This is a genomic window from Massilia sp. LC238, assembly GCF_000735635.1.
Lineage (GTDB): Bacteria > Pseudomonadota > Gammaproteobacteria > Burkholderiales > Burkholderiaceae_D > Telluria > Telluria varians.
The window spans coordinates 1-45,737 of the sequence record NZ_JNNN01000042.1 but is presented as its reverse complement, the minus strand read 5'-3'; the positions used below and the strand labels follow the sequence as shown (position 1 = coordinate 45,737).

The window sequence follows — 45,737 nt, the reverse complement described above, 5'->3', positions numbered from 1 at the left end:
ATCAATTTGCAACGGCTCGCCACCGGCGCCCTCGCGGCGGCAACGGCGCTACCCGTGGCGAGTCCGGCGACGACGCCGGGCACTGCCGCCGGCCAGGTGCCGGCGGGAGGCGGGAAAGTCACGCCTGTCAGGCACGAGCTCGGTCAACAAGACGGTTCGGGGCAGGAAGAGAACGCTGCACACTTTTGTGCACGTTTTTGCTAGCAGATCGGTGCAACTGGTAAAACGAGAGGAAGGACTGGCGCTGCGCGTCCGCTAGGACGACGGTGCGGGGAGGGAAGTCATCGAAAGTCTCCGGCTTATGGGTATGGGTGCTGCATACCCATTCTAGCCTTGGAGATATTGCGCACAAGCGAGCGCGCGAGCACGCCGCTTGTGCGCTTTTGCACAGGCGATTTCCTGTGCAACATCAAACTATGTTTACTGCATCAGTTCCGAAATCATCTTGACCGGCGCGTTGCCGTAGCCGAGGAACTGGTCGTGGAATTCCTTCAGGTTGAAGCGCTCGCCCAGCTGCTGCTTGCGGCGTTCGCGCAGCTCCATGATCTGCTCGTAGCCGCTGTAGTAGCTGGTCAGCTGCACCGAGGTGAGCGTCACGCGGCGCCATTTTTCATCGGCTTCCTGGCGGGTCTGGAAGGCCTGGCGCACCAGCAGGTCGATCGCCTCGGGCTGCTGCATGCCGAGCACGTGGACGCTGTAGTCGAGGATGGTGTTGGTGACGCTGCGCAGGTTCCACTTCGAGTACATCAGCCACATCTCGGGCGCGTTGTCGCCGTAGCCGTTCTCCAGCATCATGCGCTCGCCGTACACGGCCCAGCCCTCCACCATCGCGCCGTTCCCGAACAGCGACTTCACCAGGGACGGCGAACGGTTCGCATACACCAGCTGGGCGTAGTGGCCGGGGATGGCCTCGTGGATGTTCAGGATCTGCAGGATCCACTCGTTGTACTCGCGCAGGCTGCTCTCGGCCTGTTCCGGGCTCAAGCCGTCGAGCGGCGTGACGTTGTAATAGGTCTTGTCCTTCGGACGGTAGGGGCCCGGCGCGTCGATGCTGGCGCCGGCCACGCCGCGCTGGTACATCGGGGTCTCGCGTACTTCCAGCGGCTTGTCGGCGTCCAGGGTGAGCAGATTCTTTTCGGTGACGAACTTGTGCAGCGCCGGGATCTGGCGGCGGATCTCGGGCAGGAAGTTCTCGCGCGAGACGTGGCGCTCGGAGAGCTTGTTGATCATCATGCCGATCTTCTGGAAGCGCTCGCGCGGCTTGGCCACGCCTGCCATGTAGCGCGGCCACAGCTCGTCCGAGATCGTGTCCATGCGGGCGAGCAGCTCCTCGCGCGTCGCCAGGGCCTTGCGGAAGGTCTGCTCGGCAGTGCTGGACGACTGGATCTCGAGCGCAAACTTCTGCTCGTACAGGGCCTTGCCGGCGCGGAAGGGGCGCGGCTTGGCTGCGTTCTTGTCGAGTGCATCGAGGAAGTCGACGTAGGCCAGCACCGCTGTGCCTGCGTTGGCGATGCGCTGCGCGAAGATCGCCTTTTCCTGCGTGGTCAGGATCGATTCCTGCGCCGCCTTGCCAAGGTCGGCCAGCACCGCGATGGTGCCCGGGGCCTGCGCGATGGCGAGCTGGGTGTGTTCGCGCGTCGGGTTGGCGATCGAGGCTTGCGCCGCCGCATAGAAGGCCGGCACGTTGGCCAGGCGCTTGAGGATGGTGCGCAGGCGCTGCGGCTTGGCGGCGTATTCGGTATTCAGGATCAGGTCGAGCGGCTGGGCGACGTTGTACAGCGCCGGGTTCCACTCGTATTCGCGCCAGGTCGTCAGGTTCCAGCGATCCTTTTCCAGCTTGTTCACCAGGAGGGCCAGGTCGGTGCGCTGGCGGTCCGACAGCTGGCGGGTATCGAGCTTGCCGAACTTGTCCAGCCATTCGTTGGCGAAGGCCAGCTTCTTGGCGCGGGTGGCGGCGTCTGGAATGGTGAGGCTGGCGGCCTGGTCGAACTTGCCGACGTAGATGCCGCCTTCCGGATCGACGCGCCACAGCGCGGTCAGGTACTGCATGCTCATCGAGTCGAAGCGGCGGTCGAGGCGTTTCTCGCTGGCGCCGGCGCTCGGGCTTACGGCGACGGCGGTAGCGGCAGTCGCCGCGGCAGCGGTGGCAACGGCCGCTTTCTTTGCCCCCTTCTTGACTGGCGCCTTGGATTTATTCGTTTTCGCTTTGACCACTTTCGTGGCCTTGGCCTTGCCCTTGGCGGGCTTGGTGGTCTTGGCGCTGGCCGGCGCCAGCGCGAAACTCGCCAGCAGGAATGCCAGCGCGATCTTCGTTTTCATCATCCTGTTCGAACCCTGTCGATTAAAAGGTCGGCTTCCCCCGCGCGGCAAGCGCAAGGCGGAGCCCGGAAGAGTAGCACCATTCAGCCCGCTTGCGCATGGCTGAAACATTCCGACACTTAGTGCAAACTTAATCGGCGGCGCCGGAACGGATCATCTGCTGGTGGATCGCATTCACCGTTTCCACGGCTTCGCGTCCGCGCGCGATTCCATGCAGGACGATGCTGTTGCCGCGGTCGAAGCGGTGGCCGATGTGGACCGTGTACGAGCGCGTCACCCAGGCGAAGAAGCCGCCGGCGTAGCTGGCCTCCATCATGTCGCGCCACTTCACGCCACGGACGCCGCGCGCCCACGGCAGGACACCCGAGACCACCCAGACGCCGATGTCGTCGTAGTACAGCTGCACGCTGCGCACCAGCAGGAAGCGGTAGCCGACCACCAGCGCCGACAGTGCCAGTACCGCGGCGGCGGCCAGTTCGTTCCAGCGGAAGGCCAGCGGCAGCGCGACCAGGAACAGCAGCGCGGCCAGCGCCAGCACGCCGGCATAGGCCGTCCACGACTTGACGCCGATGACGCGCGCCTGTGCCGCCGTTGCCGCTTTGTCCAGTTCCATCCGTCTTTACTCTTCTGTAAAAATCGGCATGATCACATGGAATGCCGTCCTACGCCAGGCCCTGCTTCAGCATGGCGAGCATCTCGCCCGGCGACATGCGCGCCGCCATCTCGGTCCCTTCCAGCAGGCTGTCGGCCAGGTCGCGCTTGCGGTGATGCAGTTCGACGATGCCTTCCTCGATGGTGCCGCGCGCCACCAGGCGGTAGATCGTGACCGGGCGCTGCTGCCCCATGCGGTGGGCGCGGTCCGAGGCCTGGTCTTCCACCGCCGGGTTCCACCACGGGTCCATGTGGATCACGTAGTCGGCCGCGGTCAGGTTGATGCCGACGCCGCCCGCCTTCAGGCTGATCAGGAACAGCTCGCCTTCGCCGGCCTGGAAGGCATCCACGCGGCGCTTGCGTTCCTGCATCGAGGTGGCGCCGTCGAGGTACTGGTAGGGGATGTGCTTGCCATCGAGGTACTTGCGGATCAGGCTGAGGTGGTCGACGAACTGGCTGAACACCAGCACCTTATGGCGGTTCTCCAGCAGGCCGTCGACCAGGCGCGCAAAGGCGATCAGCTTGCTGCTGGCGATGCCGGCGCCGGGCGCCACCAGTTCCGGATTGCAGACGGCGCGGCGCAGCCGCATCATCTCGGCCAGGATCTCGATCGACTTCTGGCTTTCCGGCGCTTCCAGCGCGGCCAGCTTGTCCAGGGCATCGCGGCGCAGCGATTCGTACAGCGCGCTTTCTTCCTGGGTCAGCTCGACCGGCACCACGATCTCGGTGCGCGGCGGCAGCTCGGTGAGCACCTGGGCCTTGGTGCGACGCAGGATGAAGGGCTGCGTGAGCCGGCGCAGGCGGTTCCTGGCCCCCAGCTCGGCGCGCTTGTCCTGAGCCTTTTCGATGGGGCCGGCGAAGCGCAGCTGGAACTGGTCGGCGCTGCCCAGCAGGCCGGGGTTGATGAAGCGGAACAGGTTCCACAGCTCGCCCAGGTGGTTTTCCAGCGGGGTGCCGGTGGCCGCCATGCGGAAGTTCCCCTGCAGCGCCATCACGGCTTGCGAACGCTTGGTGTGCATGTTCTTGATGGCCTGGGCTTCGTCCAGCACGATGCTGTGCCATGGCCGTTTTGTAAACAATGCTGCCTCCAGCTGCAGCAGGCCATAGCTGGCCACCACCACGTCGAAGGGACCGGCTTCTTCCAGCAGCGCGGCGCGGTCGCCGGGGCCGAACAGCTTCAGGTTCAGGGTCGGCGCGAAGCGCTGGGCTTCGGCGATCCAGTTCAGGCAGACCGAGGTCGGCGCGATCACCAGCGCCGGACCATCGGGCGCACGCGTGAGCAGCAGGGCCAGGGCCTGCAGCGTCTTGCCGAGGCCCATGTCGTCGGCCAGGCAGGCGCCGACGCCTAAATGAGCCAGGCGTCCCAGCCATTCGAAGCCCTCGCGCTGGTAGTCGCGCAGCTCGGCCTGCAGGGTGGACGGCAAGGCGGGGGTGAAGGCTTCGCTGTCGGCGATGCGCTTCAGGTGCTGGCGCCAGGCGGCGTCGCTGTCCACGCTGCCGGCGTCACGCGCCAGCTCCGCCAGCGAGAAGCTGGCCAGCGGATGCATGCGCAGCTCGTCCCCAATGATGGTCCCGTAGTCGCCGAGTTCCATCAGGCGGCGGTGCAGCTCGTCGCTCAGGGCCAGGTATTCGTTGTCGCCCAGCGCCACGAAGCGGCTTTTCCCTTCGCGCACGCGTTCGAGCAGCGAGCGCAGGTCCAGTACCCGCTGCTCGTCGACCACGATCTCGCCATTCGCGGCGAACCAGTCGCGGTCGCGACGGACCTGGATGCGCACCGATTTCGAGTTCGCGCGCTTGGTGACGCGGAATTTTTCGCCCTCCGGCCAGGCCACCACCACCTTGCCCGGATCGAGGCTGCGCAGTTCCTCCACCAGCTCCAGGCACAGCAGGGGCTGGCCGAGCAGCCATTCGCCGTGCTCGAGTTCTCCGTGCTCGAGCGCCTGGCAGGCGCCGACCAGCTGGCGCTCGGCCTCGCGTTCCGCATTCAGGTCGCGCCGCGCTTCGGTGCGGATGCCGTTGACGTCGGCGATCACGCTCTCCGCGCCGGTGCCGGGCGAGTAATAGGCGCCGCCATCGAGCGGACGGACCAGCACCTGCATGCTCAGGCCCTGCTGGTAGGGGCGCAGATGCAGGTGCAGGCGCGGGTCGGCCGCCACCTGCTCGATGTCGCCGGGGCTGGCGCCGATGTCCGACTGCACCGTGACGATCGAGGAGATCGCGCTGATCGCGCGCAGCACGCGGCGCTCGGCTTCCACCGGCACTTCCAGGCCCTCGCCGACGATGGCGGCGATGCGCTGGTGTTCCTCGTTGACGCGCACCAGGCGCAGGCGGGTCGGCGTCTCGCGCGTGACGATCACTTCGCCGTCCTGCTCGCCCGGCGTGGGATGGAGCGAAATGGTGACCTTGCCGCCGCGCGCCTTCACCAGCAGTTCCGGCTCTCCCGGCAGCAGCTCGACGCGGGTGCCCGGTGAGTCCATCCAGAACAGCAGCGGGTGGCCGACCAGGGCAGCGAGCGCCTTGTCGCGCTCGAACTCGAAACGGATGCCGGTGCTGCCGTAGTAGCGCCGTCCGGCAATGCTTGCCACCGCCTGCAGGTCCTGGGCGGTGAGGAACTCGAGCTGCTGGGCATCCTCGGCCAGGCGCTTCAGGCCGATGGCGCGGCCGCGGCTCCAGCCGCCCTGCGCATCGCGCTTCTGCTCGCGCGGCTCCAGCTCGCGCACGCCCATGTGCTCGTCGTAGCGGATCATCCACACCAGGCGCGATTCGCGCACCACCTCGGCATTCAGCGCCGGCTGCAGGTTGATCAGGGCGTTGAGCTGGCGCTCCCAGGCTTCCTCGCGCTCGAACCAGTGGGTCAGGTCGGTGATCCGATGACGGCGCCGCAGCTCGCTCGCGCGGGCTTCATGGGTGATGGCGCCCGCTCCGCCGATCTGGCCCAGCAGCGCGGCCAGCTGGGCCGACAGCAGGTCGAAGCCGGCGCGTTCGGACTGCGCCAGCATGTCCTCGATGTCCTTGCGCTTGCCCTGCAGTTGCGGCAGGCCGAGCCAGTGGTGCATCAGGGCGCGGAAGGTGAAGGGCTCGAGCGCCATCTCCCAGCTGCGCGAGGCCAGCACCTCGGCGTCCACCGTGCCGCGCCGGATCTCCTGCAGCATGCTGAGCTGGAAGACCACGGCCGTCTCCGGCCGCTGCACCGCGCGGGTGGCGATCTCCAGCCAGGCGTCGGCCAGCTTCAGCTGCGCCGGCTGGTTACTGCGCAGGAGGGCGGCCAGGTAGAGGTGGGCGCCGATACCGTCGAACACGGCCTTGCGCTTGCCGGTCTCGCGGCGCAGCTGCTTGAGCGCCGCCTCGATGCCGGGCAGGGCGACGTCGATGTCGTCGCGCAGCAGGGCGATCACGTTGCGCAGGAACAGGCCGGCCGCGTCGTCGACCTCCTGCAGCAGCCTGGAGGCGTCGTCGAGCCGGCCGCACAGGATCAGGTGTTCGCCCAGCGCGATGCGCAGCGCGATCGAGGGATCGCCCTGGCCCGCGTGGCTTTCCGCGGCGGCGCGGATCGCGGGCGCAAGTTGCGGTTCGCGCTGCGCATGCTGGACCAGGGTCGCCAGCACGCCGTCGCGCAGCGAGGGATCGATGCGATCGAGCAGGGCGGGTTCGAAGGGACGTGCGCAGACCTCGACCAGTGGATGCAGGTAGGACGCTTCATGGCAGCGCAGGCAGGCGGCCAGCAGCGGCGTGACGGTCGATCCGTTTTCGCCGGCCAGCAGGGCCATGCGCAGCAGGGCCAGGCCCTGGCGGTAGCTGCGCAGGACCGGCGTGCCCTGCCAGTCGCGGCGCAGCGGCGTGACGCGCTCGTAGGCCACGCGCAGGCCGGCGAACAAGTCGCCCGACAAGGCGTGCTCGATGGCCGGCCACACGGCGCCCGGTGCGATCGTGACGCCGCGCTCACCCGCCTCGAGGACCAGGCCCGCTTCGCGCAGGCGCGCCAGCTCGGCCGCCCATTGCTCGGGCGGCAGCGGCAGGCCGGCGGCCATCAGGTGTTCGAGGATGCGCTGGCGGCCCATGGGCTCGCCGCCCAGCGCCAGCAGGGACAGGAGCGCCTGCTCGCCGCTTTCCAGTTCTTGAAAAATCATGCAGCCGGCAGGTTCTCGATCTCCACCGCCGGCAGGCCGGCAGGCACGGGGATGTGGAAGACACGCAGGTAGAACACCAGCTCGGATTCCAGCGTCGTCACCACGCTCTCGGCCTTGCGGAAGCCGTGGCCTTCGCCTTCCAGGGTGATGTAGGCCACCGGCACCCGGCGCGCGCGCAGCGCCTCCACCATGGTTTCGGATTGCTGGGGCGGCACCACCATGTCGTCCAGGCCCTGGAAGAAGATCATTGGCCGTTTCAGCTTGTCGGTATGGTGGATCGGCGAACGCTCGCGGTAGACCTGTTCGGCGCGCTCCGGCGGCGCGATCAGGTACTGGTTGTAGTGCGATTCGAACTTGTGCGAATCGGCATCCAGTCCGGCCAGGTCGGACACGCCGTAGTAGCAGGCGCCGGCCTTGAACAGGTCGTGGAAGGCAAGGGCGGACAAGGTCGTCAGGCCGCCGGCGCTGCTGCCGCGCACCAGCAGGCGCTCCGAATCGACCAGGCCCTGCTCCGCCAGGTAGCGGGCGCCGGCCACGCAGTCCTCCACGTCGACCACGCCCCACTGGCCCTTGAGCAGGTCGCGGTAGGCGCGGCCGAAGCCGGTGCTGCCGCCGTAGTTCACGTCCAGCACCGCGAAACCGCGGCTGGTCCAGAACTGGGTGGCCAGTTTGAGGGTGCTGGCCGCCATGCCGGTCGGGCCGCCGTGGCCGATGACGATCAGGGGCGGCAGTTCGCCATGTTGCGGAGCGAAGTCGGCATTGGTGGGCGGATAGTGGAAGGCGTAGGCGCTGCGACCGTTCGCGCTGGGATAGCTGATCGAACGTGGCACCGACAGGTAGCCCACATCCGGCAACTGCGCGATCGAGCGCGCCAGTACCTCATGCCGGCCACCATCGAGGTCGATGCGGGCAAGTTCCAGCGCGACCGTCGGCGCGCCGCCCAGCAGCGCGACCGTGTGCGCGTTCACGCGCAGTTCGCGGATTTCCTCGTAGGGCGTCGGCACCTCGGTGAGCTGGCCATTGCGCAGGCGCGCCAGCTTGCTGACCCCGCCCTCGATGTAGGCGCAGACGATAGCCTCGTCCGAAGTAAAGCCGTACAGCGAACCGCCGAAGGTCCACAGCGGCCCGCCGAATTCCGCCTCGCGCGGGCACAGGGCCCCCACCACGCCATGTTCGAAGCGGTACAGGTTCCACCAGCCGCTGCGGTCGGACACGAAGTGCAGCACGCCGCCAGGGGACCATTCCGGCTGGCAGACCGATTCCTGCGGCCCGCCCGCCACCAGCCGGCCATTCGCCAGCGTGCCGTCGTCCATGATGTCGGCCAGCCACAGCTCGCTGCCTTCCCAGGGCATGCGCGGATGGTCCCAGCACAGCCAGGCCAGGTGGCGCCCGTCCGGCGAGATGCGCGGCGCGGCATAGAAGTCGTTGCCGTCCACCAGCACGGTTTCGACACCGTCGAAGCCGATGGCGGCGATCGTGTTCTCGGGGTAGTGGCCGCCGGCGGAATGGTCTTCGCGCACGGCCACCAGGCGCCGGCGCTGCGCATCGACCACGAAGTCGGCGTAGCGCTGCTTGTTGTCCTCGGCAGTGACCGGCGCCGGCTGCGCGCCCGGCTCGACCCGGTACAGCCGGCTGTCGGCGTGGTTCGAGAACCAGGCGACGCCATCGGCGACCGTGACGGCGCCGCCGCCGTATTCGTGCACCTTGCTGCGCACGTTGAACGGGGCCGGCGTCAGTTCGCCGCGGCTGCCCACCAGCGTCGAGCGTCCCGCCTCGCTGGCCCGTCCTTCCAGCCAGTACAGGTCGGCGCCGTCGAGCACCAGCGAGGCGAGCGGCGTGGCGCCGGCCGCGACGCTTGACGCAGTGATCGGGGAGGTCCAGGTGCCGCAGGGTGCTTGCTGTTTGGTCATGGCAGTACTTTCATCGACAAGAAACGCATTATAAGTGTGCCCCCAAAGATGCGATAATGGAGGTTTTCCCTCCGCCGTCATTGTCAGCCATGCCACAATTCGCCCCGCTTCAGAACGACACCTTCCTGCGTGCGCTGCTGCGCCAGCCGACCGACTACACCCCGGTGTGGCTGATGCGCCAGGCGGGCCGCTACCTGCCGGAATACCGCGCCACGCGCAAGCAGGCGGGCTCGTTCCTGGGGCTGGCAAAGAACCCGGATTTCGCCACCGAAGTCACGCTGCAGCCGCTCGACCGCTATCCGCTGGATGCGTCGATCCTGTTCTCGGACATCCTGACGGTGCCGGACGCAATGGGCCTGGGACTGTACTTCGCCGACGGCGAGGGCCCGAAGTTCGAGCGCCCGCTGCGCACGGAAGCCGAGGTACGCGCCCTGCAGGTACCGGATATGGCGTCGCTCGACTACGTCTTCAAGGCGGTGACCCAGATCCGCACCGCCATCAACGGCCGCGTGCCCCTGATCGGTTTCTCGGGCAGCCCCTGGACCCTGGCCTGCTACATGGTCGAAGGCGGCGGTTCGCGCGAATTCCACACCATCAAGAAGATGATGTATGCGCGCCCCGACCTGATGCACCACATCCTGGACACTAACGCACGCGCAGTGAGCCAGTACCTGAACGCCCAGATCGACGCCGGCGCCCAGGCCGTGATGATCTTCGATTCCTGGGGCGGCGCGCTGGCCGACGGCGCCTACCAGGAGTTCTCGCTGAACTACATGCGGCAGGTCCTGAGCCAGCTGCAGCGCGAGAAGGACGGCGTACGCATCCCGGCGATCGTGTTCACCAAGGGTGGCGGCCTGTGGCTGGACGAGATGGCGGACATCGGCGCCGACGCGCTGGGCCTGGACTGGACCGTCAACCTGGGCAAGGCGCGCGCGCTGGTGGGCGACCGCGTGGCCCTGCAGGGCAACCTCGACCCGGCCATCCTGTTCGCCGAACCGGAGCAAATCCGCGCCGAAGTCGAGCGCAGCCTGACCGCCTACGGCAAGCCATCGAACGGCCATGGCCACGTGTTCAACCTGGGCCACGGCATTTCGCAGTTCACGCCGCCGGAGTCGGTGACCGCCATGGTCGAGGCTGTGCACAACTTCAGCCGCCAGCAGCGCGCCGCATAAGCGGCCGGTATTGTCCCCAGCTGCAGCAAGCATTGCTGCAGCAAAATCTCACTTGTTCACAAGTTCGTTAAACCGCAAAATTATTCCTGTGGACATCTTTGTCAAGCCTGAAAATACGCAAATCAATGATTCTTAAGCGTTTTTTTCATGGTGAACTGTAGGTATACACAGTAGGCCAGATCGTTTGAAGGTAAATTGTCCCGGCTTCCTGTCCATTGTTCACAAAGTTATGCACAGGATGACGGATGAGTTGTGAAAAGTGCTTCGTTTACGCGGACTTAGCTCAACTCTTCAAGTAAGGTGTGAAGATTCTGGTACACCGCAACGAGTTTTCCCATCACACATGTGCAGTTATGCACAGCAAGGCGATTCCAGCCCGGGTTGTTAACAGGGATAACTCTATCTTTGCAAGTCATTGAATTTACTGAATAATTTATTGTTGTTCCAGTGAATCGCGCGTTTTGAGTTGATCTAACGTAAACCTCGAACGGGGTCAAGTACAGCGCTATTCACAAAGTTTTCCACAGCTTATTGGTTCTGGTTTCCTTACTCAAGAAGGTTGGATTTGGCACACTGCTTCCTACAGGTTGCGCTCGATACACCGCTCAATAGCTGCTTCGATTACCGCTGGGAATGCCAGCCGGGCGAAGAGCCGGCGGTGGGCCAACTGGTACTGGTGCCCTTCGCGCGCCGTGAGGTCGTGGGCCTGATCGTCGCCGTCAAGGGTGATACGGACGTCCCGGCGGACAAGCTGAAGGATGCGATCGCCGTGCGCAGCCAATTGTCGCCGCTGCCCGAGCGCTGGGTGGCGCTGGCGCGCTTCGCCGCCGACTATTACCAGCGCCCGCTCGGCGAGGTGGCGCTGCCCGGCCTGCCCAAGAACCTGCGGGTGCCGAAGACCGTGGCGCTGGACCGCGCGCTGAAAAAACTGGCCAAGGAGGGGAGCCCGCACGATCCGACGCCGTCCGGCATGCCCGTGCTGAACCCGGCGCAGCAGGAGGCGGCGGGCAGCATCGGCGGGGCGCAGGGCTTCACCCCGATCCTGCTGTACGGCGTCACCGGCAGCGGCAAGACCGAGGTCTACCTGCAGGCCTGCGCCCAGGTGCTGGCGCGCGAGCAGGACGCCCAGATCCTGATCCTGGTCCCGGAAATCAACCTGACCCCGCAGCTGGAAGGGAATATCCGCGCGCGCTTCCCCGGCGTGATGCTGGCTACCCTGCACAGCAGCCTGTCCGAGGGCGAGCGCATGCTGCACTGGCTCGCCGCCCATGAGGGCCGCGCGCGCATCGTGCTGGGAACGCGCCTGGCGATCCTGTCCTCGCTGCCGAACCTGAAATTGATCATCATCGACGAGGAGCACGACCCCTCGTACAAGCAGCAGGAAGGCCTGCGCTATTCGGCGCGCGACCTGGCCGTGTGGCGCGCGCACCAGCTGGGCATTCCGATCGTGCTCGGCTCGGCCACGCCGTCGCTCGAGACCTGGCACCACGCCCAGTCCGGCCGCTACCGCAAGCTCGAGCTGCGCGAGCGCGCCGTGCGCGACGCCGTGCTGCCCACCGTGAAGCTGGTCGACATGGAGCGCGACCGCCCCAAGGATGGCTTGACGAGCGCCCTGATCGCCGCGCTGCGGGGGCGCCTGGACCGCGGCGAGCAGTCGCTGCTGTTCCTGAACCGGCGCGGCTACGCCCCGGTGATCTGCTGCGACGCCTGCGGCTGGATCAGCAACTGCACCCGCTGCACCGCCTTCATGGTGCTGCACCGCCCCGAGCACCGGCTGCGCTGCCACCACTGCAGCCTGGAGCTGCGCATCCCGCGCCATTGCCCGACCTGCGGCAACGTCGACCTGCAGCCGCTCGGGCGCGGCACCCAGCGCATCGAGGAAGGCCTGGCGGCGATGTTCCCGGAAGCGCGCATCCTGCGCATCGACGCCGATTCCACGCGCCTGAAGGGCAGCGCCCAGGCGGCCTTCGACACCGTGCACCGGGGCGAGGTCGACATCCTGGTCGGCACCCAGATGGTCGCCAAGGGCCACGACTTCAAGAAGCTCACCCTGGTGGGCATCCTGAATCCGGACACCGCCCTGTTCTCGCAGGACTACCGCGCCAGCGAGCGCCTGTTCGCCCAGCTGATGCAGGTGGCGGGGCGCGCCGGACGGGCCGGGGCGGCCTCGGAGGTGCTGGTGCAGACCCGTTACGCCAGCCACCCGCTGTACGGCGCCGTCGTGCGTCACGACTACGACCGCTTCGCCGGCAGCCTGCTGGAAGAACGCCGCCAGGCCGGCCTGCCGCCCTTCATGTACCAGGCGCTGCTGCGCGCCGAAGCGCCCGAGCTGGCCAATGCGATCGCCTTCCTGGAGGCGGCGCGCGACAGCCTGGTGTGGGATGCGGTGATGATCAACGACCCGATCCCGATGACGATGACGCGCGTGCACAACGTCGACCGAGCGCAGCTGCTGGTGGAATCGAGCTCGCGCCCGGCCCTGCAGGCTTTCCTGCGCGAGTGGGTCGAGATCCTGCGCGCGATGAAATCGCGCGTGCGCTGGTCGCTCGAGGTCGATCCGCTCGATATCTGAGCCAGCGTACCGAAAGCCTGCCATGACCTTCCCGACTGCCGCACGCCTCCCGCTTCTGCTTGCATTGCTTGCCCTGCTGCCCGCGGCGCAGCTCGGGGCCGCGACGCGTGCCGGACTCGATGTGGTCCATGAGGTACGCAACCGGATCGCGGCAGGCGACTGCGGGGCCGCCGTGGAGCGCCTCAAGAGCGGGCTGAAATGGGGCTATCCCGAGGTGGTGCTGCTGGCCGGATCGATGTACGAGCACGGCATCTGCGTCAAGGCCAGCTGGGACACTGCGCTGACTTTCTACGTCCAGGCCCACGAGGGCGGGGCGCCGGAAGCCGCCGAACGGATCGCCGCCGGTTTTGCCGACCCGGCCAGGGGGCCCGATGCCGCGGCGGCGCTGTGGTGGAACCTGCGGGGCCGTGCCGGCGCGGGTGCCGAGGCCTGCGCCGTCAGCCCGCAGGCCGCAACGGACCCTGATCGCTTCGTCGAGGAACTGCGTACCTGGCATCCGTCCAAACTGGCGATCTGCAACTACCTCGTCGGCGTGATCTCGACGATTTCCGCAGAAATGCGCTATCCGGGCCACGCCGAGGTGCTTGGCCTGGGTGGCGAAGTGAGCTTGCGCTTCCTGCCCGGGGTGCCGCGCATCGACCTGAAAATGGGCGGCAGCGCCGTCTATGTTCCGTACGGCGTGGTCAAGGGCGATTCGCTGCCCAGCCGCCCTCTGGCGCCGTTGGCGCCGCTGACCGGCTCGTTCGAGCATTCGATGCACGCGCTGGTCAACTATGCCCTGCGCCGCTATCCGCAGCCGGCCGGCATTCCCGTCGATGCCCAGGCCGGGGTCCAGTTCCTGTTCAAGCGCGAATGAGGCAATCCGAGAGAATTCACGTCCATCCGCACTGCTAGACTGTTCCCTTGTTCCGACTGGGGCCCGCCATGCGCGCTTTGACAACCGCTTTCCTCATGCTTGCCCTGCTCGGGGCAGCCCACCAAGCCGCTGCGGGCACCCGTTCCGGCGCCCTGGCGGTCGACGCCATCCGCGTCAGCATCGCCGCGCAGGACTGCCGGCAGGCCGTGGACCGGCTCAAGAGCGGCCTGAAGAACGAGTACCCGGAAGTCTTCCTGCTGGCCGGCTCGATGTACGAGAACGGCATCTGCGTGCGGCGCGACTGGGATCGCGCGGTCACGTTCTACGTCCAGGCGCATGACGCGGGCGAGAAGGATGGCGCCGCGCGGATCGCGGCCGGCTACGCCGACCCGGCCAATGGAGCCGACGTGGCGGCCGCGCTCTGGTGGGCGATGAAGACGCCCCCATTCCGGTCGGGAGCGTGCGGCATGCCGAAAGAAGCGACGGCGGACCCCGACCGCTTCGTCGCGGAACTGAAGACCTGGCCGCAGGCCCGGCTGGCGGCCTGCAATTACGTTGCGGGCGTGTTGTCCACCATTGCCGCCGAGGTGAAGTATCCGGACCAGGCCGCGGCCCATGCGATCGGCGGCGACGTGAAGCTGCGCTTCCTGCCGGGCATACCGCGCATCGACCTGCAGCGCGGCGAATCGCGCGAGTACGAGATGGTGGGCTGGGTCATGGCCGACACGCTGCGCGACCGCAAGACAAGGCGGATGGCCAACGGTTTCGAGGCGGAGTTGAGCCGCGTGGCCAATCGCGCGCTGCAGCGCTACCCGCATCCCGGCGGCATTCCGGCCGATACCCTGATCGAGACGACATTCACTTTCGGAATCCAGTACCAGATGCGCTGAGCCGCCGGGCAGCCTGGGCGGCCGGGGTATCCCCCAGCGGCAGCAGGACGCACGAACGCGCCAGCGCACGCAACAGCGCCCCCTCGCCGGGACGCAGGCCCTGCTTGCGCAGCTGGGGCAGCGAAGCGACCGGCTCCGGCACGATGTCCACGGCGGCGCGTACCAGCAGCCGTTGCAGGGGCCGCATCGGTCCCGGCACCAGCGGCGTCTCGTGCATGATGCGCAGGAAGTCGGCCAGGATGGCGGAGCCTTCCAGCCGGGGCGCCGTTTCGGCCAGCAAGGCTTCCCAGGCTCCCCAGGAGCGCGGCGCGCCAAGCGCGCCATACAGCCGGGCCGCGCTTTCGCCTTCGGCAAAGGCAGCGTCCTTCTCGAGCGCCGACAGGGGCCGCAGGTAGCGGTGGTAGGCTTCGGTGAAGCCGAAGGCGGCGGTGGCCTGCACCCAGTCGAGCAGGCGCGGGTCGTTGGCGCGGTAGGGCAGGCCCGCGGGCGTCGTGCCCTGCACCCGCTCATGCATGCGCACCACGCGCGCGATCATCTGCTCGGCCGCCGAGCGCGGCCCGTAGACGGTCATCATGGCCGCGAAGCCGGTGCGGCGCAGGCGCATGACCGGATCCTGCCGGAAGCCGCCCTGGTCCCACACGCCGGAGCGCACCGAGGGTTCGCTCAGCTCGAGCAGCACCGCCGCCACCCCGCCCACGAACAGGACCACCGGATTGGCGAACACCCGCCAGGCGATGCCGTCGCGGGGAGCGAGCGCCGGCTCTCCCGCCGGCTGGCTGAAGTCGAAGGCCATGCCAGGAGGCGGACGCAGCAGCTCCCTGATCGGTTCCAGCATTCGCCCTCCCATGGTGATAGGCGATCATGGTGGCACATTGGTCCGGTTCCGGCGGTCCGGCTGAAAATCGCGTATCGTTTCGTCATCATCTGTAGAGAGACCCGGAGAAGACGATGAACAAACTGGATGTGGATGTCGCCATCATCGGCACCGGCACCGCCGGCATGACGGCCTATCGGGCGGCGAAGGCGCAAGGAGCCCGGGTGGTGGTCATCGAAAGCAGCCACTACGGCACCACCTGCGCACGGGTCGGCTGCATGCCCAGCAAGCTCCTGATCGCCGCAAGCGAGGCCGCGCACGTGATGCAGCACAGCGCGCCCTTCGGCGTGCACGCGGGCGAAGTCCGCATCGACGGCCGCGCCGTGATGGAGCGCGTGCGGCGCGAGCGCGACCGCTTCGTGGGCTTCGTGCTGGAAAGCGTCGAGTCCTTCGATGACGCAGACAAGCTGCGCGGCCATGCGCGCTTCACCGGCCCGCATACCCTGCTCGTGGACGATCACACCGAGATCAGCGCCGGCCGCGTCGTCATCGCCACCGGCTCCACGCCGCTGCGCCTGCCTGTGCTGGAGAAGGTCGGCCCCGGCATCGTCACCAGCGACGACGTGTTCTACTGGGATGACCTGCCGAAATCGGTGGCCGTGATCGGCACCGGCGTGATCGGCCTGGAGCTGGGCCAGGCCCTGCAGCGCCTGGGCGTGCGCGTGAAGCTGTTCGCGCGCGGCGGCAGCATCGCCCACCTGAGCGACCCGGAAGTGTTGCGCAGCGCCACCCGCGTGCTCACCGAGGAACTCGACATCCAGTTCCAGTCGAAGGTGGTGGGCGCCGTGCAGGAGGGAGACGAAGTGGCATTGCGCTACAGCGACGCCCTTGGCGAAGAGAAGACAGAACGTTTCCAGGTCGTGCTGATGGCGGCCGGCCGCACGCCCAACGTGCACGACATCGGGCTGGAACACACGGGGCTGGAGCGCGGGCCGGACGGCATTCCGCTGTTCGACGTCCGCACCATGCAGTGCGGGACCAGCCACATCTTCATCGCCGGCGACGCCAACAACGAGCGCCCGCTGCTGCACGACGCGGCCGACCACGGCAAGATCGCGGGCGACAACGCGGGCCGCTATCCGGACGTGCGTCCGGGATTGCGCCGCACGCCGATCGCGGTGGCCTTCACCGACCCGAACATCGCCACCCTGGGCGCGAACTACCGCAGCCTGTGCGAAGGGGGCAAGCGCAAGTTCGCGGTCGGTTCGGTCTCGCTCGCGAACCAGGGCCGCAGCCGGGTGATGTTGCAGAACAAGGGGATGCTGCGGGTGTATGCCGAATACGGTTCGCGCCGCTTCCTGGGCGCCGAGATGATCGCCCCGCGCGCCGAGCATCTGGCGCATACGCTGTCCTGGGCCTGCCAGATGCGCATGACGGTGGACCAGATGCTGGAGATGCCCTTTTATCACCCGGTGATCGAGGAGGGCGTGCGCACCGCCCTGCGCGACCTGGCGCACAACCTGGCCAAGGGAGAGAGCGAGATCGACCCGGCCGATACCGAGCCGGGTACGTAAGAGTAGGGTGGGCGGCTGTGCCGCCCACGCGGTGATAGTTTGCAGCAAGATCACCGAGCACGAAAGCGGAGCCGATACCGATCACCGCGTGGGCGGGAAACCCGCCCACCCTACTAATTCAGGTAGCTGGCATCCAGCTTGCCCTCGCCGGCCAGCTGGCGCAGGATGCGCACGGTGTCGATGTCGGCTTCCTGGTAGGCCGAGCGCTTGAAGTCGTCGTACATGGCGTTGGCCGGATCGGTGTGCTCGCCCTGGCCGTCGTCGTAGCAGAAGCGCACCAGCAGCAGGGCGTCGCTCGGCGCCTCGATGATCATCTTCAGGCTGGAGGCGGCGATCTCGCCCTGGGCCGGCACTTCGTAGCGCACTTCCTTCAGCGGGGTCAGGTACACGACGTCGTCGATCACCAGGTCGCCGTAGCGCAGGCGGCGGGCGAAGCTGCCGCTGGTTCTGTCGCCGATCGTGCATTCGTCCAGGTGCGGCACGAACATGGTCGGCGATTCGGCGCGCAGCACCAGCCCGCGCCACAGCTGTTCGATCGAAATGGTGTCGATCAGCGGGTTGAGCGGATCGTTGATCTGGATGAGATGTTCAAATTTCATGGTGCAGTCCGAATAAGGCCTGGCGCGCGGCGCCACAAGGCTGCGATGGTACCCGATTGCGTGTCCCGGCGTCGCCGCTGCCCCGGCGGGCAGGCGCGCTTTCATTGGTACATTGGTAATATAGCGGTAGTTCTTCACCGTCCCCGTCTCGAAAGGGTGTCATGCAGCGTTTCCTCAGTCTCGCCCTCATCGCCATGGCATGCGCCGCGGGTGCCCGCGCCGGGGAAGTCCAGGTAGCGGTTGCCGCCAATTTCACGGCCCCGATGCACGCCATTGCCGCGCAATTCGAACGGGACACCGGCCACCGGGCCAGGCTGGCATTCGGTTCCACCGGCAAGTTCTATGCGCAGATCAGGAACGGCGCGCCCTTCGAGGTCCTGCTCGCGGCGGACGACGAAACCCCGGCGCGGCTGGAAAAGGAGGGCCAGGCGGCGCCCGGCACCCGCTTTACCTACGCAATCGGCAAGCTGGTCCTGTGGTCGGCCCGGGCCGGTGTCGTGGATGCCAAAGGCGAGGTGTTGCGGACAGGGGATTTCCGGCATCTCGCCATCGCCAATCCCAAGACCGCGCCGTATGGCGCGGCAGCAGTCGCCGTCCTGAAAAAGCTGAACCTGTTCGACGCGGTGCAGGCCAGGCTGGTGCAGGGCGAGAACATCGCGCAGACGCACCAGTTCATCAGTACCGGGAATGCGCAGCTCGGCTTCGTCGCGCTGTCCCAGGTGGCCAGGGACGGCAGGATCGCCTCGGGTTCCGGCTGGGTCGTGCCGGCCAGCCTGCATGAGCCGATCCGCCAGGACGCGCTGGTCCTGGCCAGGGGACGCGGCAACCCTGCCGCACAGGCCCTGCTGGACTACCTGAAGTCGGCCAAGGCCCGCGCCATCATCCAGTCCTTCGGCTACGCGCTGTAATCCGGCATGGCAGAGGAAAACCTGGCAGCCGTGTGGCTGACGCTCAAGCTGGCGTCGATCGTCACGGTCCTGTTGCTCATCCTTGGGACGCCGATCGCCTGGTGGCTGGCGCGCACGCGCTCGCGCATGAAAAGCGCGGTGGGCGCGGTCGTGGCGCTGCCGCTGGTCCTGCCGCCGACCGTGCTCGGTTTCTACCTGCTGGTCGCCATGGGCCCGAACGGGCCGGTCGGTCGCGCCACCGATGCCCTGGGCCTGGGCACCCTGCCGTTCACCTTTCCCGGGCTGGTGATCGCCTCGGTGTTCTATTCCATGCCCTTCGTCGTGCAGCCCCTGCAAAATGCCTTCGAGGCGATCGGCGAGCGCCCGCTGGAAGTGGCGGCGACCCTGCGCGCCAGCCCCTGGGATACCTTCTGGTCGGTCGTGGTGCCGCTGGCGCGCCCCGGCTTCCTGTCCGGCGCCGTGCTCGGTTTCGCGCATACGATCGGCGAGTTCGGCGTGATCCTGATGATCGGCGGGAACATCCCGGACAAGACCCGCGTGGTCTCGGTCCAGATCTACGACCACGTCGAGGCCATGGAATATGCGCAGGCGCATTGGCTGGCCGGCGGCATGCTCGTGTTCAGTTTCCTTGTTCTGCTGGCCCTGTACACCTTCAATCCGCCGGCGGTGAAAGGCATCAAGGGATGAGCGGCATCCGTGCCAGTTTCCGCATCGACCGCGGCGGCTTCATGCTGGACGTCGACCTCGCCTTGCCGGGGCGCGGCGTGAGCGCCCTGTTCGGCCCCTCGGGTTCGGGCAAGACCACCTGCCTGCGTGCGATCGCCGGCCTGGAGCGCGCACCGAACGGCTATGTCGCGCTGGGCGACGAGGTGTGGCAGGACGAGGCGCGCAAGGCTTTCGTGCCGACGCACCAGCGCGCCCTGGGCGTCGTGTTCCAGGAAGCCAGCCTGTTCCCGCACCTGAGCGTGCGCGGCAACCTGGAATTCGGCTTGAAACGGGTCGCCGGCGCCGACCGCCGCTTCGAGCTCGGGCCGGTGGCCGTCATGCTCGGCATCGAGCGGCTGCTCGAGCGCAAGCCGGCGAGCCTGTCCGGCGGAGAGCGCCAGCGTGTGGCGATCGCCCGCGCCTTGCTGTCCTCGCCGCGCCTGCTGCTCATGGACGAGCCGCTCGCCGCACTCGACCTCAAGCGCAAGCAGGAAATCCTGCCTTACCTGGAGCGCATGCATGACGAGCTCTCCATTCCCATCATCTATGTCAGCCACGCGCCGGATGAAGTGGCGCGCCTGGCCGACCACCTGGTGCTGCTCGACGCCGGACGCGTGGTGGCCAGCGGCCCGCTCACCGAAACGCTGGCCCGCGCCGACCTGCCGCCGGCCTTCGCCGACGATACCGGGGTGGTGCTGGAGACCGTGCTGGCCGGGCACGAAGCCGACGATCTCTCGCGCCTGGCGTTCGAGGGCGGTGCGCTGTTCGTCGGACGTCGCAGCGAGCCGGTGGGCAGCCGACTGCGCTGCCGCATCCATGCACGCGATGTCAGCATTGCGCTGGAGCGGCCCCAGCGCAGCAGTATCGTGAATCTCCTGCCCGCCATCGTGACGGCCACCGCGGCCACCGACACGCCGGGACACGTGCTGGTGCAGATGCGCATGGGCGAGGTGCCGCTGCTGGCCCGCATTTCGGAACGCTCGCGGCGCGAGCTGGACATCCGTCCCGGCCTGCAGGTCTGGGCCCAGGTCAAGGCGGTGGCGTTACTGGCCTAGCACGGTGTTGCAAAACGGGTTTTTTAGGGCATGCTTTTGGCGCGATGCCGAACTCAGCCTTACAATACCCGGCCATTCTGCAGAAATCTTTCCCATGTCCAACGCACCAAAATTCGGCCTCAACGGGCCGCAGAGCGAAGCCGTGCTCTATCTCGACGGCCCATGCCTGGTGCTGGCCGGTGCCGGCTCGGGCAAGACGCGCGTCATTACGCAAAAGATTGCGTACATGATCGAAGACCGCGGCTACGACCCGCGCACGATCGCCGCCCTGACCTTCACCAACAAGGCCGCGCTCGAGATGCAGGAACGCATCGCCAAGCTGCTCAAGCAGCCCAAGCAGGCCAAGCAACTGACCGTCTCCACCTTCCACTCGCTGGGCGTCAAGATCCTGCGCCAGGAAGCGGCCGGCGTCGGCCTGAAGGACAAGTTCTCGATCATGGACAGCGACGATTGCTACACCGTCGTCTCCGACCTGGCGCTCACCACCGATAAACAGGAAATCCGCCGCATCCAGAACGCGATCTCGCTGTGGAAGAACGGCCTGGTCGACCCCGAAGACGCGATCCGTAACGCGAAGGACGAGGACGAAGCCATGTCGGCGCGCGTCTACCGCAGCTACCTGGCCACCCTGCAGGCCTACCAGGCGGTGGATTTCGACGACCTGATCCGCCTGCCGGTGGAGCTGTTCCGCAACAACGAATCGATCCGCGACCGCTGGCAGCGCCGCCTGCGCTACCTGCTGATGGACGAGTACCAGGACACCAACACCTGCCAGTACGAGCTGGTGAAACTCCTGGTCACGGGCTTGGGTAAAAAGCCGATGTTCACGGCCGTGGGCGACGACGACCAGGCGATCTACGCCTGGCGCGGCGCCTCGGTCGAAAACCTCAAAACGCTGCAGACCGACTTCCCCGACCTGCGCGTGATCAAGCTGGAACAGAACTACCGCTCGACCACCCGCATCCTGCAGGCGGCCAATGCCGTCATCGGCAACAATCCGAAGCTGTTCGAGAAGTCGCTCTGGTCCGAACACGGCCTGGGCGAGCCGATCGAAGTGCTGGGCATGCAGAGCGACGAGCAGGAAGCCGAGCAGGTGGCCATCATGATCTCGGCCGACCACTTCCAGCGCAAGAACAAGTGGACCGACTACGCCATCCTGTACCGCGGCAACCACCAGGCGCGCATCATCGAGCAGGCCCTGCGCAAGGAGCGCATCCCCTACACCATGTCGGGCGGCCAGAGCTTTTTCGACAAGGCCGAGATCAAGGACATCATCGCCTACCTGCGCCTGATCGCGAACCAGGACGACGACCCGGCCTTCATCCGCGCCGTGACCACGCCCAAGCGCGGGGTCGGCATGGCGACGCTCGAGACGCTGGGCGAATTCTCCAAGCAGTGGAATTGCTCGCTGTTCGAGGCCGCGCGCAAGAACGGGCTGGAAGCCAAGCTGGCCGAGCGCCAGCTGGCGCCGCTGCGCGACTTCTGCCGCTTCCTGCTGGAGCTGGAAGACCGCGCCACCCGGCCCGGCCCCTCCGGCAGCGGCGACAATGCCGCCGAGGTCCTGGATGACATGATGAAGGAGATGAACTACGAGCACTACCTGTACGAGAGCTTCGACGACCGCGCGGCCCAGGCCAAGTGGCAGAACGTGCTCGAGTTCACCAACTGGCTGAAGGAACGCGGCCGGGGCGGGCGCGACCGCGATGGCGAAGAGAAGAACCTGCTGGAACTGACCCAGATGGTGGCCCTGATGTCGATGCTGGAAGGCCAGGACGAGGAACAGGACGCCGTGCGCATGTCGACTCTGCACGCCTCCAAGGGCCTGGAATACCCGCACGTGTTCCTGGTCGGGGTGGAAGAGGGCATCCTGCCGCACAAGGGCGACCCGGACGCGCCGGTGGAAGTCATGGCGGCCCGCATCCAGGAGGAACGCCGCCTGATGTATGTGGGCATCACGCGCGCCCAGCGCACCTTGCGCCTGACCTGGTGCAAGAAGCGCAAGCGCGCCGGCGAGCTGGTGCATTGCGAACCCTCGCGCTTCATCAAGGAAATGGCGCTGGACGTCGGCGACGCGCCGCCCAAGGAAACCGAAGTGCTCAGTCCGAAGGAAAGGCTGGCCAGCTTGAAGGCCTTGCTGGCCATGCCGAAAGCATAAGTCTTCGATCCCCGCGTTGCGTATCAGCCTTGTTGGCCTGCTAATAGCCGCGCACGATTGAAATTCTTATTTGACTTCATTTGTGCCGCAGGAAATACTTTCCGGAAAGCGAGCTCAATGTAGAGTCTTGCAACCACTTTCTGACTATCTCAAGCATGGCAACCGTTACCGACCTGACCACGACCCCCCTGTCCGGGCTGAATCACATCGATGCGCTGCTCGATATCGGCCCCGACTGGAACTACATGATCGGCGTGACGCCGAACACGATTTATTACACCTTCGACCTGTCGTCGGGAACCGAAGTGAACCCGGAAACCGGCACGCCGGTGACGGGACAGGCTGCGTTCAATATCACCCAGCAGACTGCCGCGCGGTCGGCCTTCACCTACCTGCAGCAGGTCACCGGCATCCAGTTCGTCGAAACCTCGAACGGCAGCAATGCCCAGATCCACCTGGCCAACCTCGACCTCGAAGGCAGCCAGACGACGGGCCTGTGCAGCTGGAACGGACCGTATTCGTACATCGGCAATAACGTCGTTGGATACAAGCCGAATGCCTACGTCTATCTCGATAACGTGGAATGGCGCGCGCAGAACAGCAATCCGGTACCGGGCAGCGAGGGCTACCAGACCCTGCTGCACGAGCTGGGGCATGCGCTCGGCCTCAAGCATCCCTTCCATGAGGGGGATGAGCACGACCACGTCCATCTCCCCTTCCAGCAGGACAACACCGGCAATACGATCATGTCGTACACCGATACCGGCGGACCGTACAGCACCTTCAGCCCGTACGACATCGCCGCGCTGAACTGGCTGTACGGCGGCGATGGCCTGGGCGGCGCGCTCGGCGTCGACGCAGGCGGGCGCTTCATCACCGGCACCACCGGGGCCGACCGCATCACCGGCACGGCCGGCAACGACCGCATCGTCGTCCTCGGCGGCAATGACGTCATCGACGGCGGGGGCGGCACCGACACCGTCGTGTTCAGCCGTGGCCGCGGCGAATACAGCTTCAGCGAAAACGGCAGCGGCAGCCTGCTCGTGACGCACGCGACCCTGGGCACCGCCACGCTCAGCAACATCGAACTGCTCGCCTTCACCGACGGACAGTACCAGCGTTCCCAGGTCACGAGCGACGTCACGCCGCCCGCAGCGCCGGCGCTGTCGGTGTCGAAGAATGCCGCCGGCTACACGTCCGGCAACAAGCCACTCGTCACCGGCTCGGCCGAAGCAAACGCCCTGGTCCGCATTTACGATGGCGAGCGCCTCGTGGCCGAAACCCGCGCCGACGCGAACGGCCTGTTCAGCGTGGTCGCCAGCGCCTTCAACGACGGCCTGAATTACTCGCTGCGCGCAAGCGCGACCGACGCCGCCGGCAATGTCTCGGCATTCAGCAACGCTGTCAGCTTCAACGTCGACGCGACGCCGCCGGTGATCCCGACCTCGACGCTGGCCCTGGGCGCGGGCGGCAACCAGCCGGTCTTCAGCGGCACTGCCGAGGCCGGCACCACGATCCAGCTGGTGCGCATCGGCGACGCCACCGAGATCGGCCGCACCGTGGTCAAGAGCGATGGCAGCTGGCGGATCGACTCGGTGGCGCTGCCGAACGGCCCCTATGAAGTGGCCGCCGTGTCGGTCGACATCGCCGACAACGCCACCAGCGCCGCGAACCGCATGCAGTTCACCATCGACAGCATGCTCAACCTGACCGGCAACAGCCTGAACAACACCTTCACGCCGGGCGCAGGCAACAACGCGGTCGACGGCGGCGCCGGCCTGGATACCGTCGTGTACAACGGCGCTCGCGCCGGCTTCATGATCGAGCGCGGCGTCTACGGCGTGAGCGTGACCGACAAGAGCGGCGCGCTGGGCATCGACAACCTGGTCAACGTCGAGCGCATCCAGTTCGGCGACACCATGGTGGCGCTCGACATCGACGGCTCGGCCGGCGAGGTCTACCGCCTGTACCGCGCCGCCTTCGACCGCGAGCCGGACAAGGGTGGCCTGTCGTTCTGGATCAAGGCCCTGGATACCGGCAATTACACGTTGACCCAGATCTCGCAGATGTTCCTGGCCGACAAGGAAGCCCAGGCCCTGTATTCGACCGACCCGTCGGACAGCTATTTCGTGAGCAAGCTGTACGCCCACGTGCTGCACCGTCCGGCAGAAGGCGCGGGCTTCGACTTCTGGGTGAATGGCCTGAAGCAGGCCTCGCGTGCCGAGGTGCTGGCCTTCTTCTCGGAGAGCCCGGAAAACCAGGCGCAGGTGATCGGCCTGATCAACAACGGCATCGAGTTCCCGCTGGGCTGACGCCTGCCGCGCGCGCCGGGCCGGCTTGTGACTCTGTCATAATGCCGGCTTTGCGCGCGGGGTAAGAGCATGAGCCAGGAAGACCGATTCGTCGATATTGAAATCAAGCTCGCGCACCAGGAAGACCTGGTCGAGACGCTGAACGACACCATCTACCGCCAGGGCCGCCGCATCGACCAGCTCGAAGCCCTGGTCGCCTCCCTGGTGGACCACGTCCGCACCCTGCAGTCCACCCGCCAGGGACCGGTCAACGAGAAACCGCCTCACTACTGACAGCAGCGCCGGCCAGCATGGCGCCGAGCTGCTTGCCCAGGCACAGCAGGGTGAGCGTCGGCGGCAATCCCCATGGCTGCGGGATCACCGAGGCGTCGCATACGTAGAGTCCGGGCGCGGCGCGCAGCGCGCTGTCCACGCCTTCGCCGATGCGCACGCTCCCGCCCGGATGGGCGGCAAAATGGTGGCTTGCAAACACCTGCCGCGCGCCCGCCTGTTCCAGGATCCGGCGCGCCATCCCGATGCCTTTGTCAAGACGCGCCCGGTCGCCTGGGGTCAGGCGCTTGTCCACCCAGCGCGGGCCGACCGCGCCGCCGATGTCGTCGCGGATCTTCACCATGATGCTCAGCGTGCGCCGGTGCGCGCCCACCCGGTCGACGCGGCCGGCCTGCAGCGCGAAAGCCGCGTACATCGGCGCCGGCAAGGTGAGGTCGGCCAGCGCGATGCCCTCTTCAGTAAAACTGGCGCCGGCCGCCATCGGCACTTCGGCGCCGCCATCGACGTCATCCACGCTCCCCATCACCGCCACCACCGGATCGCTGAAGAAGGACGCCAGCCGCGGCCCCAGGCCGGAGGCATGCAGCAGGCGCGGACTGCCGATGCCGCCGCCCACCAGCACCACCGTCTGCGCCCGTACCGTGTGCGTGCCGCCTTCGCGCCGGTATTCCACGCCGACGGCGCGGCCGTCTTCCACCAGCACGCGCCGTACCCGGCTGCGGTCCAGCAGCACGGCGCCGTGACGGCAGGCTTCCTCGACGAAATCGCGCGCGCTCCACTTGGCGCCGTAGGGGCAGCCGTACACGCAGCGCCAGCAGCCGCTGCGGCAGGCCTGCGGGCGGATCATCTTGTCGAGCTTTTCCCAGTTGAAACCGGCAGCGCGTGCCGCCGCCATGATGCGCCCCGCCATCGGGCCGACCAGGCTGTCGGGCAGGGGCGCGAGCGGCAGTTCCGCGCGCAAGGCGGCGAGATGGGGCGCCAGGTCGATGCCGTGGGCGGCGAACATGGCGGCAGGGGGCGGGGCGGCGGTGGCGAAGTTCAGCGCCGAGCTGCCTCCCAGGGCGGTGCCGGCCACCAGCAGCGAGGCGTCGCGGTGCAGCCAGGCGCCGCGGCCGGGCAGGGCCATGGTGGCCATCTGGCCCAGGGTGCCGGCCAGGGGCGCGGCGCTGCCCTGCTCGAGCACCAGGACGCGGGCGCCGGCGCGCGCCAGCTCGCGCGCCGTGCTGGCGCCGCCGGGGCCGGTGCCGACGACGATGGCGTCGTAGGAGCGTTGGGTGAGGGATTCCATGGTGAAAACGGATGCTAGCACGGCCAGAATTGATACATGGCCGATACATGCCGATACATGGCCGATACATGTGCCATACATACCTTTTTTATTGTGACGACGTGCGTATAAGCCTGCTATGATCGTCGCGCAACGGCTGTCGAGCACTCCCGGCAGCTCCTTCAAAAGAGTCCGAAAGATCGCATGAACCGACCACACCTGTTCATCGTTGCCGCCAGCCTCGCGCTCGCGCACGCCGCAGTGGCTGCACCGGCAGCGCCTGCCCTCGACGCCGCCAACCCGTTCGCCCAGCCCAGCAGCCTGCCGCTGAATTACCCGGCCTTCGACAAGATCAAGAACGAGCACTTCCTGCCGGCCTACGCCGCCGGCATGGCCGAACACTTGCGCGAGATCGACGCCATCGCCAGGGACAAGGCAGCGCCTACTTTTGAGAACACCATCGTCGCCATGGAGCGTGCCGGCCAGATGCTGGCGCGCGTGGCCGCCGTGTTCTCGAACCTGCAGACGGCCAACACCAACGACGTGCTGGACGCGGTCGACCGCGAAATGTCGCCCAAGCTGGCCGCGCACAACGACGCGATCTACCTGAACCCGGCCCTGTTCCAGCGCGTGAAGACCCTGCACGCCAAGCGCGCCACCCTGGGCCTGGACGCCGAATCGAAGCATCTGCTGGAGCGCGTGTACAAGGAATTCGTGCGCGCGGGCGCCAACCTGTCCGCCGCCGACAAGGACAAGCTCAAGAAATACAACGCCGAGATCGCCTCGCTGCAGTCGGACTTCTCGCAGCGCGTGCTGAAGAAAGCCAATGCATCGGCGCTGATCGTGGACACCCGCGGCGAACTGGCCGGTTTCTCCGACGCCGAGATCAATGCCGCGGCAAGCGAGGCCGAAAAGCGTGGCCTGAAGGGCAAGTACGCGATCGCCATCGTCAACACCAGCAGCCAGCCGCCGCTGGCGACCCTCACCAACCGCAAGACCCGCGAGCGCCTGATGGCGGCGTCCCTGAACCGCGGCAGCCGCGGCGGCGAGTTCGATACACGCCAGCTGGTGCTGCGCCTGGTCAAGCTGCGCGCCGAGCGCGCCGCGCTGCTGGGCTACCCGAACTACGCGGCCTATTCGCAGGAACTGGAAACTGCCAAGAACCCGGCTGCCGTCAACCGGCTGCTGGCCGAGCTGGCCAAGCCGGCAGTCAATAACGCGCGCAAGGAAGCGTCTGAAATCCAGAAGGTGATTAACAGGGAGCTCGGCGAAAAAGGTGGCTTCAAGCTCGCCTCCTGGGACTGGCCGCTGTACCAGGACAAGGTGCGCGCCGCGAAGTACAACTTCGACGAGAACCAGCTGCGCCCTTACTTCGAGCTGAACCGCGTGCTGGTGGACGGCGTGTTCTTCGCCGCCACCAAGGAATACGGCATCACCTTCAAGGAACGCAAGGACCTGCCGGTCTACGATCCGGACGTGCGCGTGTTCGACGTGTTCGACCACGACGGCAAGCAGCTGGCGATCTTCCTGTTCGACCCCTACGCGCGCGGCAACAAGCAGGGCGGCGCCTGGATGAACGAATACGTGTCGCAGTCTCACCTGCTGGGCAAGAAGCCGGTGGTCGGCAACCACCTGAACATCCCGAAACCGCCCGCCGGCCAGCCTACCCTGCTGACCTATGACGAGGTGCGCACCGCCTTCCACGAGTTCGGCCACGCGCTGCACGGCATGTTCTCGGACGTGAAGTATCCGCACTTCTCGGGCACCAACGTGCCGCGCGACTTCGTCGAGTACCCGTCGCAGGTCAACGAGATGTGGGCGATCTGGCCGGAAGTGCTGGCCAATTATGCGAAGCACCACCAGACCGGCGCGCCGATGCCGAAAGAGCTGCTGGACAAGGTGGTCGCTTCTAAAAAGTTCAACCAGGGCTACATGACCACCGAATACCTGGCCGCCTCGCTGCTCGACCAGCGCTGGCACCAGCTCAAGCCGTCCCAGGTCCCGAGCGACGTGCTGGCCTTCGAGGCCAAGGCATTGAAGGACGCGGGCGTCGACTTCGCGCCGGTGCCGCCGCGCTACCGCACGACCTATTTCTCGCACTCGATGAACGGCGGCTATTCGGCCGGCTACTACGCCTACCTGTGGAGCGAAAAGCTCGACGCCGACACCGTGCAGTGGTTCACCGAGAGCGGCGGCCTGTCGCGCAAGAACGGCGACCACTTCCGCAAGACCCTGCTGTCGCGTGGCGGCAGCGCCGATGCGATGGACCTGTTCCGTCAGTTCCGTGGCCGCGATCCGGTCATCGAGCCTTTGCTGGAACGCCGGGGCCTGACCGGTAATTAAATCTTTTCCTGCGCTGCGCCTTTCGCCGCCGGGCCACAAGCCCGGCGGCGAAAGGCAGGCGTGTTCCAACGTAGTTCAATCACCATCCGAGACACCATGAATCGTCCCCGTATGCTCCTGATCGCGGCCAGCGTCGCGATGGCCAACCTGGCCTATGCCGCGCCGCTCGACGCGACCAACCCGTTCGCCAAGCCGAGCACCCTCCAGTACGGCTACCCGGCCTTCGACAAGATCAAGAACGAGCACTTCGCCCCGGCCTTCGCCGAAGGCATGCGCGAACAGGCTGCCGAAGTCGAAGCGATCGCCAACAACAAGGCTGCGCCGACCTTCGAGAACACTATCGTCGCGATGGAGCGTTCGGGCCGTCTGCTGAACCGCGTGTCGACCGTGTTCGGCACCCTGGTCGGTTCCTACACCAACGACAGCCTGCAGGCCCTGGACAAGGAGCTGGCGCCGAAACTGGCCGCCCACGGCGACGCGATCCGCCTGAATCCGAAACTGTTCCAGCGCATCCAGACCCTGTACGCCAAGCGCGACAAGCTGGGCCTGGACGCCGAGTCCAAATACCTGATCGAGCGCTACCACAAGGACTTCGTGCGCGCCGGCGCCAAGCTGTCGGATGCCGACAAGCAGAAGCTGCGCGAGTACAACGGCAAGCTGGCCGCCCTGCAGACCCAGTTCAGCCAGAACGTGCTGAAGGAAGTGAATGCCTCGGCCTTCGTGGTCGACACCCGCGAAGAGCTGGCCGGCCTGCCGGCCAAGGCCATCGACGCCGCCGCCGCGGAAGCGAAGAAGCGCGGCCTGGACGGCAAGTTCGTGATCCCGGTCGTGAACACCACCCAGCAGGGCCCGCTGTCGACGCTGAACGTGCGCGGCACCCGCGAGAAGCTGCTGTCGATCTCGACCGTGCGCGGTTCGCGCGGCGGCGAATTCGACAACCGCGACATCGTGCTGCAGCTGGCCAAGCTGCGCGCCGAGCGCGCCGAGCTGCTGGGCTACAGCAGCCACGCCGCCTACTCGCTGGAAGACCAGACCGCCAAGGACACCACGGCGGTCAACAAGCTGCTGTCCGACCTGGCCGCGCCGGCCGTGCGCAACGCCAAGAAGGAAGCCGCCGAGATCCAGGAAGTGATCGATGCCGAGAAGGGCGGCTTCAAGGTCGCCGCCTACGACTGGAACTACTACAGCGACAAGGTGCGCGCCGCCAAGTACGCTTTCGACGCCAACCAGCTCAAGCCTTACTTCGAACTCGACCGCGTGCTGAACGACGGCGCCTTCTTCGCCGCCAACAAGCTGTGGGGCATCACCTTCAAGCAGCGCAAGGACCTGCCGGTGTACGACGCCGACGTGCGCGTGTACGACGTGTTCGAAGAGAACGGCGAGCACCTGGCGATCTTCGTGCTCGACCCGTACGCGCGCTCGAACAAGCGCGGCGGCGCCTGGATGGGCGCCCTGGTCAGCCAGAGCACCCTGCTGGGCAACAAGCCGGTCATCACCAACAACCTGAACCTGGCCAAGCCGGCGCCGGGCGAGCCGACCCTGCTCACCTGGGACGAAGTGCGCACCACCTTCCACGAATTCGGCCACGGCACCCATGGCTGGTTCTCGAAGGTGAAGTACCCGCGCTTCTCGGGCACCAGCGTGCCGCGCGACTACGTCGAGCTGCCGTCGCAGGTCTACGAGATGTGGATGGCCTGGCCGGAAGTGCTGGCCAACTACGCCAAGCACTACCAGACCGGCGAGCCGATGCCGAAGGAGCTGCTGGACAAGCTGCGCGCCTCGCAGAAGTTCAACGAAGGCTACCGCACCACCGAGTACCTGGCCGCGGCGGTGATCGACCAGCGCTGGCACCAGCTCGGCTCGAAGGCCATCCCGACGGACGTGAAGTCCTTCGAAGAGCAGGCACTGCGTGACGCGGGCCTGGACTTCGCGCCGGTCCCGCCGCGCTACAGCTCGACCTACTTCTCGCACGCCTTCTCGGGCGGCTACTCGGCCGGCTACTACAGCTACCTGTGGGCCGAGCGCCTGGACGCCGACGCCGGCGAGTGGTTCAAGGAAAACGGCGGCCTGCAGCGCAAGAACGGCGACCGCTTCCGCAAGATGGTGCTGTCGAAGGGCGGCACCATGGATGCGGTGCAGATGTACCGCGACTTCCGCGGCCGCGATCCGGTCATCGAGCCGCTGCTCGAGCGCCGTGGCCTGAACTGATGTCGATGAAGCCGGCGCTCGCGCCGGCTTTTTGATTGCAGCATCCTTCAACTAAAACCATAACGAGGACACCATGACCCGTCCACACATCCTGCTGGTCGCCGCCGCCAGCGCCGCCGCCAGCATGGCCGCAGTTGCCGCCCCCCTGGCCCCGGCTTCGATGCTCGAAGCCTCGAATCCCTTCGCCAAGCCGAGCACCCTGCCGTTCAACTACCCGGCCTGGGACAAGATCAGGAACGAGCACTTCGCCCCGGCCTTTGCCGAAGCGATGCGCCAGGAAGCGCTGGAAATCGAGGCGATCGCCAACAACAAGGCAGCGCCGACCTTTGAAAACACCATCGTCGCGATGGAGCGTTCGGGCCAGCTGATGAACCGTGTCGGCGCCGCCTTCGGCACCCTGAAGGGTTCGTACACCAACGACGCGCTGCAGGCCCTGGACAAGGAACTGGCGCCGAAGCTGTCGGCCCATAACGACGCGATCCGCCTGAACTCGAAGCTGTACGCCCGCATCAAGACGCTGTACGACAAGCGCAGCAAGCTGGGCCTGGACGCCGAGGGCCAGTACCTGATCGAGCGCTACCACACCGACTTCGTGCGCGCCGGCGCCCAGCTGTCCGACGCCGACAAGCAGAAACTGAAAGAGATGAACGGCCAGCTGGCCGGGCTGTCGACCCAGTTCGCCCAGAACGTTCTGAAGGAAGCGAATGCCTCGGCCCTGGTGGTGGACAGCCGTGCCGAACTGGCCGGCATGTCCGACAAGGCGATCGACGCCGCCGCCGCAGAAGCGAAGAAGCGCGGCCTGGACGGCAAGTTCGTGATCCCGGTCGTGAACACCACCCAGCAGGCAGGCCTGTCGGTGCTGACCAACCGCGCCACCCGCGAGAAGCTGCTGGCGGCTTCGCTGGCGCGCGGCTCGCGCGGCGGCGAGTTCGACAACCGCGACGTCGTGCTGAAGATCGCCAAGCTGCGCGCCCAGCGCGCGGCGCTGCTGGGCTACCCGAACCACGCGGCCTACAACCTGGCCGACCAGACCGCCAAGGACACCAAGGCGGTGAACCAGCTGCTGGCCGAATTCGCCAAGCCGGCCGTGAACAATGCGCGCAAGGAAGCAGCCGAGATCCAGCAGGCGATTAACAAGGAAGAAGGCGAGAAGGGCGGCTTCCAGGCCGCCGCGCACGACTGGGCCTTCTACAGCGACAAGGTGCGCGCCGCCAAGTACGCCTTCGACGGCAACCAGCTCAAGCCCTACTTCGAGCTGAACCGCGTGCTGGTGGATGGCGTGTTCTTCGCCGCCAACAAGGAATTCGGCATCAGCTTCAAGGAGCGCAAGGACCTGCCGGCCTACAACGAGGACGTGCGCGTGTTCGACGTGTTCGACCACGACGGCAAGCAGCTGGCGATCTTCACCTTCGACCCCTACGCGCGCCCGAACAAGCGCGGCGGCGCCTGGGCCAATGCCTGGGTCCCGCAAAGCAAGCTGATGGGCACCAAGCCGGTCATCGCGAACAACCTGAACATCGCCAAGCCGGCCGCCGGCGAGCCGACCCTGCTGACCTACGATGAAGTGCGCACCACCTTCCACGAGTTCGGTCACGCCCTGCATGGCATGTTCTCGGACGTGAAGTACCCGCGCTTCTCGGGCTCGCGCGTGCCGCGCGACTATGTCGAGTTCCCGTCGCAGGTGAACGAGATGTGGATGACCTGGCCGGAAGTGCTGGCCAACTATGCCAAGCATTACCAGACCGGCGCGCCGATGCCGAAGGAGCTGCTGGACAAGGTGCAGGCTTCGCAGCAGTTCAACGAAGGCTTCCGCACCACCGAGTACCTGGCCGCGGCGCTGCTGGACCAGGCCTGGCACCAGCTGTCGCCGAACCAGATTCCGACCGACGTGCTGGCCTTCGAGGCTGACGCGCTGAAGAAAGCGGGCGTGGACTTCGCGCTGGTGCCGCCGCGCTACCGCACCACCTACTTCTCGCACACCTTCTCCGGCGGCTACTCGGCCGGCTACTACGGCTACCTGTGGGCCGAGAAGCTGGACGCGGACACCGTCAACTGGTTCAAGGAGAACGGCGGCCTGACCCGCAAGAACGGCGACCACTTCCGCAAGACCCTGCTGTCGCGCGGCGGCACTATCGATGCGATGCAGATGTACCGCAACTTCAGCGGCCGTGATGCGCAGGTGCGTCCGCTGCTGGAACGCCGCGGCTTGACCGGAGAATAAGCCGGTTTGGCGCCGGCCGTGCAATGCGGCCGGCGCTTGTATACACTCCCGCAATTCCCTTCAACAGCAAATCCCCCAAGCGATGAGTGTTCAATCCCTCCACGGTATTACTTTAGAATCCCTGTTAACCCGCCTCGTCGAGCACTACGGCTGGGAGGGACTCGGCCGCCGGATCGACATCAATTGCTTCCAGAAAGACCCGAGCATCAAGTCGAGCCTGAAGTTTTTGCGTCGCACCCCATGGGCGCGCGAGCAGGTCGAGGCGCTGTACCTCGAGACCCGCTTCACCAACTAGCGAGAGCGACAATGCTGAACGAGAACGAACACGAACGCGATGCGAACCTGAAGGCGCACCTGAAAGCCTTGCACCGCCACCTGCAGGAAACCGATAACGTCGACCCGGAACTGGAAACCCTGTTGCGCCAGCTCGACGGCGACATCGACCGCGCCCTGGCGCGCCATGCCGAGAACGAGCTCGACGAGAACACCTACGGCCTGTCTTCCCGTACCCAGGAACTGGCGGCCCGCTTCGATGCGAACCACCCGACCTTCTCGGCCGGCCTGCGCCAGCTCGGCAATATGCTGTCCAACATGGGTATCTGAGATTACATCCGTGCTGCAACTCATTGATAAGTAAGCCATTTTTGGGGGGGGTGTGGGAGACCCAAAAATGGTTTTCCGGTACAATACCGGCCAATGAACTCCCCAGTAAACCTTTTCGCGAGCGTCCCGAAGCGCTCCAGCCGCGCTCCCGTCGCGCCTTTCCTCCCGATGTCCCGTGCCGAAATGGACAAGCTCGGGTGGGATTCGTGCGACATCATCCTGGTCACCGGAGACGCCTACATCGACCATCCGAGCTTCGGGATGGCGCTGGTCGGCCGCCTGCTGGAAGCGCAGGGCTATCGCGTCGGCATCATCAGTCAGCCGGACTGGACCTCGGTCGAGCCCTTCCGCGCGCTCGGCAAGCCGAACCTCTACTGGGGCATTACCGCCGGCAACATGGACTCGATGGTCAACCGCTACACGGCCGACCGCAAGATCCGTTCCGACGATGCCTACACCCCCAACGCCGAGCCGAACAAACGCCCTGACCGCGCCGTCACGGTGTACTGCCAGCGCGCCCGCGAAGCCTTCCCGGGCGTGCCGGTGATCGCCGGCAGCATCGAGGCCTCGCTGCGCCGCATCGCCCACTACGACTACTGGTCGGACAAGGTGCGCCGCTCGGTGCTGTTCGAATCGAAGGCCGACCTGCTCATCTTCGGCAACGCCGAACGCGCGCTGGTGGACGTCACCCGCCGCATCGCCGCGGGCGAGAACATCAAGAACATTCGCGACCTGCGCGGCACCGCCTTCCTGGTGCCGCACGGCTGGCTGCCGGACGAAGAGTGGAGCGTGCACAACTCGACCCGCGTCGACGTGCCGGGCCGCGTCGACGCGCACCCGAACCCCTACGCGATGGCCCAGGAAGACACCAAGGCCTGCGCCACCGAAAACGCGCAGCCCGAGCCGGTGGTGAAACCGGTGGTGATCATGACGCGCGAAGAGCGCCAGGCCGCCGCCCGCGCAAAGGCCCAGAAAACCGTGGTGCGCCTGCCGAGTTTCGAGACCGTCAGCGAAGACCCGGTGATGTACGCGCACGCCTCGCGCGTGTTCCACCTCGAGTCGAACCCGGGCAATGCGCGTGCGCTGGTGCAGCAGCACGGCGACCGCGACGTCTGGCTCAACGCCCCGCCGCTGCCGCTGGCCATGGACGAGATGGACAACGTCTACGACCTGCCGTACGCGCGCGCCCCGCACCCGAGCTACGGCAAGGCCCACATCCCGGCCTGGGAGATGATCCGCTATTCGGTGAACATCATGCGCGGCTGCTTCGGCGGCTGCACCTTCTGCTCGATCACCGAGCACGAAGGCCGCATCATCCAGAGCCGTTCGGAACCCTCGATCCTGCGCGAGATCGAGCTGATCCGCGACACCACCAAGAACTTTGCCGGCACCATTACCGACCTGGGCGGTCCGACCGCCAACATGTACCGCCTGGCCTGCAAGGACAAGAAAATCGAGGAATCCTGCCGCCGCCTGTCGTGCGTGTATCCGACCATTTGCAGCAACCTCGGCACCGACCACAGCAAGCTGATCTCGCTGTACCGCAAGGCGCGCGCCATTCCCGGGATCAAGAAGATCCTGATCGGCTCCGGCCTGCGCTACGACCTCGCGGTGCGTTCGCCCGAGTACGTCAAGGAACTGGTCACCCACCACGTGGGCGGCCTGCTGAAGATCGCGCCGGAGCACACCGAGCAGGGCACGCTGTCGAAGATGATGAAGCCGGGCATCGGCGCCTACGACGAGTTCAAGCGCCTGTTTGACAAGTACTCGATCGAGGCCGGCAAGAAGCAGTACCTGATTCCCTACTTCATCGCGGCCCACCCGGGTTCGACCGACGAGGACATGCTGAACCTGGCCTTGTGGCTGAAGAAGAACAACTTCAGGCTCGACCAGGTGCAGACCTTCACGCCGACGCCGATGGCGATGGCCACCACCATGTACCACTCGGGCAAGAATCCGCTGGCGAAGGTGACGGAAGATTCGGAAGTCGTCGAAACCGCCAAGAGCGGCAAGACCCGCAAGCTGCACAAGGCCTTCCTGCGCTACTACGATCCGGAGAACTGGCCGGTCCTGCGCGAGGGCCTGAAACGCATGGGCCGTGGCGACCTGATCGGCACGGGCGAGCGCCACCTGGTGCCGCCGCCAGGCGCCGAGCCGGCGCCGGACTGGGACCGCAAACGCATGGTGCCGGGCGGCACGCCGGTGAGCGAGCGCGAGGTCGGCAAGCGCGGTCCGGGCCCGGCGCGTGCCGGACGCGACAAGGTGCAGGTGCGCGTGGAACGTGCGCCGGCCGCGGCCGTAGCGGCATCGTCCAAGGCCCGCCCCTCGATCCTGGATACGATCAAGACGAAGCCGAAAGCGGCGCGTAAATAAGCCGCTTTGCCTCCACAAGAACCGGAGCTGGTCTCCGGTTTTTTTTATGGGGTCAGGTCTGACATTTGGACACGGGCTGATCAATACAAGCAAGTAATACTTGAGTTCGTGTCTATATGTCAGACCTGACCCCCAGTATAGAATCCTGATGCACTAACTCTCTATCCCAGGCATCGTGCGTGCGCGCCGCTCATGGGCGACATCCAGGTCGATGCTGGCCTGGCGCGTGCGCAGGGTGCGCGCGTAGCGGTGCCGGGCGCGCAGGCGCGGATTGGTGACGAGGCGCCCCAGCGTCTCGCCCACCACCATCACCACGCCCAGCAGCGGCAGCACCAGCATCAGTCCCACCACGCCAGCCAGCGCGCCGCCGATGAAGATCATCAAGACCGTCACCAGGGGATGGACGCGGATGCTGCGCCCCAGGGTCAGCGGCATGAACACGAAGTCGTCCAGCAGGCGCGCCAGCACGAACACGCCGATCGCGCCGTAGGCGATGAAGGGATTGCTGGGCGCATCGGTCGAGGCGACGATCACCACCAGCACGCAGCCGACCACCGAGCCCACGAAAGGCACCCAGGCCAGCACCGCGCAGAACAGGCCCAGCAGCAACGGCGAGGACACGCCGATGGTCCACAGGCCCAGCGCCAGCACCGCCGTGTCGAGCACGGTCAGCTTGAGCAGGCCCTCGAAATAGCGGCGCGCGGTCTGGTCGACTTCGTGCAGCAGGTACAAGGCACGCTCGAAATAGGCGTTCGGCACCGCGCGCGCCAGGAATTTCTTGAAGCGCAGGCCGTCGCGCAGGAAGAAGAAGGCGAGGAAGGGCGCCAGCAGCAGCGAGGGCACCCAGGTCGCGAGCGCGACCAGGATCTCGCCCAGGTGCTTTTCGGCGAAGTTGTCGGTATGGGCGCGGAAGATGCCGTTCACGGTCGAGGTCAGGCGCATCTCGGCCAGCAGCGGGAAGCGCTTCTCGAGCAGGGTCATGGTGTTGTGCACGAAGGCGATGCCGCCGTCGAGGTAGAGGCCGACCGTCTGTTCCCAGGATTCTTCTTCCGGCCCGCGGCTCCACGAGAAAGTCGCGGTCAGGGCCAGCGTCAGGAAGGCGAAGAAGCCCAGGCAGACCAGCATCGCCGCGGCATTGCGGCCGTAGCCGCCGCGTACCAGGCGCTGCATCGGCCCGACCAGGATGTAGTGCAGCACCCCGCCGAACAGGAAGGGCAGGGCCAGCCACAGCATCTGCTGCACCAGCAGCAGCAGCACGCAGGTGGCGGCGATGATCCCGGTCCAGACGACCGGCCCGGCACGCTCGCTGCGGTTCATAGGGCTTCCAGCTGAGGACGGCCGGTGCCCATCCATTCGCGCAGGCGCAGGCCGATGTGGCGTGCCAGCGCCAGCGAGATCTTGTAGCCGATCACGGCATCGGTCTCCAGCAGCCCGAGGAAGTCGGCGCGGAAGAACACCGCCATCTCGCAGGGCTCGACGGTGCGTGCCTGCGCATTGCGCGGGGAGTTGTCGAGCAGGGCCAGGTCGCCGAAGAAGCTGCCCGGCCCGAGCTCGGCCACCACCTGGTTGCTGCCGTCGTGCAGCTTGCGGATGAGGACCCGGCCGCTCATGATCAGGTACAGCGCCTGGCCTTCCTCGCCCTCGTCGAAAACGATCTCGTCGGTGAGGTAGCGGCGCTCGTGCAGGAGGCCGTCGACGATTTCCAGTTCCAGCGGCGTCAATGCCGAGAACAGCGCCAGGTTCTTCAGGCGATGCAGGCGCGGCGACATCTTGGGCGACTTGAGGAAACCGAAAATCACGATTGCTCCAGCATGGTGCGTTGGTATGTTGTCGGATGATTATCCGCTATCGGGTGCTGCTGCGTATCAAAAAAGCTGTGACCCGCATATGTCCCAACTGAAAGTGTTGCGCTCTACACATGTCTATTCAATTGTGCGGACCCATAGCGGGGAAAGCGTGTAATATAGTTCTCTACGGAAACATATATTAATAGATGAACATGATTGTGGTGGGGTCAACGCCTCACCCATGGGATCAGCGGTGCTCGACATTCATTCCTTCCTGCTGGCGCTAGGCGTCGGCAACATCGCGTTTGCCGTTCTCATGGCGGGCTATACGCATGGCGCCGCGCCCAGTCCGGGATTGCGCCTGTGGATGTGGGCGCGTTTCGGCATGGGCGTGTGCCAGCTGCTGGGCTGGTGCCGTGTCTATTTCGACGTTCCCATGCTCAATGGCATCGAGGGTGCCGGCTGGGTCCTCGCGATCTCGCTGGAAGTAGCCGCCTACTGCATCTTCTTCGGGCTCGAGCGCTGGCAGCGCGTGCTGCTGCCGATGTCGGCGCTGGCCCTGGTCATCGTGCTGGCGGCCGGCAGCGCCGGTGCACCCGTGCCCTATCTCACCGCGCTGGTCGCGGGCGTCCTCGCGCTGTTCTCGGCGGCGATGGCCTGGATCCTGCTGCGTCCGCGGCGCCGCGCCACCCTGCTGCAACGGATCATCGGCGCCAATGACGCGGTGTTCGCGTTCTCGGTCGGCCTATGGGCCGCCAACTGCCTGGGCAGCGATGCCCCGCTGGGCCAGCGTGCCGCGCAGGAGTCGGCCTACCTGGCCGGCTATCTCCTGATGATCGTGAACGGCTTTGGCTTTCTGCTGTTGTGCAAGGAAAAAGACGATGCCGAGATGGCGCGCCTGGCCACCACCGACAGCCTCACCGGGCTGCCGAACCGCCACGCCTTCCTCGAGCGTGCCGAGAACGCACGCCAGGCCGCGCTGCGCCAGCGCCAGCCGCTGGCACTGGCGATGATGGACATCGACCACTTCAAGCAGATCAACGATCGTTTCGGCCATGCCACCGGCGACGAGGCCCTGAACGTGTTCGCCTGCACCGCGCGCGCGACCCTGCGCGCGCATGAGACCATCGGTCGCCTGGGTGGCGAGGAGTTCGCAATGGTACTGCCGGGCACCGAACTGGCCGGTGCGCTGGCCGCCGCCGAACGCCTGCGCCAGGCGGTGCGCGAGGCGGTCGTGATCACCAGCGGCAGCAACTATACGATGACGGTGAGTATCGGCGTTGTCGTGCTCGATCCGAACGAGACGCTGGGGATGGCGCTGGCGCGGGCGGACCATGCGTTGTACGCGGCGAAGAGCGGGGGAAGGGATCGGGTTGAAGCGGGGAGGCCGCAGCAGCGGCGGGCCTGAGAAGACGCGCCTGAGAAGACTAGAGTGCAAAGAAAAATGGTCCGCGTTGGCGGACCATTTTTCTTTGAGGTGCTCAAAGCGGACCGGGCTCGCCCACGTGCCGCGGGCCGCGGATTGCCTTGCAAGGCAATCCCTTCGAGCCCACGGCCCGCATTCGTCCGCAGGGACGAATGCTCCTATCGCTGAACGAAAAAAGGGTCCGACTTCTCGGACCCTTCTTCTTAAGCTGGCGGAGCGGACGGGGCTCGAACCCGCGACCCCCGGCGTGACAGGCCGGTATTCTAACCAACTGAACTACCGCTCCGTTTTATTCTTCTTCGTCACTTTGAAAAAGAAAAGGTCCGACGAATCAGACCTTTTCCCTTGATGCTGGCGGAGCGGACGGGGCTCGAACCCGCGACCCCCGGCGTGACAGGCCGGTATTCTAACCAACTGAACTACCGCTCCGTTTACTCTGATCAGTACTTCGATCAACCTGCTGAATGTGCTTGGTGGGCGCTGAGAGGCTCGAACTCCCGACCTAATCCTTGTAAGGGATCCGCTCTACCAACTGAGCTAAGCGCCCGGCTTCTCTATTCAGAGGTTTCTGTCTGACGCTTGTCATTGCGTCCGAAGAGGCCCGAATTATAGAGGCTGGAATTCAAGGTGTGCAAGGGTTTTCGAAAAAAATCGACAACTCCAGGAGGATGGGCGCCATTTTCACGATCCCGGCGCTTTTGTGTAAATATCATGCTTCGCTCCGATGAGAACCGCCATGCCCACCGCCCACCCTTTGTTGCAGCACCTGTTCGACGCCGCCCTGGCCGCCGCCGATCCCTACCACCTGGTCGCGCCGCACCTGCCGCCGCCGCCCAAGGGGCGCACCCTGGTGCTCGGCGCCGGCAAGGCGGCCGCGCGCATGGCCGAGGCGGTCGAGCGCCACTGGCAGGGACCGCTCGAGGGACTGGTGGTCACACGCTACGGCCACGGCGCGCCGACCCGCCACATCGAGGTCATCGAAGCCGGCCACCCGATGCCGGACGCAGCCGGCGAGGACGCGGCCCGGCGCATGCTGGAAGCCGCCGCCGGGCTGGGGCCGGATGACCTGGTGCTGTGCCTGGTGTCCGGCGGCGGCTCCGCACTGATGTCGCTGCCCGCGCCCGGCATCAGCTTCGAGGAAAAGCGCGCGCTGAACCGGGAGCTGCTGCGCTGTGGTGCGCCGATCGGCGAGATCAATCGCGTGCGCCGGCACCTGTCCGCCATCAAGGGCGGACGGCTGGCGCTGGCCTGCTACCCGGCGTGCGTGGTGACCCTGGTGGTGTCGGACGTGCCGGGTGACGATCCGGCCGTGGTGGCCTCGGGCCCGACCGTGCCCGACGGCAGCACCGGCCTGGACGCGCTCGCCATCCTCGAGAAGTACCGGATTCCTGTATCAGGCGCCGTGCGCACGGTGCTGATGGATGCGCAGCTGGCGGCGCCGCTGCCGGGCGATCCGCGCCTGGCGCGCAACGCCACCCATGTCATCGTCACCGCCCAGCAATCGCTCGATGCCGCGGCAAGCGCCGCACGCGCGGCCGGCTATGCGCCGCTGATCCTGTCGTCGAGCATGGAAGGCGAGGCGCGCGAGGTGGCGCTGGTGCATGCCAGCATTGCGCGCCAGGTCGTGCAGCATGGCCAGCCGCTGGGCGCGCCCTGCGTGATCCTCTCGGGCGGCGAAACCAGCGTCACCGTGCGCGGCCAGGGCAGGGGCGGGCGCAATGCCGAATTCCTGCTGGCGCTCGGCGTCGCGCTCGACGGCCTGCCGGGCGTGCACGCGCTCGCCGCCGACACCGACGGCATCGACGGCAGCGAAGACAATGCCGGCGCCTGGCTGGCGCCCGGTACGCTGGCGCGGGCGCGCACCCAGGGACGCGATGCGCGCGCGCACCTGGCGGACAACGACGGCTACGGCTTTTTCGCCGCCCTCGGCCAGCTGATCGTCACCGGCCCTACCCGTACCAATGTCAACGACTTTCGCGCCATCGTCATCGAAACCGACGTGCTGTAATGCCCTTGCATCTCCACCGGTTTGAACTCGAAGGCCGCGCCCAGCGCGGCCTTTTTATTTGTCTTTAAGCCCGGACAATATGGGCTCCTTTACCTTATCCAAAAGGAAAGGTTTTTGAGATATGTCAACACAATTGTGGCATACGATATTTGCCTATTTTAACGTTTCGCCGAAGAAAACATGTTTCTAAAGCATGGGTTAGCCGGAGTGTTGTTAATACGCCGAAATTGTCTCCAATTGTCACGCACAGGCTTTTCCTTTCGTATTACGCTGCTTTTCGCCGCATTCAGACGGCACCGGCAATGACCGGAAATCAATGACACAGGCGAGGGTCCTCGCTTGACGGAAAACACACAATAAGGAAGAAACATGAAGCAATCGCATTCGATTCATCCTGCAATGTTGAAGATGTGCGCTGCAATCTCGCTCGCGTTCGTGGCAGCCACGGCTGGCGCAGCCGAGCAGAAGTTCATCCTGGAGACAGACCGTATCATCGTGAAGTACAAGGACTCGGCGCCGGCAGCCAAGGGCCTGGCCCGCGCCGCCGAAGTCAAGGCCGACCGCAAGGCCAAGCTGGCGCGTGCAGGCCAGGAGTTCGGCATGCTGGTCAGCGAAAGCCATGCCATCTCGACCGGCGCCCATGTGTTCAAGCTCAATGGCCGCAAGTACCTGCAGGAAGTCGAAAAACTGGCTGCCGAGATGATGGCGCGCGACCCGGACATCGAATACGCCGAGCCGGACCGCATCATGACCCACATGGCGACCGCGAACGACCCGTACTACGCCCAGCAGTGGCACTACACGGACGCCACCGGCGGCCTGCGCCTGCCGACCGCCTGGGACAAGTCGACCGGCACCGGCGTGGTCGTGGCCGTGATCGACACCGGCTACCGCCCGCACGCCGACCTGAGCGGCCAGTTCCTGCAGGGCTATGACTTCATCAGCAGCGCCACCATCGGCAACGACGGCAACGGTCGCGACAGCGATGCGAGCGACCCGGGTGACTGGGTTGCGGCAGGCGAATGCTACGCCGGCTCGCCGGCATCGGGCTCGAGCTGGCACGGCACCCACGTGGCCGGCACGGTTGCCGCCAAGACCAACAACAGCCTGGGCGTGGCCGGCGTGGCGTACAACGCCAAGATGGTTCCGGTGCGCGTGCTCGGCAAGTGCGGCGGCTACACCTCGGACATCGCCGACGCGATCACCTGGTCCTCGGGCGGCACCGTGACCGGCGTGCCGGCCAACGCCAACAAGGCGAAGGTGCTGAACCTGTCGCTGGGCGGCAGCGGCGCCTGCGACGCCACCACCCAGACCGCGATCAACGGCGCCCGTTCGCGCGGCTCGGTCGTGGTCGTGGCGGCCGGCAACGACAACATGAACGTCAGCAACGCCAGCCCGGCGAACTGCTCGGGCGTCATCGCCGTGGCAGCCACCGGCAAGACCGGCGGCCGTGCTTCCTACTCGAACTACGGCACCCTGGTCGACGTCGCGGCCCCGGGCGGCGACGGCAGCTACAGCGTGATCTCGACCCTGAACTCGGGCTCGTCGACTCCGGGATCGGACAACTACGCAGGCTACCAGGGCACCTCGATGGCGACCCCGCACGTGGCCGGCGTGGCGGCGCTGATGTTCGCGGCCAAGTCGACCCTGACTCCGGACCAGGTGGAAAGCATGCTGAAGTCGAGCGCGCGCGCCTTCCCGGCGACCTGCTCGGGTTGCGGCACCGGCATCGTGGACGCCACCGCGGCGGTGAATGCGGCGATTGGCGGCACCACCACCCCAACCGGCCCGACCATCAGCGAAACCGAGTCGAACAACACGCTGGGCACCGGCAACCTGGTCTCGACCAGCGGCACCACCGTGAACGGCGTCCTGAGCACCTCGACCGATACGGATTACTTCCGTGTCGATCTGCCGGCCGGCAAGACCCTGAGCGCGGTCATGACCCCGAACTCGACCTCGGACTACGACCTGTACGTGTACAACAGCTCGGGTACCCTGCTGAGCCGTAGCGAGAACGGCACTGGCGCCGTGGACAGCGTAAGCTCGGCCAACACCGGCACCACCACCGCGAGCCGTTACGTGCGCGTCGTGTACTACAGCGGCGGCACCGGTTCGACCAGCGGCAAGTACACCCTGAAGCTTAGCTGGTAAGGCTCAGGACGAGGCGGCGCGCTCCCCTGCGCCGTCTTCATCCGGGAACGCGCGGCATGCCGCGCGTTCTTTTTTTGGCGTCTTGCAATAACTCCGCTTTCCACGGATACTGTATGGAATGACAGTAGTCGGCTCTGCCGTCCATGTGAATTCTCCGCTCCGTAAAATCATCCATTGCGACTGCGACTGTTTCTACGCATCGGTCGAAATGCGCGACGACCCGTCACTGCGCGGGCGTCCGCTCGCGGTCGGCGGCCGTCCCGACCAGCGCGGCGTGATCGCCACCTGCAACTACGAGGCGCGCCGCTACGGCATCCATTCGGCCATGGCCACCGCCCAGGCCATGAAACTGTGCCCGCAGCTCCTGGTGATTCCGCCGGCGATGGAAAAATACCGCATCGCCTCGCGCCAGATCATGGACATCTACCGCGACTACACCGAACTGGTGGAGCCGCTCTCGCTCGACGAAGCCTACCTCGACGTCAGCGACTCGCCGCACTGCAAGGGCAGCGCCACCCTGATCGCGCAGGAGATCCGGCGCCGCATTTTTGACACCGTCGGCATCACCGCCTCGGCCGGGGTGGCGCCGAACAAGTTCGTGGCCAAGATTGCCAGCGACTGGAACAAGCCCGACGGACTGTTCCTGGTGCGCCCGGAAGAGGTGGATGCTTTTGTTGCCGCGCTGCCGGTCAAGAAGCTGTACGGCGTGGGCAAGGTGACGGCCGAGAAGATGCACCGGCTCGGCCTGCAGACCTGCGCCGACATGCGCCACTGGAGCATCGAGCGGCTGACCGAGCACTTCGGCAGCTTCGGCTACCGGCTCTACAAACTGTGCCGCGGCATCGACGAGCGCGCGGTGAACACCTCGCGCGAGCGCAAGTCGATCAGCACCGAGGAGACCTACACGCCGGACGTGCCGAACCTGGACGCCTGCCTGCGGCTGCTGCCGGACCTGTACGAGCACCTGCTGGCCCGCATCAAGCGCAACGGTGCCGAAAAATTCATCAACAAGCTGTTTGTGAAGATCAAGTTCTCGGACTTCCAGCAGACCACGGTCGAGTGTATTGGCTATGCGCCACATATCCCGACCTACGCGCGCCTGATGGAAACCGGCTGGGCCCGCCATAGCCGCCCGGTGCGCCTGCTGGGTGTCGGCGTGCGCCTGAGCGATACCGAAACGGTCGAGCAGTTGCGCCTGTTCGACGACGCGTTGCCGGCCGCGATCGTCGAGGCTGTTGGTGACTCGTCAACAGATTAATTTTTTCCCCGTGCTGCCAGCCGCAACTTCCGCTGAGCAGCGTAGAATGTCGTTCCCTTGAAATACTGAAACAATCGGATAACAGCGTATGTGGTTCAAGAATCTCCAGATTTATCGCCTGCCCGCCCCTTGGGCATTCAACCCCGAACAGATGGAAGAAGCCCTGCAGTCGCAGGCTTTCACGCCCGCAAGCAGCAATGAACTGCTGCGCCAGGGCTGGGATTCGCCACGCGGCAACGGCAAGCTGGTCCACGTCGTCAACAAGCAGATGCTGATGATGCTGGGGACCGAGAAAAAGCTGCTGCCGAGCTCGGTCATCAACCAGGTCGCCAAGGCCAAGGCCGCCGAGCTGGAAGAGCAGCAGGGCTTCCCGCCGGGTAAGAAGGCAATGAAGGAACTGAAGGAACGCGTGGCCGACGAACTGCTGCCGCGCGCCTTCTCGATCCGCAGCAACGTCTGGGTCTGGATCGACCCGGTCAACGGCTGGCTCGTGGTCGATGCCGCCAGCCCGTCTAAGGCGGACGACGTCATCAAGCTGCTGCTCAAGGCGGTGGACCGCATGCCGCTCGAATCGCTGCGCGTGCAGCGTTCGCCGGTGGCCGTGATGACCGGCTGGCTGGAAGCGGACGAAGCGCCCTATGGCTTCACCATCGACCAGGACACCGAACTGCGCGCCACCGGCGAAAGCCGCGCCGCCGTGCGCTACGTGAAGCACACGCTGGAACCGGACGACATCCGCCGCCACATCGCCGCCGGCAAGCAGTGCACCCGCCTGGCCATGACCTGGAACGACCGCATCAGCTTCGTGCTGACCGAGTCGCTGGCGATCAAGGGCGTCAAGCCGCTGGACGTGATCAAGGAAGGCGAAGCGGTCACCTACAGCGACGACGAGCGCTTCGACAACGACATCACCCTGATGACGGGTGAACTGGCCAAGCTGATGGCGGATGTGGTCGAGGCGCTGGGCGGCGAAGCCAAGGCGTAATTCTGACCGCCAGTGCGTGTGCTAAGGTGCATGCGTTGGCTATCACCGCGTGGGCGGCATAGCCGCCCACCCTACGAACAGCGATACCCGTAGGGTGGGCGGGTCTGTATGGCACAGGGACATAGGTAACAGTCGTCTAGAGACATAGGTAACACCTTTTATGATCAGCGCACGACCAATAACTGGAGCGTGCGATGCCTTGGAAGGAGTGTTCC

The 45,737-nt window shown here is 66.1% G+C and carries 31 protein-coding genes, 3 tRNA genes and 1 pseudogene; 23 read left to right on the top strand and 12 right to left on the bottom strand.

Translation table 11 applies throughout. The features are described 5' to 3' along the window. A pseudogene (locus tag FG94_RS28210) lies at window positions 1–204 on the top strand (RNA-guided endonuclease TnpB family protein); the annotation flags it as partial. 216 nt (window positions 205–420) lie between these two features. On the opposite strand, the gene FG94_RS12085 reads toward FG94_RS28210, so the two are convergent. From FG94_RS12085 to FG94_RS12070, 4 genes are all read right to left on the bottom strand, one after another. Beyond that, entirely contained in the window at window positions 421–2,322 is a 1,902-nt protein-coding gene (locus FG94_RS12085; RefSeq protein WP_036211751.1) for a DUF885 domain-containing protein, read from the bottom strand. A gap of 127 nt (window positions 2,323–2,449) precedes the next feature. Next, complete coding sequence (locus tag FG94_RS12080; RefSeq protein WP_036211749.1) at window positions 2,450–2,932, bottom strand: hypothetical protein; 483 nt, start codon at window positions 2,930–2,932, stop codon at window positions 2,450–2,452. Window positions 2,933–2,981: 49 nt separating this feature from the next. Then, window positions 2,982–7,097, bottom strand: a complete 4,116-nt coding sequence (locus FG94_RS12075; RefSeq protein ID WP_036211746.1) for a DEAD/DEAH box helicase — start codon at window positions 7,095–7,097, stop codon at window positions 2,982–2,984. Further along, window positions 7,094–9,007, bottom strand: a complete 1,914-nt coding sequence (locus FG94_RS12070; RefSeq protein ID WP_036211743.1) for a prolyl oligopeptidase family serine peptidase — start codon at window positions 9,005–9,007, stop codon at window positions 7,094–7,096. Before FG94_RS12070 ends, FG94_RS12075 begins: the two co-directional genes overlap by 4 nt. Before the next feature lie 89 nt (window positions 9,008–9,096). On the opposite strand from FG94_RS12070, the gene hemE reads away from it, so the two are divergent. The 4 genes from hemE to FG94_RS27255 all read left to right on the top strand — a co-directional run bounded on the left by hemE (window position 9,097) and on the right by FG94_RS27255 (window position 14,497). Further along, window positions 9,097–10,179 (top strand): uroporphyrinogen decarboxylase, encoded by a 1,083-nt coding sequence (hemE, locus tag FG94_RS12065; protein ID WP_036211740.1) that lies wholly within the window; start codon window positions 9,097–9,099, stop codon window positions 10,177–10,179. 565 nt (window positions 10,180–10,744) lie between these two features. Beyond that, complete coding sequence (locus FG94_RS12060; protein WP_036211736.1) at window positions 10,745–12,751, top strand: primosomal protein N'; 2,007 nt, start codon at window positions 10,745–10,747, stop codon at window positions 12,749–12,751. Window positions 12,752–12,773: 22 nt separating this feature from the next. After that, window positions 12,774–13,607, top strand: a complete 834-nt coding sequence (locus FG94_RS12055) for a hypothetical protein (RefSeq protein WP_036211733.1) — start codon at window positions 12,774–12,776, stop codon at window positions 13,605–13,607. A gap of 68 nt (window positions 13,608–13,675) precedes the next feature. After that, the gene (locus FG94_RS27255) at window positions 13,676–14,497 is read left to right on the top strand and encodes a sel1 repeat family protein (RefSeq protein WP_152570954.1); all 822 of its coding nucleotides are present in this window, start codon (window positions 13,676–13,678) and stop codon (window positions 14,495–14,497) included. Here the strand turns inward: FG94_RS27255 and FG94_RS12045 are convergent. After that, the gene (locus FG94_RS12045) at window positions 14,466–15,332 is read right to left on the bottom strand and encodes an oxygenase MpaB family protein (RefSeq protein WP_051996566.1); all 867 of its coding nucleotides are present in this window, start codon (window positions 15,330–15,332) and stop codon (window positions 14,466–14,468) included. The genes FG94_RS27255 and FG94_RS12045 overlap by 32 nt on opposite strands. A 113-nt stretch (window positions 15,333–15,445) precedes the next feature. On the opposite strand from FG94_RS12045, the gene FG94_RS12040 reads away from it, so the two are divergent. Further along, on the top strand, window positions 15,446–16,885 hold the full coding sequence (locus FG94_RS12040) for a dihydrolipoyl dehydrogenase (protein WP_036211727.1): 1,440 nt from the start codon (window positions 15,446–15,448) through the stop codon (window positions 16,883–16,885). Between the two features lie 113 nt (window positions 16,886–16,998). Here FG94_RS12040 and FG94_RS12035 read toward each other — a convergent pair whose 3' ends face one another. Then, a complete protein-coding gene (locus FG94_RS12035) occupies window positions 16,999–17,484 on the bottom strand; it encodes an SRPBCC family protein (RefSeq protein WP_036211724.1) in 486 nt (161 codons plus the stop codon). Between the two features lie 161 nt (window positions 17,485–17,645). Here FG94_RS12035 and modA point away from each other — a divergent pair, with 161 nt between their 5' ends. The 6 genes from modA to FG94_RS12005 all read left to right on the top strand — a co-directional run bounded on the left by modA (window position 17,646) and on the right by FG94_RS12005 (window position 24,892). Next, the gene (gene modA / locus FG94_RS12030) at window positions 17,646–18,392 is read left to right on the top strand and encodes a molybdate ABC transporter substrate-binding protein (protein ID WP_036211722.1); all 747 of its coding nucleotides are present in this window, start codon (window positions 17,646–17,648) and stop codon (window positions 18,390–18,392) included. Between the two features lie 6 nt (window positions 18,393–18,398). Then, complete coding sequence (gene modB / locus FG94_RS12025; protein ID WP_027866477.1) at window positions 18,399–19,079, top strand: molybdate ABC transporter permease subunit; 681 nt, start codon at window positions 18,399–18,401, stop codon at window positions 19,077–19,079. Next, a complete protein-coding gene (gene modC, locus FG94_RS12020; RefSeq protein ID WP_036211718.1) occupies window positions 19,076–20,152 on the top strand; it encodes a molybdenum ABC transporter ATP-binding protein in 1,077 nt (358 codons plus the stop codon). Before modB ends, modC begins: the two co-directional genes overlap by 4 nt. Window positions 20,153–20,246: 94 nt before the next feature. Next, window positions 20,247–22,307, top strand: coding sequence for a UvrD-helicase domain-containing protein (locus FG94_RS12015; RefSeq protein WP_027866479.1), 2,061 nt, complete (start codon window positions 20,247–20,249; stop codon window positions 22,305–22,307). Between the two features lie 155 nt (window positions 22,308–22,462). Continuing rightward, on the top strand, window positions 22,463–24,619 hold the full coding sequence (locus tag FG94_RS26020; RefSeq protein ID WP_051996563.1) for a DUF4214 domain-containing protein: 2,157 nt from the start codon (window positions 22,463–22,465) through the stop codon (window positions 24,617–24,619). Window positions 24,620–24,688: 69 nt separating this feature from the next. Next, window positions 24,689–24,892 (top strand): SlyX family protein, encoded by a 204-nt coding sequence (locus FG94_RS12005; RefSeq protein ID WP_027866480.1) that lies wholly within the window; start codon window positions 24,689–24,691, stop codon window positions 24,890–24,892. Here FG94_RS12005 and FG94_RS12000 read toward each other — a convergent pair. After that, on the bottom strand, window positions 24,867–26,177 hold the full coding sequence (locus FG94_RS12000) for an FAD-dependent oxidoreductase (RefSeq protein WP_036211715.1): 1,311 nt from the start codon (window positions 26,175–26,177) through the stop codon (window positions 24,867–24,869). The two genes, FG94_RS12005 and FG94_RS12000, sit on opposite strands and share 26 nt — an antisense overlap. A gap of 183 nt (window positions 26,178–26,360) precedes the next feature. On the opposite strand from FG94_RS12000, the gene FG94_RS11995 reads away from it, so the two are divergent. From FG94_RS11995 to FG94_RS11970, 6 genes are all read left to right on the top strand, one after another. Continuing rightward, window positions 26,361–28,499, top strand: a complete 2,139-nt coding sequence (locus FG94_RS11995; protein ID WP_036211712.1) for a M3 family metallopeptidase — start codon at window positions 26,361–26,363, stop codon at window positions 28,497–28,499. Window positions 28,500–28,595: 96 nt separating this feature from the next. Continuing rightward, a complete protein-coding gene (locus tag FG94_RS11990) occupies window positions 28,596–30,707 on the top strand; it encodes a M3 family metallopeptidase (protein ID WP_036211710.1) in 2,112 nt (703 codons plus the stop codon). 73 nt (window positions 30,708–30,780) lie between these two features. Then, window positions 30,781–32,928 carry a M3 family metallopeptidase gene (locus FG94_RS11985; protein WP_036211707.1) on the top strand — a complete coding sequence of 716 codons (2,148 nt, stop codon included), beginning with the start codon at window positions 30,781–30,783 and terminating at the stop codon, window positions 32,926–32,928. Between the two features lie 82 nt (window positions 32,929–33,010). Next, complete coding sequence (locus FG94_RS11980; RefSeq protein WP_027866485.1) at window positions 33,011–33,223, top strand: VF530 family DNA-binding protein; 213 nt, start codon at window positions 33,011–33,013, stop codon at window positions 33,221–33,223. A gap of 11 nt (window positions 33,224–33,234) precedes the next feature. After that, window positions 33,235–33,531, top strand: coding sequence for a DUF4404 family protein (locus tag FG94_RS11975; RefSeq protein WP_027866486.1), 297 nt, complete (start codon window positions 33,235–33,237; stop codon window positions 33,529–33,531). 93 nt (window positions 33,532–33,624) lie between these two features. Beyond that, window positions 33,625–35,904 (top strand): YgiQ family radical SAM protein, encoded by a 2,280-nt coding sequence (locus FG94_RS11970; protein WP_081925952.1) that lies wholly within the window; start codon window positions 33,625–33,627, stop codon window positions 35,902–35,904. A gap of 153 nt (window positions 35,905–36,057) precedes the next feature. Here the strand turns inward: FG94_RS11970 and FG94_RS11965 are convergent, their stop codons facing one another. Together FG94_RS11965 and FG94_RS11960 are read right to left on the bottom strand one after the other, a co-directional pair. Then, window positions 36,058–37,221, bottom strand: a complete 1,164-nt coding sequence (locus FG94_RS11965) for an AI-2E family transporter (RefSeq protein ID WP_036211698.1) — start codon at window positions 37,219–37,221, stop codon at window positions 36,058–36,060. After that, window positions 37,218–37,703 (bottom strand): cyclic nucleotide-binding domain-containing protein, encoded by a 486-nt coding sequence (locus FG94_RS11960; protein WP_036211695.1) that lies wholly within the window; start codon window positions 37,701–37,703, stop codon window positions 37,218–37,220. Before FG94_RS11960 ends, FG94_RS11965 begins: the two co-directional genes overlap by 4 nt. A 241-nt stretch (window positions 37,704–37,944) precedes the next feature. Between FG94_RS11960 and FG94_RS11955 the strand changes: the two genes are divergently transcribed. Further along, window positions 37,945–39,099 carry a GGDEF domain-containing protein gene (locus FG94_RS11955; protein ID WP_036211754.1) on the top strand — a complete coding sequence of 385 codons (1,155 nt, stop codon included), beginning with the start codon at window positions 37,945–37,947 and terminating at the stop codon, window positions 39,097–39,099. A gap of 227 nt (window positions 39,100–39,326) precedes the next feature. On the opposite strand, the gene FG94_RS11950 is transcribed toward FG94_RS11955, so the two are convergent. The 3 genes from FG94_RS11950 to FG94_RS11940 form a co-directional block, all read right to left on the bottom strand. Beyond that, window positions 39,327–39,403 (bottom strand) — tRNA-Asp (locus FG94_RS11950). 66 nt (window positions 39,404–39,469) lie between these two features. Next, window positions 39,470–39,546, bottom strand: a tRNA-Asp gene (locus FG94_RS11945). A gap of 42 nt (window positions 39,547–39,588) precedes the next feature. Further along, a tRNA-Val gene (locus FG94_RS11940) sits at window positions 39,589–39,664 on the bottom strand. Between the two features lie 189 nt (window positions 39,665–39,853). On the opposite strand from FG94_RS11940, the gene FG94_RS11935 reads away from it, so the two are divergent. From FG94_RS11935 to FG94_RS11920, 4 genes are all read left to right on the top strand, one after another. After that, on the top strand, window positions 39,854–41,125 hold the full coding sequence (locus tag FG94_RS11935) for a glycerate kinase (RefSeq protein ID WP_200879969.1): 1,272 nt from the start codon (window positions 39,854–39,856) through the stop codon (window positions 41,123–41,125). Between the two features lie 369 nt (window positions 41,126–41,494). Next, window positions 41,495–43,279 carry a S8 family peptidase gene (locus FG94_RS11930; RefSeq protein WP_036211689.1) on the top strand — a complete coding sequence of 595 codons (1,785 nt, stop codon included), beginning with the start codon at window positions 41,495–41,497 and terminating at the stop codon, window positions 43,277–43,279. A 118-nt stretch (window positions 43,280–43,397) separates the two neighbouring features. Further along, window positions 43,398–44,537: a DNA polymerase IV gene (gene dinB, locus FG94_RS11925; protein WP_081925951.1), complete on the top strand. Its 1,140-nt coding sequence runs from the start codon at window positions 43,398–43,400 to the stop codon at window positions 44,535–44,537. An 88-nt stretch (window positions 44,538–44,625) separates the two neighbouring features. Beyond that, complete coding sequence (locus FG94_RS11920) at window positions 44,626–45,522, top strand: recombination-associated protein RdgC (RefSeq protein WP_036211683.1); 897 nt, start codon at window positions 44,626–44,628, stop codon at window positions 45,520–45,522. The last annotated feature ends 215 nt before the right edge of the window (window positions 45,523–45,737 follow it).

Coding starts and splice junctions, on each gene's coding strand:
- FG94_RS12085 (WP_036211751.1), bottom strand. CDS start 2,322: ATGATGAAAACGAAGATCGCGCTGGCATTCCTGCTGGCGAGTTTCGCG.
- FG94_RS12080 (WP_036211749.1), bottom strand. CDS start 2,932: ATGGAACTGGACAAAGCGGCAACGGCGGCACAGGCGCGCGTCATCGGC.
- FG94_RS12075 (WP_036211746.1), bottom strand. CDS start 7,097: ATGATTTTTCAAGAACTGGAAAGCGGCGAGCAGGCGCTCCTGTCCCTG.
- FG94_RS12070 (WP_036211743.1), bottom strand. CDS start 9,007: ATGACCAAACAGCAAGCACCCTGCGGCACCTGGACCTCCCCGATCACT.
- hemE (WP_036211740.1), top strand. CDS start 9,097: ATGCCACAATTCGCCCCGCTTCAGAACGACACCTTCCTGCGTGCGCTG.
- FG94_RS12055 (WP_036211733.1), top strand. CDS start 12,774: ATGACCTTCCCGACTGCCGCACGCCTCCCGCTTCTGCTTGCATTGCTT.
- FG94_RS27255 (WP_152570954.1), top strand. CDS start 13,676: ATGCGCGCTTTGACAACCGCTTTCCTCATGCTTGCCCTGCTCGGGGCA.
- FG94_RS12045 (WP_051996566.1), bottom strand. CDS start 15,332: ATGCTGGAACCGATCAGGGAGCTGCTGCGTCCGCCTCCTGGCATGGCC.
- FG94_RS12040 (WP_036211727.1), top strand. CDS start 15,446: ATGAACAAACTGGATGTGGATGTCGCCATCATCGGCACCGGCACCGCC.
- FG94_RS12035 (WP_036211724.1), bottom strand. CDS start 17,484: ATGAAATTTGAACATCTCATCCAGATCAACGATCCGCTCAACCCGCTG.
- modA (WP_036211722.1), top strand. CDS start 17,646: ATGCAGCGTTTCCTCAGTCTCGCCCTCATCGCCATGGCATGCGCCGCG.
- modB (WP_027866477.1), top strand. CDS start 18,399: ATGGCAGAGGAAAACCTGGCAGCCGTGTGGCTGACGCTCAAGCTGGCG.
- modC (WP_036211718.1), top strand. CDS start 19,076: ATGAGCGGCATCCGTGCCAGTTTCCGCATCGACCGCGGCGGCTTCATG.
- FG94_RS12015 (WP_027866479.1), top strand. CDS start 20,247: ATGTCCAACGCACCAAAATTCGGCCTCAACGGGCCGCAGAGCGAAGCC.
- FG94_RS26020 (WP_051996563.1), top strand. CDS start 22,463: ATGGCAACCGTTACCGACCTGACCACGACCCCCCTGTCCGGGCTGAAT.
- FG94_RS12005 (WP_027866480.1), top strand. CDS start 24,689: ATGAGCCAGGAAGACCGATTCGTCGATATTGAAATCAAGCTCGCGCAC.
- FG94_RS12000 (WP_036211715.1), bottom strand. CDS start 26,177: ATGGAATCCCTCACCCAACGCTCCTACGACGCCATCGTCGTCGGCACC.
- FG94_RS11995 (WP_036211712.1), top strand. CDS start 26,361: ATGAACCGACCACACCTGTTCATCGTTGCCGCCAGCCTCGCGCTCGCG.
- FG94_RS11990 (WP_036211710.1), top strand. CDS start 28,596: ATGAATCGTCCCCGTATGCTCCTGATCGCGGCCAGCGTCGCGATGGCC.
- FG94_RS11985 (WP_036211707.1), top strand. CDS start 30,781: ATGACCCGTCCACACATCCTGCTGGTCGCCGCCGCCAGCGCCGCCGCC.
- FG94_RS11980 (WP_027866485.1), top strand. CDS start 33,011: ATGAGTGTTCAATCCCTCCACGGTATTACTTTAGAATCCCTGTTAACC.
- FG94_RS11975 (WP_027866486.1), top strand. CDS start 33,235: ATGCTGAACGAGAACGAACACGAACGCGATGCGAACCTGAAGGCGCAC.
- FG94_RS11970 (WP_081925952.1), top strand. CDS start 33,625: ATGAACTCCCCAGTAAACCTTTTCGCGAGCGTCCCGAAGCGCTCCAGC.
- FG94_RS11965 (WP_036211698.1), bottom strand. CDS start 37,221: ATGAACCGCAGCGAGCGTGCCGGGCCGGTCGTCTGGACCGGGATCATC.
- FG94_RS11935 (WP_200879969.1), top strand. CDS start 39,854: ATGCCCACCGCCCACCCTTTGTTGCAGCACCTGTTCGACGCCGCCCTG.
- FG94_RS11930 (WP_036211689.1), top strand. CDS start 41,495: ATGAAGCAATCGCATTCGATTCATCCTGCAATGTTGAAGATGTGCGCT.
- dinB (WP_081925951.1), top strand. CDS start 43,398: ATGACAGTAGTCGGCTCTGCCGTCCATGTGAATTCTCCGCTCCGTAAA.
- FG94_RS11920 (WP_036211683.1), top strand. CDS start 44,626: ATGTGGTTCAAGAATCTCCAGATTTATCGCCTGCCCGCCCCTTGGGCA.